The organism is Streptomyces sp. (genome assembly GCF_036524955.1).
Lineage (GTDB): Bacteria > Actinomycetota > Actinomycetes > Streptomycetales > Streptomycetaceae > Actinacidiphila.
The window spans coordinates 1-55,365 of sequence record NZ_DATDBG010000217.1 but is presented as its reverse complement, the minus strand read 5'-3'; the positions used below and the strand labels follow the sequence as shown (position 1 = coordinate 55,365).

Annotated in this window: 54 protein-coding genes, 1 tRNA gene and 1 pseudogene (1 of these 56 only partly in view); 31 read left to right on the top strand and 25 right to left on the bottom strand. The window is 71.0% G+C overall.

Annotated features, from left to right (window positions below):
* Nucleotides 1-298 carry the 5' portion of a glycoside hydrolase family 26 protein gene (locus VIW71_RS17770; RefSeq protein ID WP_331623312.1) on the bottom strand. Its footprint begins 1,055 nt before the window's first position, so the window shows 298 of its 1,353 coding nt (coding positions 1-298); it begins with the start codon at nt 296-298; its stop codon lies beyond the left edge, outside the window.
* A 270-nt stretch (nt 299-568) separates the two neighbouring features.
* Here VIW71_RS17770 and VIW71_RS17765 point away from each other — a divergent pair, with 270 nt between their 5' ends.
* The gene (locus tag VIW71_RS17765; protein ID WP_331623311.1) at nt 569-988 is read left to right on the top strand and encodes a tyrosinase family oxidase copper chaperone; all 420 of its coding nucleotides are present in this window, start codon (nt 569-571) and stop codon (nt 986-988) included.
* Nucleotides 989-1,071: 83 nt separating this feature from the next.
* Nucleotides 1,072-1,929, top strand: a complete 858-nt coding sequence (locus VIW71_RS17760) for a tyrosinase family protein (RefSeq protein ID WP_331623310.1) — start codon at nt 1,072-1,074, stop codon at nt 1,927-1,929.
* Nucleotides 1,930-1,977: 48 nt separating this feature from the next.
* On the opposite strand, the gene VIW71_RS17755 is transcribed toward VIW71_RS17760, so the two are convergent.
* Entirely contained in the window at nt 1,978-2,241 is a 264-nt protein-coding gene (locus VIW71_RS17755) for a chaplin (RefSeq protein WP_331623309.1), read from the bottom strand.
* A 345-nt stretch (nt 2,242-2,586) separates the two neighbouring features.
* Between VIW71_RS17755 and VIW71_RS26630 the strand changes: the two are divergent.
* Nucleotides 2,587-3,086 (top strand): annotated as a pseudogene (locus VIW71_RS26630) (DUF5949 family protein).
* Nucleotides 3,087-3,180: 94 nt separating this feature from the next.
* Here the strand turns inward: VIW71_RS26630 and VIW71_RS17740 are convergent.
* Nucleotides 3,181-3,441: a hypothetical protein gene (locus VIW71_RS17740; RefSeq protein ID WP_331623307.1), complete on the bottom strand. Its 261-nt coding sequence runs from the start codon at nt 3,439-3,441 to the stop codon at nt 3,181-3,183.
* 37 nt (nt 3,442-3,478) lie between these two features.
* Complete coding sequence (locus VIW71_RS17735; RefSeq protein ID WP_331623306.1) at nt 3,479-4,324, bottom strand: alpha/beta hydrolase; 846 nt, start codon at nt 4,322-4,324, stop codon at nt 3,479-3,481.
* 121 nt (nt 4,325-4,445) lie between these two features.
* Here VIW71_RS17735 and VIW71_RS17730 point away from each other — a divergent pair, with 121 nt between their 5' ends.
* Nucleotides 4,446-5,051, top strand: coding sequence for a TetR/AcrR family transcriptional regulator (locus VIW71_RS17730; RefSeq protein ID WP_331623305.1), 606 nt, complete (start codon nt 4,446-4,448; stop codon nt 5,049-5,051).
* Nucleotides 5,052-5,134: 83 nt separating this feature from the next.
* Here the strand turns inward: VIW71_RS17730 and VIW71_RS17725 are convergent, their stop codons facing one another.
* On the bottom strand, nt 5,135-5,542 hold the full coding sequence (locus tag VIW71_RS17725; protein ID WP_331623304.1) for a DUF1992 domain-containing protein: 408 nt from the start codon (nt 5,540-5,542) through the stop codon (nt 5,135-5,137).
* Between the two features lie 728 nt (nt 5,543-6,270).
* Between VIW71_RS17725 and VIW71_RS17720 the strand changes: the two genes are divergently transcribed.
* On the top strand, nt 6,271-6,567 hold the full coding sequence (locus VIW71_RS17720) for a type II toxin-antitoxin system VapB family antitoxin (RefSeq protein WP_093712089.1): 297 nt from the start codon (nt 6,271-6,273) through the stop codon (nt 6,565-6,567).
* Between the two features lie 21 nt (nt 6,568-6,588).
* A complete protein-coding gene (locus VIW71_RS17715; protein ID WP_331623303.1) occupies nt 6,589-7,266 on the top strand; it encodes a LytR C-terminal domain-containing protein in 678 nt (225 codons plus the stop codon).
* A gap of 105 nt (nt 7,267-7,371) precedes the next feature.
* On the opposite strand, the gene upp is transcribed toward VIW71_RS17715, so the two are convergent.
* Nucleotides 7,372-8,007, bottom strand: a complete 636-nt coding sequence (upp, locus tag VIW71_RS17710) for a uracil phosphoribosyltransferase (RefSeq protein WP_331623302.1) — start codon at nt 8,005-8,007, stop codon at nt 7,372-7,374.
* Between the two features lie 158 nt (nt 8,008-8,165).
* Between upp and VIW71_RS17705 the strand changes: the two genes are divergently transcribed.
* The 8 genes from VIW71_RS17705 (at nt 8,166) to VIW71_RS17670 (ending at nt 13,055) form a co-directional block, all read left to right on the top strand.
* The gene (locus tag VIW71_RS17705; RefSeq protein ID WP_331623301.1) at nt 8,166-8,372 is read left to right on the top strand and encodes a hypothetical protein; all 207 of its coding nucleotides are present in this window, start codon (nt 8,166-8,168) and stop codon (nt 8,370-8,372) included.
* 258 nt (nt 8,373-8,630) lie between these two features.
* Complete coding sequence (locus tag VIW71_RS17700) at nt 8,631-9,173, top strand: tRNA adenosine deaminase-associated protein (RefSeq protein WP_331623300.1); 543 nt, start codon at nt 8,631-8,633, stop codon at nt 9,171-9,173.
* A gap of 71 nt (nt 9,174-9,244) precedes the next feature.
* Nucleotides 9,245-9,745 carry a nucleoside deaminase gene (locus VIW71_RS17695; protein WP_331623299.1) on the top strand — a complete coding sequence of 167 codons (501 nt, stop codon included), beginning with the start codon at nt 9,245-9,247 and terminating at the stop codon, nt 9,743-9,745.
* Nucleotides 9,746-9,776: 31 nt separating this feature from the next.
* Nucleotides 9,777-9,863 (top strand) — tRNA-Ser (locus VIW71_RS17690).
* A 594-nt stretch (nt 9,864-10,457) separates the two neighbouring features.
* Nucleotides 10,458-10,622 carry a hypothetical protein gene (locus VIW71_RS17685; RefSeq protein ID WP_331623298.1) on the top strand — a complete coding sequence of 55 codons (165 nt, stop codon included), beginning with the start codon at nt 10,458-10,460 and terminating at the stop codon, nt 10,620-10,622.
* Between the two features lie 119 nt (nt 10,623-10,741).
* Nucleotides 10,742-11,035 (top strand): Dabb family protein, encoded by a 294-nt coding sequence (locus VIW71_RS17680; protein ID WP_331623297.1) that lies wholly within the window; start codon nt 10,742-10,744, stop codon nt 11,033-11,035.
* A gap of 188 nt (nt 11,036-11,223) precedes the next feature.
* Complete coding sequence (locus VIW71_RS17675; protein ID WP_331623296.1) at nt 11,224-12,048, top strand: RNA polymerase sigma factor SigF; 825 nt, start codon at nt 11,224-11,226, stop codon at nt 12,046-12,048.
* A 167-nt stretch (nt 12,049-12,215) separates the two neighbouring features.
* Nucleotides 12,216-13,055: an RNA polymerase sigma factor SigF gene (locus VIW71_RS17670; RefSeq protein WP_331623295.1), complete on the top strand. Its 840-nt coding sequence runs from the start codon at nt 12,216-12,218 to the stop codon at nt 13,053-13,055.
* A gap of 168 nt (nt 13,056-13,223) precedes the next feature.
* Here VIW71_RS17670 and VIW71_RS17665 read toward each other — a convergent pair whose 3' ends face one another.
* Nucleotides 13,224-13,424 (bottom strand): hypothetical protein, encoded by a 201-nt coding sequence (locus tag VIW71_RS17665; RefSeq protein ID WP_331623294.1) that lies wholly within the window; start codon nt 13,422-13,424, stop codon nt 13,224-13,226.
* Nucleotides 13,425-13,484: 60 nt separating this feature from the next.
* Here VIW71_RS17665 and VIW71_RS17660 point away from each other — a divergent pair, with 60 nt between their 5' ends.
* The 6 genes from VIW71_RS17660 to VIW71_RS17630 all read left to right on the top strand — a co-directional run bounded on the left by VIW71_RS17660 (nt 13,485) and on the right by VIW71_RS17630 (nt 20,087).
* A complete protein-coding gene (locus VIW71_RS17660; protein ID WP_331623293.1) occupies nt 13,485-14,423 on the top strand; it encodes an aldo/keto reductase in 939 nt (312 codons plus the stop codon).
* A gap of 692 nt (nt 14,424-15,115) precedes the next feature.
* Nucleotides 15,116-16,048, top strand: coding sequence for an MEDS domain-containing protein (locus tag VIW71_RS17650; protein ID WP_331623292.1), 933 nt, complete (start codon nt 15,116-15,118; stop codon nt 16,046-16,048).
* Between the two features lie 204 nt (nt 16,049-16,252).
* The gene (locus tag VIW71_RS17645; RefSeq protein ID WP_331623291.1) at nt 16,253-18,493 is read left to right on the top strand and encodes a roadblock/LC7 domain-containing protein; all 2,241 of its coding nucleotides are present in this window, start codon (nt 16,253-16,255) and stop codon (nt 18,491-18,493) included.
* Between the two features lie 107 nt (nt 18,494-18,600).
* The gene (locus VIW71_RS17640) at nt 18,601-18,951 is read left to right on the top strand and encodes a DUF742 domain-containing protein (protein WP_331623323.1); all 351 of its coding nucleotides are present in this window, start codon (nt 18,601-18,603) and stop codon (nt 18,949-18,951) included.
* The gene (locus VIW71_RS17635; RefSeq protein ID WP_331623290.1) at nt 18,923-19,519 is read left to right on the top strand and encodes a GTP-binding protein; all 597 of its coding nucleotides are present in this window, start codon (nt 18,923-18,925) and stop codon (nt 19,517-19,519) included. Before VIW71_RS17640 ends, VIW71_RS17635 begins: the two co-directional genes overlap by 29 nt.
* 40 nt (nt 19,520-19,559) lie before the next feature.
* Entirely contained in the window at nt 19,560-20,087 is a 528-nt protein-coding gene (locus VIW71_RS17630) for a GAF domain-containing protein (protein WP_331623289.1), read from the top strand.
* A 48-nt stretch (nt 20,088-20,135) separates the two neighbouring features.
* Here the strand turns inward: VIW71_RS17630 and VIW71_RS17625 are convergent, their stop codons facing one another.
* A complete protein-coding gene (locus tag VIW71_RS17625) occupies nt 20,136-21,335 on the bottom strand; it encodes an acyl-CoA dehydrogenase family protein (protein ID WP_331623288.1) in 1,200 nt (399 codons plus the stop codon).
* 391 nt (nt 21,336-21,726) lie between these two features.
* Here VIW71_RS17625 and VIW71_RS17620 point away from each other — a divergent pair, with 391 nt between their 5' ends.
* Entirely contained in the window at nt 21,727-21,960 is a 234-nt protein-coding gene (locus tag VIW71_RS17620) for a DUF2277 domain-containing protein (RefSeq protein ID WP_331623287.1), read from the top strand.
* A gap of 201 nt (nt 21,961-22,161) precedes the next feature.
* Here VIW71_RS17620 and VIW71_RS17615 read toward each other — a convergent pair whose 3' ends face one another.
* Nucleotides 22,162-23,616: an LCP family protein gene (locus VIW71_RS17615; protein ID WP_331623286.1), complete on the bottom strand. Its 1,455-nt coding sequence runs from the start codon at nt 23,614-23,616 to the stop codon at nt 22,162-22,164.
* 253 nt (nt 23,617-23,869) lie between these two features.
* Nucleotides 23,870-24,736, bottom strand: coding sequence for a helix-turn-helix domain-containing protein (locus tag VIW71_RS17610; protein ID WP_331623285.1), 867 nt, complete (start codon nt 24,734-24,736; stop codon nt 23,870-23,872).
* 181 nt (nt 24,737-24,917) lie between these two features.
* On the opposite strand from VIW71_RS17610, the gene VIW71_RS17605 reads away from it, so the two are divergent.
* Nucleotides 24,918-25,391, top strand: coding sequence for an ATP-binding protein (locus tag VIW71_RS17605; protein WP_414720768.1), 474 nt, complete (start codon nt 24,918-24,920; stop codon nt 25,389-25,391).
* A 63-nt stretch (nt 25,392-25,454) separates the two neighbouring features.
* Here VIW71_RS17605 and VIW71_RS17600 read toward each other — a convergent pair whose 3' ends face one another.
* Nucleotides 25,455-25,691: a DUF397 domain-containing protein gene (locus VIW71_RS17600; RefSeq protein WP_331623283.1), complete on the bottom strand. Its 237-nt coding sequence runs from the start codon at nt 25,689-25,691 to the stop codon at nt 25,455-25,457.
* Nucleotides 25,692-25,913: 222 nt separating this feature from the next.
* Here VIW71_RS17600 and metG point away from each other — a divergent pair, with 222 nt between their 5' ends.
* Nucleotides 25,914-27,638, top strand: a complete 1,725-nt coding sequence (gene metG, locus VIW71_RS17595; RefSeq protein ID WP_331623282.1) for a methionine--tRNA ligase — start codon at nt 25,914-25,916, stop codon at nt 27,636-27,638.
* Nucleotides 27,639-27,731: 93 nt separating this feature from the next.
* Here metG and aspS read toward each other — a convergent pair whose 3' ends face one another.
* A complete protein-coding gene (gene aspS / locus VIW71_RS17590) occupies nt 27,732-29,495 on the bottom strand; it encodes an aspartate--tRNA ligase (protein ID WP_331623281.1) in 1,764 nt (587 codons plus the stop codon).
* 178 nt (nt 29,496-29,673) lie between these two features.
* On the opposite strand from aspS, the gene VIW71_RS17585 reads away from it, so the two are divergent.
* Entirely contained in the window at nt 29,674-31,725 is a 2,052-nt protein-coding gene (locus VIW71_RS17585) for an ATP-binding SpoIIE family protein phosphatase (RefSeq protein WP_331623280.1), read from the top strand.
* Nucleotides 31,726-32,054: 329 nt separating this feature from the next.
* On the opposite strand, the gene VIW71_RS17575 is transcribed toward VIW71_RS17585, so the two are convergent.
* Entirely contained in the window at nt 32,055-33,038 is a 984-nt protein-coding gene (locus VIW71_RS17575; protein ID WP_331623279.1) for a peptidoglycan recognition protein family protein, read from the bottom strand.
* Between the two features lie 549 nt (nt 33,039-33,587).
* Here VIW71_RS17575 and VIW71_RS17570 point away from each other — a divergent pair.
* Nucleotides 33,588-35,183 carry a glycoside hydrolase family 68 protein gene (locus VIW71_RS17570; protein ID WP_331623278.1) on the top strand — a complete coding sequence of 532 codons (1,596 nt, stop codon included), beginning with the start codon at nt 33,588-33,590 and terminating at the stop codon, nt 35,181-35,183.
* An 87-nt stretch (nt 35,184-35,270) separates the two neighbouring features.
* Here the strand turns inward: VIW71_RS17570 and VIW71_RS17565 are convergent, their stop codons facing one another.
* The 3 genes from VIW71_RS17565 to VIW71_RS17555 form a co-directional block, all read right to left on the bottom strand.
* Nucleotides 35,271-35,453, bottom strand: a complete 183-nt coding sequence (locus VIW71_RS17565) for a hypothetical protein (protein WP_414720767.1) — start codon at nt 35,451-35,453, stop codon at nt 35,271-35,273.
* Between the two features lie 68 nt (nt 35,454-35,521).
* On the bottom strand, nt 35,522-36,484 hold the full coding sequence (locus VIW71_RS17560; protein WP_331623277.1) for a pirin family protein: 963 nt from the start codon (nt 36,482-36,484) through the stop codon (nt 35,522-35,524).
* A 130-nt stretch (nt 36,485-36,614) separates the two neighbouring features.
* Entirely contained in the window at nt 36,615-37,088 is a 474-nt protein-coding gene (locus VIW71_RS17555; RefSeq protein WP_414720771.1) for an SseB family protein, read from the bottom strand.
* A 193-nt stretch (nt 37,089-37,281) separates the two neighbouring features.
* Between VIW71_RS17555 and VIW71_RS17550 the strand changes: the two genes are divergently transcribed.
* From VIW71_RS17550 to VIW71_RS17535, 4 genes are all read left to right on the top strand, one after another.
* Nucleotides 37,282-39,108, top strand: coding sequence for an acyl-CoA dehydrogenase (locus VIW71_RS17550; RefSeq protein WP_331623275.1), 1,827 nt, complete (start codon nt 37,282-37,284; stop codon nt 39,106-39,108).
* Nucleotides 39,109-39,187: 79 nt separating this feature from the next.
* Nucleotides 39,188-40,486: a M18 family aminopeptidase gene (locus tag VIW71_RS17545; protein ID WP_331623274.1), complete on the top strand. Its 1,299-nt coding sequence runs from the start codon at nt 39,188-39,190 to the stop codon at nt 40,484-40,486.
* Nucleotides 40,487-40,714: 228 nt separating this feature from the next.
* Nucleotides 40,715-41,422, top strand: coding sequence for a DUF4232 domain-containing protein (locus VIW71_RS17540; RefSeq protein WP_331623273.1), 708 nt, complete (start codon nt 40,715-40,717; stop codon nt 41,420-41,422).
* A gap of 86 nt (nt 41,423-41,508) precedes the next feature.
* Complete coding sequence (locus VIW71_RS17535) at nt 41,509-41,757, top strand: hypothetical protein (RefSeq protein ID WP_331623272.1); 249 nt, start codon at nt 41,509-41,511, stop codon at nt 41,755-41,757.
* On the opposite strand, the gene VIW71_RS17530 is transcribed toward VIW71_RS17535, so the two are convergent.
* The gene (locus VIW71_RS17530; protein ID WP_331623271.1) at nt 41,751-43,601 is read right to left on the bottom strand and encodes an NHL domain-containing thioredoxin family protein; all 1,851 of its coding nucleotides are present in this window, start codon (nt 43,599-43,601) and stop codon (nt 41,751-41,753) included. The two genes, VIW71_RS17535 and VIW71_RS17530, sit on opposite strands and share 7 nt — an antisense overlap.
* 324 nt (nt 43,602-43,925) lie before the next feature.
* Entirely contained in the window at nt 43,926-44,717 is a 792-nt protein-coding gene (locus tag VIW71_RS17525; RefSeq protein ID WP_331623322.1) for a carbon-nitrogen family hydrolase, read from the bottom strand.
* A 133-nt stretch (nt 44,718-44,850) separates the two neighbouring features.
* Between VIW71_RS17525 and VIW71_RS17520 the strand changes: the two genes are divergently transcribed.
* Nucleotides 44,851-45,678: a maleylpyruvate isomerase family mycothiol-dependent enzyme gene (locus VIW71_RS17520; protein ID WP_331623270.1), complete on the top strand. Its 828-nt coding sequence runs from the start codon at nt 44,851-44,853 to the stop codon at nt 45,676-45,678.
* Nucleotides 45,679-45,940: 262 nt separating this feature from the next.
* Nucleotides 45,941-47,380, top strand: a complete 1,440-nt coding sequence (locus VIW71_RS17515) for an ATP-binding protein (protein ID WP_331623269.1) — start codon at nt 45,941-45,943, stop codon at nt 47,378-47,380.
* 352 nt (nt 47,381-47,732) lie between these two features.
* Here VIW71_RS17515 and VIW71_RS17510 read toward each other — a convergent pair whose 3' ends face one another.
* The 7 genes from VIW71_RS17510 to VIW71_RS17480 all read right to left on the bottom strand — a co-directional run bounded on the left by VIW71_RS17510 (nt 47,733) and on the right by VIW71_RS17480 (nt 55,361).
* The gene (locus VIW71_RS17510) at nt 47,733-49,151 is read right to left on the bottom strand and encodes an MFS transporter (protein WP_331623268.1); all 1,419 of its coding nucleotides are present in this window, start codon (nt 49,149-49,151) and stop codon (nt 47,733-47,735) included.
* Nucleotides 49,148-49,825, bottom strand: a complete 678-nt coding sequence (locus VIW71_RS17505) for a GntR family transcriptional regulator (RefSeq protein ID WP_331623267.1) — start codon at nt 49,823-49,825, stop codon at nt 49,148-49,150. Before VIW71_RS17505 ends, VIW71_RS17510 begins: the two co-directional genes overlap by 4 nt.
* Nucleotides 49,826-49,984: 159 nt before the next feature.
* Nucleotides 49,985-51,169, bottom strand: coding sequence for an extracellular solute-binding protein (locus tag VIW71_RS17500; RefSeq protein WP_331623266.1), 1,185 nt, complete (start codon nt 51,167-51,169; stop codon nt 49,985-49,987).
* A 343-nt stretch (nt 51,170-51,512) separates the two neighbouring features.
* Nucleotides 51,513-52,391: a D-alanyl-D-alanine carboxypeptidase family protein gene (locus VIW71_RS17495; protein ID WP_331623265.1), complete on the bottom strand. Its 879-nt coding sequence runs from the start codon at nt 52,389-52,391 to the stop codon at nt 51,513-51,515.
* A 146-nt stretch (nt 52,392-52,537) separates the two neighbouring features.
* A complete protein-coding gene (locus VIW71_RS17490) occupies nt 52,538-52,732 on the bottom strand; it encodes a hypothetical protein (RefSeq protein WP_331623264.1) in 195 nt (64 codons plus the stop codon).
* A gap of 104 nt (nt 52,733-52,836) precedes the next feature.
* Nucleotides 52,837-54,321, bottom strand: coding sequence for a dihydrolipoamide acetyltransferase family protein (locus VIW71_RS17485; protein WP_331623321.1), 1,485 nt, complete (start codon nt 54,319-54,321; stop codon nt 52,837-52,839).
* Between the two features lie 26 nt (nt 54,322-54,347).
* A complete protein-coding gene (locus VIW71_RS17480) occupies nt 54,348-55,361 on the bottom strand; it encodes an alpha-ketoacid dehydrogenase subunit beta (protein ID WP_331623320.1) in 1,014 nt (337 codons plus the stop codon).
* Nucleotides 55,362-55,365: the final 4 nt, after the last annotated feature.

Here is a 55,365-nt window from a genome sequence, read left to right as displayed (position 1 = left end):
CCTCGATGCCCTGCCAGTTCTCGCCGGGCAGGTAGGTGTGGCCGACCCGCAGCTCGGTACCGCCGAGCCAGCTCTCCAGGGCGGGGATGCGGTGTACGCCCTCGGCTCCGGAATCGGTGAACGCGCCCATCAGGGGGACGCCGGCGCCCGGCGGGGCGGGTGCGGGGGTCGGAGGCGTGGAGCCGGTCGGGGTCGAGGGGGGCTCGCCGAGCGCGGTGTGCGTCAGCCCGGACAGCACCAGAGCAGCCGCGACCGCTCCGAGGCTCGTACGCGTCCACCACTGGCGTCCATCGGCCATGCTCACTCCCTTGTTGACGGCCCGTCCGCACCGGCCCCGCGCTGCATGCCGGTCAGTCGCCGCACACACCGCGCCGGTTCCCGCGCCGGGGTGGGCCGTAGGGGAATCCGTACCGCGTTCGCACCGTGAAATACCGTGCGGCGACGACTTTCTGGCGGGCCGTCCGTCACGGCAGGCAGCAGATCCGGCCTCACTCGGGCGGACGAATTTCCGTTCCCGTCATACCGATAATCCGCTGTTTCGCCTGCCTGCGGCGCATGATGAGCCGCGATGACGAGCGGACGGAAGGAGTCCGGCATGGTGACGCGCAGGAGGGTGATCAGGACCGGGCTCACGGCGGTGGCCGCCGCCGGCGGTACGGCGGCGGCGCTGGGTCCGACGCCGGCCAGCCAGCAGCGGCCGGGTCCGGGCGGCGGTGCGGACGGGAACGGTTCCCGGGGCGGTCCGGCGGCGCTCTTCGACGAGGTGTACCGGGGCCGCCGCATCCAGGCGTTCGGCGCGGACGGCGACGGCGCCGTGGCGATCCTCATCGACGGGCAGCCGCTGCAGGTGATGCGGCGGGTGGACGGCAGCTGGATCAGCATGGCCAACCACTTCCAGCCGTACCTGACCCCGCTGGCCACCGCCCGCGGCGCGGTCGACGCGATCGGGCGGGCCGAACTGTCCACGAGCAGCGAGCACCAGCACTGAAACACCCTGCCGAAAGCCGGTCGAGGGGTCGCCCGACCGAGAACGCCGACGACGCCGAGGGGTCCGCACCCGTGTACACCCGTATGAACCAGAGGAACCTGACCAGCCGTCAGCGCGCCCAGTTCGTCGAGGCCGTGCTCGAACTCAAGCGCACCGGCCGCTACGAGAAGTACGTGACGCTGCACGCCGAGTATTTCGCCTCGGACGGCGAGAGCGGGTTGCGGATCGCCCACATGGCGCCGACGTTCTTTCCCTGGCACCGGCAGTTCCTGCTGGCCTTCGAGCGCGATCTGCGGAGGCTGGACCCGGACGTCACCATCCCGTACTGGGACTGGACGCGCGACCGCTCACCGAACTCGGCGCTGTGGGCGGCCGATTTCATGGGAGGCAACGGACGGGACAGCGACGGACAGGTGATGACCGGCCCGTTCGCGTACGGATACGGGAACTGGCCGGTCACCCATGGCGTCACCCGGGAGAGGTACCTCACCCGCAACCTGGGCCGCCCGTACCAGCCGGTGGCGCTGCCGACGAAGGCGGAGCTGGACGACGCGCTGGCGATTCCGGTGTACGACGCCGCGCCGTGGAACTCCGCGCCGGGGACGCGTGGGTTCCGCAACCGGATCGAGGGGTGGACGGTCAGCGAGGCCAAGGGCGGCTATCTGCACAACCGGGTGCACCAGTGGGTGGGCGGGCACATGATCGGCGGCAGCTCGCCGAACGACCCGGTGTTCTGGCTGCACCACGCGTTCATCGACCTGGTGTGGGTGCGATGGCAGCGGCTTCACCCGGCGTCGGGCTACCTGCCGGACCGGGCGCTGGGCCGCAGGGACCCGGAGCACGGGCGGGTGATCAGCGCGGACGAGCCGATGCCGCCGTGGGACACGCGGCCCTCGGAGATGTTCGACCACCGGCCGTTCTATACGTACGAGGAGAACTGAGAGTGGCCTCCCGCTCTCGGGGGGCGGGAGGCCACGTGGGCCCCGGACCTACCGGCCGCCGTCCCCCTGGGCGGAGATGATGTGGCACTGGTTGCCGAACGCCGGGTTCAGGAGGCCGATCACGCTGATCGGGTTGCCGCACACCTCGATCGGAACGTGGACCGGCGCCTGGAGCACGTTCCCGGACAGCCCGCCCGGCGAACCGACCGCGGTACCCTCGGCGCCGGCGTCGGCCGCAGCCACACCGGCACCGCCGGCCAGGACCGCTCCCGCGGCGGCGGTGACGGCCGCGGCCTTTGCGATACGCGACATCAAGAATCTCCCATGAGACGAAACCAGCCGCACACGTGCGGCTTTTGACGCTGTGCGTAACGGACGGAGATCACGCATGGTCACGCACGTTGAGCCGAACCGGTGACGGCATAGCGGTGCGCCGAACGGGTGAGGCGGCCGGGGCCGGGTCCTGCGTGGGGGCGGAATCCGTGGGGCGCCCCGGAGGGCGGGACGGGTGTCGAGGAGGTCGCCGACCACCGTGGTCGCCGAACCGGGAGACGGTCCGGCACGGAACTCCCCGAACGAGGGAATCTCCGCCCCGCGGTCCCCCGCTGAGGTGATGTCCGACCCGGCCGGACCCGGGCGGCGGTTAGGGTCCGGCCCATGAGCCAGATCCATGCCACGTCCGCAGCACTCCAGAGCCGGCTGGGCACCCTCATGGTGATCCCGTGGGCGGGTGAACACCCGGAGGACGGCGCCGGCATCCCGTTCCTGATGGCCTATTCGCTCGGCGACGGAGTGGACGGCCCGGAGGGAACGCGGGCCGCGGTACTGGCCGCCGCCGAGGAGATCGGGCTGCCGGTCGGCGGCGCGATCCTGGACATCGCCCGCGCCCCGAAGGCCGCCGTCACACTGCTGGTCGAGGGCGGCAAGGCGGTCCTCACCATGCCCTACCTCCACGTCACCTGCCCGGTCCCCGAGGAGTGGACGTCGCGGCCCGCGTACGCGACGCCGTCTACGTCATCCTCGCCAGCCGCCCCTGGCCGGAGGCGGCCCCCGGCTCCACGGTCACCGAGGAGTCCCTGCGCGCCTTCGCCGCCGATGAGGAGGTCCTCACCTCGGCCGCGCACTTCCTGGTTCCGATCGGCACGATCAGGCGGTAGCCGGTCCCGTACGGCAAAAGGGGCGCCCCCGGGTGGACACTGTTGGCATTCGCCGACAGTGTCCGAGTGGGAGCGCCCTCTTTCGCCGTGCCGATCAGCCGTTGACCAGCTCGTTCCCCGCGTTCACCGCGTCCGTGCCGGCCTGGACGGCCTTCTTCACGGCGGTGACCCTGTGACCGACCCCGGACTCGTCGAGCACTCCGGAGGTGGCCGTCCCGGCCTGCTCTCCGGCGGTGGTCGCGGTCAGTGCCGTGCTGGTCAGCGTGGACCCCAGGTCAGCGGCGTGTACGGCGGGTGCGGCGGCGGCCAGCAGAAGGGTCCCGGCCGCGGTGGTGAGGATTCGGCAGACATTCATGGTCGATACAACGCCCTGACCCCGGTCGAGGGCACGGTCAGCCGGCCGCCTTCACCCGGTGCTCCAGGGCCCACCGCAGGCTCTCGTCGGCGACCTGCTCCCAGCCCTCGTGGAAGGCGGTGCCGTGGTCGCGGCCGGGGTACTCCTTGTACTCGGTCACGGCACCGGACGCGCCGTAGCGGGTGAAGTTCTCCTTGACGACGGAGGGCGGGACGACGTGGTCGGCGCCGCCCGCGACGAGGAGCAGCGGGGCCCGGGTGGCGTTGCGGAAGTTCACCCGGGTGGCCGCCTTGCTCTTGGGGGTGACGTTGGCGAGGCCGGCCTGGAAGAGCGGGCGGCCGGGGCCGGGGATGGCGTACCGGGCGCGCTCGGCGGCGGACTGGTCGGCGGAGACCGTGTTGGCGAAGGCGTAGTGGAACTGACGCTCGTTCAGCGGGACCGTGCGGTTGAGGTTGGCCGGGTTGCCGAGGACCGGGAAGGCCGACCGCAGGGTGGACAGCGGGAGCCGCAGCACACCGCGGGGCTGGCCGGGGTGGAGCGCCACGCCCGCGCCGCCGAGCCCGCGGTCGAGCAGGATCTGGGTGACCAGGCCGCCGACGGAGTGCCCGATGACGACCGGCGGCTCGTGCAGGGTGCGGATGAAGGCCTCGTAATGGTCGGCGATCTCGGTGACGCCGAGCCGGGCCGGCGCCCGGTCGTGGTCGAGCGGCTCGTGGAGCTGGGAGACGCCGGGCCACGCGGGAGCGAACACGGTGTGGCCCTCCGCGGTGAACCGGTCGATCCACGGCTGCCAGCTGTGCGGGGTCATCCACAGGCCGTGGACGAGCACGATCGTTGCCTTCCCGGTCGACGGCTCGGGCGCGGGGACGGGCTGCTGCGACATGACGCTCTCCTCTTGGGGGTGCGGACCGCCTCCCAAAGAGACAGACCGTTCTTTCTTTATCATCCGCACATGAAGCCGAACTGTCAATCCGGCAGACAGAACGGTCTGTTATCTTGGCCTCATGAGTGCGGAGACCGCTGCGGACCGGGGACCCCAGAGCATCGAACGTCGCAGGTCACTGCCGCGCGAGCGGCTACTGCGGACGGCGGCGGAACTCTTCTACGCGGAGGGCATACGGGCCATCGGCGTCGATCGCCTGATCGCCGGGGCAGGGGTCACCAAGGCCACCTTCTACCGCCACTTCCCCACCAAGGACGACCTGGTCGTGGCGTATCTCCGCAGCCGTGACAGCGGCGTCCGCGGTCAGGTCGCCGAAGCCGCCGCCGCGGTCGCGGGCGATCCGCGACGGATTCTCGCGCTGCTCCTCGACGGCCTCGCCGACGAGATCTGCGGCCCCGGCTTCCGCGGCTGCCCGTTCATCAACGCCGCCGCGGAGTACCCCGACGCCGCCCATCCCGTACGGCTGCTGATCGACGACCACCGGGCCTGGTTCCGTACCGCACTGGCCGAACTCGCCGCCGGCTGCGGGCATCCGGAGCCGGCGAAGGCCGCCGAGGCCCTGGTGCTGCTGCGCGACGGCGCGATGGTCGGCGGCTATCTGGACGGCGACACCGCACGTCACGCCCTCGCGCACGCCGCCGCGGCCATCGTGGGCCCGGCCGCCTGACGGCCCCCGTCCCCCGTCCCCCGACCCCCGACCCCCGACCCCCGACCCCCGACCCCCGACGGGATCGTGACGGGCCGGTCCCGTCAGGCGTTACGGTCCTGCCGCTCGCGCCACTCGGCCACCACGCGTTCGACGTCGAACGGCCCGAGGTTCAGCGGCGGGCCCTCCGGCGGGCGGCGGATCGCCTCCTCGATCTTCGCGTTGATCTCCCTGATGATCCGCCGCACCTGCCGCTCCGAGCGGGCCTCCGCGACGGCCGCCACGGCCTTCTCGGCCTCCTTGCGCAGCACCAGCGTGGGCGGCAGGAAGGACAGCCCCTCACGGCGCATCTTGCCCTTGACCCACCACAGTTCGTCGTAGGGCGTGTCCAGCGACGGCAGCGGCTTGCCCACGCCCGGCAGGTCGGCGAAGTCGCCGCGCTCCTCCGCCTCGCGGATCTGCTGGTCCACCCAGGACTCGAAGGTGACGCCGGGCGGCTTGCGTTCGGTCATCTCTCACTCCTCGGGCCGGGAGGGCGGAGGGCAGCCCAGGGCTGTCCGGGACGCGCTGTGACATCGAGGCTACAAGCGCCGCGCAAAGCGAGGGAAAAGTTCTCCCCGTTCTTCTCCCCGTTCCCGGGCCCGGATCGCGCCGCCGGCACCGGGCGGCCGGGTACCGCCATGTCGTCCTCGGGCTCGCGGGGCGACCCGGTCACAAGGCGTCCAGCCGCCGCAGGGCGCGGTCCGGGGTGTCGCCCCCGCCGCCACGACCCGCAGCGTCAAGCGGTGGCGGCCCGTCTCGACGGCCGCGCCCACCCACCCGTGCCCAGTCGCATCCCGACCGCCTGCCGCAGCACGACCTCGCCGACGCCCGTGCCCTCGACCGCGGCGTGCCGCAGCCGCCGGTGCACCCCGGTGGTCTCAGCGGCCCCGGGACAGGGGGTCGGCGGGGATGCGCGTCCCTCCTCCTGCGGCCCGGCGGTCGGTGCGTTTCGTACGTTCCGCCACTGCCCGGCGTGCGGCCTGTCCGCGATCCACGGTGTGCCGGGACCGGGCGGGGGCGTATCGGGGGTGAGACACGCCCGAGCGGTCACCCGGGGGCGCGCCGTGCCGGCGTACTGCAACCCTGCGCCGCCACGCCGCCGCACGGCGACCTTTCGTTCGCGGAAACGGCTTTTGCCCACCGTGGCATCCGGGCGCCCGGGCTGCGCCCGGACAAGCCGGGCCGGTAGGCTTTCCGTGTGATCTTCAAGCGCATCGGAAACGGGCGGCCGTACCCGGACCACGGCCGGGTCAGCACGCGCGAGTGGGCGGACGTCGCGCCCCGTCCCGTGCGGCTGGACCAGTTGGTGACGACCAAGGGACAGCTCGACCTGGAGACACTTCTGGCCGAGGACTCCACCTTCTACGGAGACCTCTTCGCCCATGTCGTGAAATGGCAGGGCGACCTGTATCTGGAGGACGGTCTGCACCGGGCCGTGCGCGCGGCGCTGCAGCAGCGCCAGGTGCTGCACGCCCGGGTCCTGGAGATGGACTGACAATCCGCTTACGCTGCGCTCATGAGCATGCTGACCCCCTCCGGAATGGGCGGGAAGTACCGGGTGACTGGGAACGCGTATCCCCGGATGCGCAGGCCCCGACGGCGCGGCCGTATCTTCGCGGCACTGATCGCCTCGGTCGTCGCACTCGGCCTCTTCGGCTGGGGAGCGTTGCAGCTCTACCACGTCTTCAACGGCGACGAGGGGGACACCAAGACGAACGCGGCGGCGCCGCAGAACCGTCCCTCCTGCAAGCCCGCGCCCACCCCGACGCGCCCCGCCAGGCTGGCGCTGCCGCAGCCGTCCGAGGTGACGCTGAACGTGTTCAACGCCACGACGCGTGGGGGCCTGGCCAAGACCACCGCGGACGAGCTGGCCAGACGCGGATTCAAGGTGGCCACGTTCGGCAACGCGCCGGGCGACTACGACAAGAGGGTCAGCCAGTCGGCGCTGCTGGTCGCGGGCCCGGCGGGTGAGGCGGCCGCGCGCGAGGCCGGCACCCAGGTGGCGGGCTCCTCGGTGAGGATCGACCCGACCCGCAAGGACCGCTCGGTCGACCTGCTGATCGGCAACGGTTTCAGGGCGCTGGCCAGCCCCGCGGACGCGGCGAAGGCCCGGGTGATCGCGGCGAACCCGCCGCCGCCGAAGCCGGCCTGCGAGACCGTCGCGGCCACTGCGAGCACCAAGCCGAAGCGCTGACGGGGCCCGTACGACCTCCGGACCGGTCACCCGGCGGGCGTGGCACCGTACGCGCGCCCGCGGGCCCGTACCCGCAGGCCCCGTGCCCGCCCGGCGAGCACGGGGCTAGCTGACCGTCCCGTAGAGCCGGTCGCCCGCGTCCCCGAGGCCCGGGACGATGAAGCCGTGCTCGTTGAGGCGCTCGTCGACCGCACCGGTGACGACGGTGACCGGTTTGCCGGCCAGTTCGCGCTCCATGACCTTGACGCCCTCGGGGGCGGCGAGCAGGCAGAGCGCGGTCACGTCTTCGGCGCCGCGGTCGATCAGCAGCCGGATGGCCGAGACGAGGGTGCCGCCGGTGGCCAGCATCGGGTCGACCACGTACACCTGCCGCCCGGAGAGGTTCTCCGGCATGCGGGTGGCGTAGGTCTTCGCCTCCAGCGTGTCCTCGTCGCGGACCATGCCGAGGAAACCGACCTCGGCGGTGGGCAGCAGCCGGACCATGCCGTCGAGCATGCCGAGCCCGGCCCGCAGGATCGGCACGACCAGGGGGCGTGGGTAGGAGAGCCGGACGCCCGTGGTCGGCGCGACCGGCGTGCGTATGTCGACCTGCTCGGTCCGTACGTCCCGGGTGGCCTCGTACGCGAGCAGGGTGACCAGTTCGTCGGCGAGGCGCCGGAACGTCGGCGAGTCCGTGCGCTCGTCGCGCAGGGTGGTGAGCTTGTGCGCGACCAGCGGGTGGTCGACAACGTGGAGACGCATGGGGGTGACTGTATCCGGAGGCCACGACGACGCGCCCGGCCGCCTCCACCCGGAACCTTCTGTGCTCGCCGGGGGGGTAGACCGCTCGAACGGGGGAATCCGCATCCCTGCACCCGGTGTGCCCGCCGGGTGATCCGACCGCAGGGACGGTGGCCCTCATGCCGGACAGGACCGAAGGCAGTGGTGGTGGCGGGCGCGGCGCGCCAGCCGGCGAGGACGGGCGCGACGCGGAGCGGCGCCGCAGGCGGGACGCGTTCCTGCGCGAGCTGCACGAGGCCAGGGAGCTGCGCGAGCGCGTGCAGCCGCGGCGGGCCAGGGCGGCCCGGATGCGCCGACAGATGCGGATGCGTACGTTCCGCTGGTGAGTCCGCGGCGCCCCCGAACGTGAGCGCAGCGTGACGACGGTGTGGCGTACGGGTGACGCTCCTGGTCGGGCAACCGCCCCCGGAGAGCGGCGTGTTCCGGAAAAGTGACGAAGACCTGGCACGTCGCGGTGCGGAAGACCCTTCGCAACGCCCCGGTTTCTGCCACGATGCCGAGTGGGTGGGACCATCATGAGGCCATCATGAAAACAAGACGGCCCTACCCGGTCCGGACGGCCTGAGACCTGTGGGAGAGTCACGGTGTACTTCGCCGCACTGCTCGCGCGCACCGAGGACGGTTGGCAAGCGAGCGAACCCGATCTCGACGATGTGGAAACCCTCGCCGATCTGAGTGATCTGGCCCGCACGGCCGGCGACGAGGAGGAAACGGTTCTGGTCTTCATCGAGCAGGAGGACGCCTGGTTCGGCGTCATCCGGGTCGACGGTGAAGAGGACCCCAGGATCTACGTGTCCGACGCGGCTGCCGCCGCCCGCAGCTCGTACGGGGAGATCCTGCTCACCGACGAGGTGCTGGGCCGCGACCCGGAGGACCTCGACGAACTGGTCGACCTCGACGGCACCGAGGACGGCGAGAACGACGACGATGCCGAGGACGCCGTACCCGGCCCCTCGGAGGACCATGTGCCGACCGGTCCGCTCGGCGACACCGATCTGCTGGCGGACCTGGGGATGAGTCCCAAGGAACTCCTGGCCCTCAGCGGGGACGGCGCGCTGACCGGCGAGGCGCTCGGTGAGATCGCCGAGGCGCTGGGCTGTGCGGACGTGCTGGAGGCGGTCCGCTGACCCGACCCGAACCACCGCCTCCCAGGAAGGACCGGGTCCCCGACCCGGTCCGCGACCCCTGGGTACCGGCGATGCGGCTTGCCCTGGCCGAGGCAGAACACGCCCCGCTCACCGGTGACGTACCGGTGGGCGCGGTCGTGCTCGCCCCCGACGGCACGGTGCTGGCCCGCGCCCACAACGAACGCGAGGCGACCGGCGACCCCACCGCCCATGCCGAGATCCTCGCCATCCGCCGAGCCGCCGCGGCGCTGCGAGCCCTGCCGCGGCCCGCCTCCGAATCCCGTCCCCCGGCCCGGTCCGCCGGCGCGCCCCGCGACGGCGAGTGGCGCCTGACCGGCTGCACTCTCGCCGTCACCCTCGAACCGTGCACCATGTGCGCCGGCGCGATCGTCCTGGCCCGCCTCGACCGCGTCGTCTACGGCGCCCCCGACCCCAAGGCCGGCGCCGCCGGATCCCTGTGGGACCTGGTCCGCGACCGCCGCCTCAACCACCGCCCCGAGGTCGTCGCGGGCGTCCTCCCCACCTCCTCCGCCGCCCTCCTCACCCGCTTCTTCCGCCCGAACGATTTCTGACCACCACCCGCCGTGGGCTAGGATCTCTCTCGGTAGCGTGTCCGAGCGGCCTAAGGAGCACGCCTCGAAAGCGTGTGAGGGGGCAACTCCTCCGTGGGTTCAAATCCCACCGCTACCGCTCTGCACGGCACAAGGGTGCGGGTTCCACCGGTTGGTGGCCCGCACCCTTCGCCGGTTCAGCGGGGGTCGGACGAGGGCGGGCGGCTCCTGCGTTTCGGCGAAGCCGTCGTCGGGGGGCCGGCGCGCGGAGGCGCCGCACTGCCGACGGTGGAGACGGGTGAACTCGACGGACCCGGTGCGCTCGGCCACCCGGACCCGGGAACGGCGTGCGCGCGACAGGGAGGATCCCTGGCGTCCACCGGTCGGCCTTCCGGTGGCCGCGCGGGCCGCAGGGCGGGCGGCCGAGCGGCGCAGGGGCCCGATCCATCGCACCGCACCCACCTCACCCATCCGGGCTTCTCCGCGAACACATGTCCGGCGTACGTACCTGGGTACGCCGTCGTCCCGGCGCGGCCCCGGGGTGAATATGACGCACGCCACACCGCCAGGAACACCGCACGCGCGCGACGCCCGGCCGGTGACCGGACCTTCGTCGCGTAAGCGTATGAAAGGGAAAAGCGTCCGTCTGATGAGGCCGTCCGATGGATAGACTCCACCGATTGCACACTCGTGACCGCTGGCGCGGAGTTGCGGCTGGGGAGGGCAGGGGAGCATGGCGCAGGCAAGGAAGATCACCCTGTACGTGCTGGTGATCTTCGTGCTCTACACGATCGTCGACCAGCCGGCCCGCGCCGCGGACCTTGTGCAGGTGGGCTTCGTGGGGATATCGAACGCCGCCAAGAGCATCGGGCAGTTCATGCACGATCTGGCCAACTGAGCCGCCGGCCGCCCCCGGGCGCAGCGGCAGGCAGTACAGCAGGCGGACGGACCGGCGGCGCGGCAGCCACCGGGACCGGCAGCAGCCACCGGGACAGGCAGAGGGACGAGCGGGAGATCATGATTCGGCATCTGGTGCTGTTCAAGCTGAACGAGGGCGTCCAGCGGGACGACGCGCGGGTCGTGGCCGGGGCACGGACCTTCGCGGAACTCGGGGCACTCGTGCCGGAGGTGGAGTCGTGGGAGTGCGGGTGGAACGTGACCGACCGTCCGGTCGCGTATGACTTCGCGATCAACTCGTCGGTCGCGGACACCGACGCGCTGCGGCGGTACGGCGAACACCCCGCCCACAAGGCCGCGGTCGCGGTCTGGGCCGAATTCGCCACCTGGGTGATCGCCGACTACGAGTTCTGACAGCCGCCGATACGTACATACGTTCACCGAGAAGCCCCCTGCCCACCGTCCCACCAGCGGGGGGCTTTGTCGCGTCGTCGTACTTCCGTTCGCACAACACGGCAATATGCGGTGCTTGCACAAAGGACGCATGAATTGTGATGCTATGACCGCTTTTGCCGGATGCGTGGACCGATAAGGGGTGTGGTGTGCCGGTGTCGGCCCGTACGGCGTCTTCGACGTATGCCCGCAGGACGCGGACACCCAGCAGGAACGCGGCAGACGCACGAGCCCTCACCCAGGTCCTGTTCGAGCAGATCGGCGAGCTGGAGCCCGGCACACCCGAGCACACCCGGGTGCGGACCGCGCTGATCGAGGTGAACCTGCCGCTGGTGCGGTACGCGGCGGCACGGTTCCGCAGCCGCAACGAGCCGATGGAGGACGTGGTCCAGGTCGGCACGATCGGGCTGATCAACGCGATCGACCGGTTCGACCCGGAGCGCGGGGTGCAGTTCCCGACCTTCGCGATGCCCACCGTGGTGGGGGAGATCAAACGTTACTTCAGGGACAACGTGCGCACCGTGCACGTCCCGCGCCGACTGCACGAGCTGTGGGTGCAGGTCAGCGGCGCCATCGAGGACCTGACCGTGCTGCACGGCCGCTCCCCCACCACCGCCGAGATCGCAGATCGGCTGAAACTCGGCGAGGACGAGGTGCTGGCCTGCCTGGAGGCCGGCCGCGCGTATCACGCCACCTCGCTGGAGGCCGCCCAGGAGGGCGACGGCGCTCCCGGCCTGCTGGACCGCCTCGGCTACGAGGACCCGGCGCTGTCCGGCGTCGAACACCGCGACCTCGTACGCCACCTCCTCGTCCAACTTCCGGAACGGGAACGCCGGATCCTGCTGCTGCGCTACTTCGGCAACCTCACGCAGTCTCAGATCAGCGCTGAACTGGGCGTTTCCCAGATGCATGTATCGCGCCTGCTGTCCCGCAGCTTCGCCCGACTGCGGTCCGCAAACCAGCTCGAAGCGTAACCCAACAGGATTAAGCCACCTGCACGGATATGTCGACTTGGCGCTACAGCGTGTTGCCGACATGTGACATTCTGCGGATACCGCGTTTGTCGCGAGCGTGCCTCCGGTATTCCAGAGGTGGAACAACCGTCGCTCGCGACACCCGTCCGCGACCTCAAGGGGGTGGCATGTCCGTACAGGTGGGCAGTCCCAAGGTGCTTCGGCACGACACCGAAGCGCCGCACGATGCTCTTCACGGCGAGGCCATCGACACCCGTACGCTGTCCCGTTCGCTGTTCCTGCGCCTGGCGGAACTGCAGGTGGACAGCCCGGAACGCACCTACGTACGAGACACGCTGATCGAGCTCAACCTGCCGCTCGTGCGGTACGCCGCCGCCCGCTTCCGCAGCCGCAACGAGCCGATGGAGGACATCGTCCAGGTCGGCACCATCGGCCTGATCAAGGCGATCGACCGGTTCGACTGCGAACGCGGCGTGGAGTTCCCGACGTTCGCCATGCCGACGATCGTCGGCGAGGTGAAGCGGTTCTTCCGGGACACCTCGTGGTCGGTACGGGTTCCCCGCCGCCTCCAGGAGCTGCGGCTCGCACTCACCAAGGCGAGCGACGAACTCTCCCAGCGCCTCGACCGCTCGCCCACCGTGGCCGAACTCGCCACCTGCCTGGGTGTGTCGGAGGAGGACGTGGTCGACGGACTCGCGGTCGGCAACGCGTACACCGCGAGCTCGCTGGACTCCCCGCCGCCCGAGGACGACGGTGGCGAGGGCACGCTGGCCGACCGCCTCGGCTACGAGGACTCCGCCCTGGAGGGCGTCGAGTACCGCGAGTCGCTCAAGCCGCTGCTCGCCCAACTCCCGCAGCGTGAGCGCCAGATCATCATGCTGCGGTTCTTCGCGAACATGACGCAGTCGCAGATCGGCGAGGAGGTCGGCATCTCCCAGATGCACGTCTCCCGCCTGCTGACCCGCACGCTGGCGCAGCTGAGGGACGGCCTGACCGCGGAGGCATGAGGAGGACGGGACTGACGGGGTGGTCTCCAGGGCGTACGAGCCCACGCCCCGTCAGCGCGAGGCAGGAAGCCGGCGCTCCGACAGCGCGAGCACGCGGCCCGCGCCTCCCCACCGGATCAACGGGAACGCGGCAGCCCCCATCCCGTCGACCGAACCGCGCTCACCGCTCTACCGCATCGCCAGCGCGACGACTCCGACGACCACGACCAGCGCCACCACGACGCCGATCACCAGCCCGGCCTTGCTGCCGCGGTCCTGCGTCCGCTGTGCCTCGGCGGCCGGCCGCTGCTCGTCGACGAAGGCACGGAACATCTGGGTGCTGCCGGCCGGGTCGTAGTTGTTGTCAGGGTTCGGCGTAGGGTTCGACATGCCGCCTGACCCTAGCGTGTCGGCGGAATACCGTGCACCCCCCACCGGTTGCCACGTCACATGGCACGCATCGGCAACTCTGAACTCGACGTGTTCCCGCTGTCACTCGGTGGCAACGTCTTCGGCTGGACCGCCGACAAGGCCCGGTCCTTCGCGGTGCTGGACGCGTACGCGGCGGCCGGCGGCGACTTCATCGACACCGCGGACGTCTACTCCGCCTGGGCGCCGGGCAATTCGGGCGGCGAGTCCGAGACGATCATCGGCGCGTGGCTGGCCGAACGCGGGCGGCGGGACGACATCGTGGTGGCCACCAAGGTCGGCGCGCACGCGGACTTCAAGGGCCTGGGGGCCGAGACCGTCAAGAAGGGCGCCGAGGCATCCCTGCGCCGGCTCGGCACCGACCACATCGACCTGTACTACACGCACGTCGACGACCCCGAGACCCCGGTCGAGGAGATCGTCACCGCGCTGGACGGACTGGTGAAGGAGGGCAAGGTACGGGCGATCGGCGCGTCCAACATCTCGCCCGAGCGGCTGGCCGCCTCGCTGGACTTCTCCGAGCGTGAGGGCCTGGCGCGGTACGAGATCCTCCAGCCGCACTACAACCTGGTCGAGCGGGAGCAGTACGAGGGCCCGCTCGCCGACCTGGTGGCGGCCCGCGGCCTGTCGGCGGCGCCGTACTCCGGGCTGGCCTCCGGCTTCCTGACCGGAAAGTACCGGCGGGGCGGCGAGTCGGCGGACAGCCCCCGCGCGCAGAAGGCCACGGGGTACCTGGAGCGCGACCGCGGCCCCAAGGTGCTGGCCGCACTGGACGAGGTGGCCGCGGCGCACGGCGTCGAGGTCGCCACGGTAGCGCTGGCCTGGCTGGCCGCGCAGCCCACGATCGTCGCGCCGATCGCCAGCGCCCGCACCGTCGACCAGCTGCCCGCGCTGGTCGCGGTCGCCGAGGTGAAGCTCACCGACGAGGAGATCGCGGCGCTGACCGCCGCGTCCGCGTAAGCCCGGCGTCACCGCGCTTGGCGCGGTCCTCGGCGACCGGGTCACCCGCTTCGTCACCGACGGGCTCAGCGCCCGCCACCTCCCGGGCGGCTCCGGCGGCGGCATTCCCGACGTCGCCACGCTGCCGCCGGTGCGGGGCGTGGTCGAGAGCGCGTACGGACACGGCTTCGCGGACGTCTTCCTGTACGCCGCTCCGTTCGGCTTCCTCTCCTTTCTGCTGGTGGCGTTCGTGAAGGAGGTCGCCCTGCACAACGCGGCGGTTTGCGGCAGGCGGCGGGTACGGGCCGGTCGGCGCGGTCCGCGGCGGAGGCGGAGATCCCCGCGGGGGCGGCACACGAGGCACAGGGCTCCCGGGTCGGCGAGCGGGGGTCTCGTCGTGCACGACGAGGACGCGGGCCGGGGAGCCGTCCGGGCGGGCGGGGTTCCCGGCCGGGGCGGTACCGGGGTGCGGGGGACGCGGCGGGGCGGTGGGGAGCGGCGCGGTGGAAGGCATGGTGTCCACCCTCTGTGTCCGCGCTGAAAGGAACCTTGGCCGTTCCTCTGAACCATCTGAGAATCCGCGCGGGGGACATCGGCGCGACGGGACGGGCAGTGCGGACATTCCGCCTCATGGGTCGGCCATCTGCGGTCACGCACGACCAAGATCCGGTCACGTGGTGTCGCGGGAGCTCGTCCCGGCGTACGTTCGGGGCATGGGAGGCGGAGCGCGCGCCTGCGGCACCGAGGTGACCGGGAACGCCGGCGTGACCGGCGCGATACCGCGGACGGTCGCCGTGGAGCGGCTGGCCGTCGGCGATCACACCTGCTTCGGCTTCGAGAGCGACGAGGAACGGTGGGCGGTCCGCGCCGCGTTCGTCGCCGCCGGCCTGGCCCGCGGCGAACGGGTCGTGCTCCTCACCGAACCGGGCGTCGCCGGTGGTACGGCGCTCGGCCGGCTCGCCGCGCACGGGCTGTCCGCCGAAGCCGCCGTCCGCGAGGGCCGGCTGGCGGTCGTGACCGAACCGCCGGGCGTCGACCCGGCGCGCGGGTTCGACGCCGCCGCCCGTACCGGCTACTGGGTGGCCGTCGCCGGCGAGGCGCTGGCCCGCGGGTTCACCGGGCTGCGGGTGGCCGGCGACATGTCCTGGGCGGCCCGGCCCGGCGTGGACCGGCGGGCGCTGGCCGCGTACGAGACCGGACTCACCCCGGTCTTCCCGCGCATCGGCTGCACCGGCATGTGCGAGTACGACCGCCGGCTCTTCCCCGCCCCCCTCCTCGAACAGGTCCTCGCCGCCCACCCGTTGTCCGTCCTGCCGGCCCTCGGCGCGCTGCACGCCTCCCGGCACGGGCGCACCCTGCGGCTGGCCGGGACCGCGGATCTGGCCACCCGGGACGAGTTCGAGCGGTATCTCGGCGAATCGGCACGTGAGCCGGCACGTGAGCCGGGTGGCGGCCCGGCCCACGAGCGCGGCCTCGACGTGATCGATCTCACCGGACTCGGCTTCGTCGACGCACACTGCGCCCGTACGCTGCTGCGGCTGGCGGCCTCCGGCGATCTCACCGTGGAGTGCACCGCGGACCAGTACCGGCTGCTCAGACTGTGCGGGGCGGCGGAGACCGACGGGGTCGGGGTGCGGGTGCGGTAAGGGGCGGGTGGGGTCCGCGGGAAGCCTGTCGCACATGCACGTGGCATCGAACTTGCGATCTGTGCGAGGCTGTTGCCGCTCACGCTCGACCCCGGGCCGCTTCGGGGGGATCTTGGGAACACAAGAACCGACATCCCCGTACATGCGATAATCGGTTACCAGTGTGACGGTTGATGCCAGTAGTCGCCCCTGCTGAGGACGTTGATGACCACTCTCTCACCCAGCCGACGCGGTTCCGGGTCCGCCGTCCCCGATCTCCAGCGTGTGGTCCTGCTGCCGGGCGTCGCCCTGACCCTGCTCGGCGCGGGCGCGGTCGCCTGGCTGCTGGTCGCCGACCCGACCGGGCCGCGGCGTGACGCCGTCCTCGGCGTGGCGCTCGGCCTCGCCGTGCTGACGCTGGTCGCCGCGGCCATCTCCGCGAGATCGGCGCAGCGCGAACTCACCCGCACCGCCGCCGACCTGGACCGGGCCGCCGCCGACGTGGCGAACGCGGTGGCGTACGGGGACGAGCAGTTGCGCCGGGCGCTGGAGGACCTGAGCCAGGGCCGTACGCCGACGGCACCGGCCACGCCCGAACCCCGCGCCCACTCCGGCCGGTTCGGGCAGTTGCTGGCCCAACTCGAACACTCCCAGCTCACCGCGGTCACCGCGGTCACCGAGGCGGCGAGCCTGCCGGCCGCGGACGGCGCCGCCACCCAGCAGGTCACCGTCCTGGTCAACCTGGCCCGCCGGCTCCAGTCCCTGGTCCACCAGGGCATCAAGATCCTCGACGAGCTGGAGCAGCAGGTGGAGGACCCGGACCTGCTGCGCGGCCTGTTCGAGGTGGACCACATCGCCACCCGTATCCGCCGCTACGTGGAGAACGTGGCGGTGCTCGGCGGCGAGGTCACCCGCCGCCAGTGGCGCAAGCCGGTCCCGCTCGCCTCCGTGGTCCGCTCCGCGATCGGCGAGGTCGAGCGCTACTCGCGGGTGAAGCCGGTGCCCCCGATCGACGGCCGCCTCGACGGCGGCGCCGTCGCCGACGTGGTCCACCTGCTCGCCGAACTCATCGAGAACGCCACCGCGTTCTCCCCGCCCGGCACCCAGGTCTACGTCCGCACCCAGCGGGTCACCACCGGCTGTGTGGTGGAGATCGAGGACCGCGGACTGGGCCAGCTCCCCGAGGACGAGCGGATGCGCAACGCGCTGCTCGCCAACCCCGAGCGCGTGGAACTGGGCGCCCTGCTCAAGGACGGCCGCGTCGGTCTGTACGTGGTCGCGGTCCTCGCCCGCCAGCACCAGATCCGGGTCGAGCTGCGCCGCAACCTGTTCGGCGGCGTCACCAGCCTCGTACTGCTGCCCAATCCGCTGCTGCGCGGGGAGGACGAAAACGACGAGGAGGGCGAGGGCGGCCACGCCCGTACGGAGGAGCCCTCGGGCATGGAGACCCGGCAGCCCTCCCCCGCGCACGCCGCGCCGCGCGGCCCGCAGCCCGAGCCGCACTGGACCACCGCCCCGTACACCTCGGTGCCCGAGGGGGGACCGGTGACCGCCGGGGCGATGCCGGTGCGGCAGCCGCAGCGCAGCCGCGGCCCGCAGCACGCGCTGCCGCAGCAGGTCCAGCAGGTCCAGCAGGTCCAGCAGGTCCACGCCCAGCAGACGCACGCCCCGCAGCCCCAGGCGCAGACGCGGTTCACACAGCAGCCGGGCCCGCAGCTCCCGCACGGACAGCCGGAACTCCAGTACGGACAGCCGCAGCTCGCGTACGGACAGCCGCAGGGCCAGAACCAGCAGACCCAGGCGCTGTACGCCCAGCCCGCCCCCCACCTGGCCCCCGTACCGATCCCGTCCCCGCTCCCGCCCGCCCCCGCAGCAGGCCGGTTACGGGATCCCCGAGGAGGACGCGGACTACATGCCCGCGAACCCCGGTCTCATGGCCACCTACCGCCGCGGAGTGCGCGCCGCCGAGGAGCAGTCAGGGCAGTCCGGCGAGTGAGCCGAACTCCGCTTCACCCCCGACCTCGCGTTACGTCCCTAGGAGTTCCACAGATGGCGAGCGACATCACGTCCAACAGCGACCTCGGATGGCTGCTTGAGGATCTCGTTGGCCGGGTCCCGTACACCCGGGCCGCCGTGCTGCTGTCTTCCGACGGCATCAAGAGATCCGTACACGGTCTGGACGTCGAAGGCGCGGACCATCTGTCGGCGGTCGCCTCCGGGCTCTGGTCCATCGTGCGCAGCGCCGGCAAGCACTTCGGCGCGGGGCCGACCGCCCGGCAGGTCGTCGCCGAACTCGACGGTGCCCTGCTCTTCGTCTCCGCGGCCGGCCGGGGCAGCGTGCTGGCCGTGCTGGCCAGTCCCGAGGCCGACCCGGGCGTCCTCGGTTTCGAGATGAGCCGGCTGATCCAGCAGGTCACCAAGAGCCTCGAAACACCGGCCCGCAACGCGGCGCACGCGGCACGGTGAGGCGGGCCGAAGGGCGTACCGGCGGTCGGGCCGATGCCCGGCGCACGGAGGGACGGGAGAGCCGGGACAGCCGTGGCGAGCGGCGGGACGGCCGGGACCAGAGCTGGCTGGACGCCGACGCCGGCCGGCTGGTCCGCCCGTACACCGTCAGCGGCGGCCGTACGAGGCCAAGCGTCGCCCTCGACCTGCTGTCCATGGTGCGTGCCACCGGCCGGGCCCTGAAAGTGGACCTGACCCCCGAGCACTCCCTCGCGCTGGATCTCAGCCGGGCCCCGGTGACGGTGGCCGAGATCGGCGCCCACCTGCGACTGCCCGTCGCCGTAGCCAAGATCCTGCTGTCAGACCTGATCGACCAAGGGGCCGTGACGGCCCGCCCGCCCGACCCGGCCGCCGACCCCGCGGACCGGGACATCCTGCAGAGAGTGCTCGATGGCCTACACAAACGACTACTGCAGTGACGACATCTATCCGCAGCCGCTGAAGATCCTCGTCGCGGGCGGATTCGGTGTCGGCAAGACGACCTTCGTCGGCGCCGCCAGCGAGATCGAGCCGCTGAGCACCGAGGAGACCGTCACGGTGGCCAGCGCGGGCACCGACCATCTCGACGGGGTGCACAACAAGACGACCACCACGGTGGCGATGGACTTCGGCCGCATCACGCTGGACGACCACTACATCCTCTACCTCTTCGGCACGCCCGGGCAGGACCGTTTCTGGTTCATGTGGGACGAGCTGTCGAACGGTGCGCTGGGGGCCGTGATCCTCGCCGACACCCGCAGGCTCGTGGACTGCTTCGACGCGGTCGACTTCTTCGAGAGCCGCGGCATCCGGTTCCTGGTGGCCGTCAACGAGTTCGACGGCGCCTACTCGTACACGCCCGACGAGGTCCGCGGGGCGCTCGCGCTGGCCCCGCACGTGCCGGTCGTGCTGTGCGACGCCCGGCAGGGCAGCTCCTCCACCCGTGTGCTGATCGACCTCGTCACCCACCTCCTCCAGGCCACGGCTGTGGCCCAACCCGCCCACTGACTGGAAGTGGTACACCATGACATTCGATCCCAGTAACCGTATGGCCCTGGAAGAAGACGCCGAGCGCACCGAGCTGCGCCGCCAGCGTCTGCGCCAGATCGGCATCGGCGACCAGCCCTACCCCGAGCTGGACGCCATAGCCGAGAAGCTGCGGGAGATCACCGGCGCCTCGTACGCGATGGTCAACTTCGTGATCGACGGGCGTCAGTACTTCGCCGGCCTGTCCACGCCGAACGGGCCGCAGACCGTCGGCAACGGCACCGAACCCGGCCGGGAGATGGAGCTGGACCAGGGTTTCTGCCCGCACGTGGTCAGCCGGGGTACGGCGCTGCCGCTGGCGGACGTGTGCGCGTACCCGCGGTTCGCCGGGAACCGGGTGGTGGACGAACTCGGGATCCGCACCTACCTGGGTGCGCCGGTGAAGGACCCGGCCTCCGGGATCACCCTCGGCACGGTGTGCGTGATCGACACCGAGCCGATTCCGTGGACCAAGCAGGACGTGGAGAACGTCAAGGGCATGGCCGAACAGGTCCAGTCGGTGCTCCGGAACCGGGAGCAGATGGGCTGATGCGGCCCGTGGTGGGGGTGGTCTGACCGCGGGAGGTCAGACCACCGTTCACACCGTCAGCGGGTCCATCCGCACGACGTCCGCGAGCCGCTGCGACCACTGACCCTTGCCCATGCCGAGGGCGACCTCGCCGAGCCGCAGCAGTTGTACGTCGGAGGTGCCGGCCGGAGCGAAGATGTGGTGCGCGTCGCGCAGGTACCGCTCCACCGAACTGTCGGTGAACAGGCCGCTGGCCGCGTGCACCTCCATCGCGGTACGGGCCGAGTCCAGGGCGAGCTCGACGTTGATGAGCTTGGCGTTCATCAGCTCCGCGTCGCACGGCAGGCCCTCGTCCAGCAGGTGTGCGGCGTGGTACGCGGCCAGGCGCGCGGTCATCAGCCGGGACTGGATCTGGCCGACCTTCATCTTGACCGGCGCGACGTCGTGCAGCGGCTTGCCGTAGCGGTGCCGCCGGGTGGCGAAGGCGGAGGTCTCCTCCAGCAGCGCCTGGTGGATGCCGAGCGCGACGGCGGTGAGGTTGGGCCGCCCGTACAGGACGCTGGAGGAGTACGCGACGGACAGGCCGTCACCCTCCCTGCCCAGCAGGTTCGCCGCCGGGACCCGGCAGTTGTCGAAGATCAGCTCGCCGAAGCTGAAACCGTGCAGGCCCATCGCGGGCTGGTGCTCGCCCAGCGAGAAGCCGGGCCGGTGCGATTCCACCAGGAAGGCGGAGAGGCCCCTGGAGCCGGGCCCGGTGCGGACCACGACGCCGTGCAGGTCGCCGACGTGGCTGTTGCCGACGAAGACCTTGCTGCCGTTGAGCACGTATTCGTCGCCGTCACGGACGGCGCTGGCCGTCATGCCCAGCACGTGCCCGCCCGAGCCCGGCTCGGTGACGGCGATGGTCGGCAGGCACTCGCCGGCCGCGATCTGCGGCAGCCACTGCCATTTCTGCTGTTCGGTGCCGAAGTGGACGATTTTCGCCACTCCGAGCTGGGACGCCTGCACCATGGCGCCCATCGCGCCGCTGACCCGTGAGAGCTCCTCGATGATGATCGTCTTCGCGAGGTGCCCGAGGCCCATGCCCCCGTAGCGGCGCCCGATGGTCACACCGATCCAGCCCTGCCGCGCGATCCGCCGCGACAGCTCGTACTCCACTGTCCTGGCGGACTCCATTTTCGGAATCAGGGGCCGGACCTCGTTCTCCGCGAAGTCCCGCACCTCCTGGCGAAGACGTTCATGCCGCTTCGTCGTGAAGTAGCCGCTCAAACCGAACCCTCCATGGAAGTCTCCCTGCCCGCCTCGGGTTTTGCGGGCAGGAGTCACTGCCGCCGCTACGCCCGCCCCGGTCATGAACAGGTCGACAGGGATCATGTTCGTGACTTAAACCAGTTGATTCAAGATCGCTCATCGGATTGGCTGGATCTAGGCCAAAGGAAGCGGGATTGAACTCAACTTCCGCCCACTGAAAGCTTTTTGCGCAAAGAGTGAGCACACCTGAGACCTGTGGGGTACGGGGCGAACCCAACGCGAACACATGTACGCTACCCCCACCGGCAGCGCCCACCGCCGGTGGGGGTGGCGGGAAGAGAGTGGCTGCGGCGGGTGGCACACAACGGCGCCGGCGCCCGCTGTCACAGCCCGGTGGAACACTGGAGCCATGTGCAGAAGCATCAAGACGCTCCGTCCGCCCATGACCCCTGACGTGCACGACGACGACATCAGGGCCGCCGCCCTGCAGTACGTCCGCAAGATCTCCGGGTTCCGCGCGCCCGCCGCGCACAACCGCGAGGTCTTCGACGCGGCCGTCGACGCCGTGACCGCGGCGACCGCCGCCCTCCTCGACGGCCTGGAGATACGCGGCGCCGCCACCCCGGCCGCGACCAGCGGCTGACGCGAGCACCCCCGACCCGGCCCGGCCACGACCAGCGGCTGACGTGCCATCTCGACGGCGCCGGTCAGCACGGCCGTACGGTGCTCGCAGTCGATGGCCGCGCGGTCGACCTTCAGTCCGGTCACCCGAGGCGTGCCGCCGGCAGTCGAGTCGGGCGTGCCCCGCGGGCCATCCCACCCGCACACCGGCCGGCGGGTCACCTCATCCGTACGACAGCTTGGAACACGGATTCGCGTCCGCGCTCCGCGCCTGCTGCGTCAGCGCCTTCGGCAGCGGCTTGGGCGTCGCGCTCACGGCCTTCGCGAAGTCGGCGCCGACGACCAGGTTGATCCCGGTGATGCCGAGCGGTACGAGCTCGGCGCCCGGGAAGAGCTTGGCGAGCGTCGCGGCCTCGGTGGCGTGCTCGGGCCCGTACTCGATGCGGGAGGTCGCGTGGTCCTGGGACCGGGCCGTGGCCGTGCGGGTGACGGTGAAGTGGTCGGCCGTGAGCTTCTCGGACGCCTTCGTGGCGAGGCCGCCCGTCGTGGTGCCGTTGAAGACGCCGACGGAGATGCCCGTGCCGTCGACCGGCGGGGTCGGGGTGGGCTTCGGGGCGACCTTGCCCGAGGCGTTGACGCCTTCCAGGGTGCGGTCGGCGCGCAGTTCGGCGAAGAGGTCGTCCACGTCCGGGTGGACCAGGTCTATCCGGGAGCCCGCGTAGCGCCAGGGGGCGGTGATGAACTTGATGTTCTTCAGGTCGATGTTCTTCAGCGACATGCCGAACGACATCAGTTTGGCGGCGCTGCCCAGGCCGGGGTCGACGGTGAGGGACTTGGTGGCCGCGTTGGCCAGCGGCAGCAGCGTGGTCGGGTTCATGCCCTGGCCCTTGATCTTGCTGATCAGGGCGGAGAGGAAGGCCTGCTGCCGGAGCATCCGGCCGACGTCGGAGTTGTCGCCGATGCCGTGCCGCATACGGACGTAGTCCAGCGCCTTCTGTCCGGACAGCGTCTGCATGCCCGCCTCGAGGACGAGTTCGCCCCGGGTGGCCCGCTTGGGGTGCAGGTCGCGCTGGTAGATCCTGTTGGGCACGCAGACCTCGACGCCGTGCACGGCGGAGGTCATGGCGGCGAACCCGGCGAAGTCGACCACCATGGTGTGGTCGACGCGCAGGCCCGACAGCTTCTCGATGGTGTTCTGGGTACAGGCCGGGTTGCCCTTCTCCGTGTCGCCCATGGAGAAAGCGGAGTTGAACATCGCGCTCGGCTGGTCCGGCGACCAGGTGCCGTCCGGCAGCAGGCACGGCGGTATCTCGACCAGCGAGTCACGGGGTATGGAGACGCCGACCGCGTGTTTGTGGTCGGGGTAGATGTGCAGCAGGATCGTGGTGTCCGAGCGGCCGATCGTGCCGGAGGCCGAACCGCCGAGTTTGCCGTTCTCGCCGGACCTGGTGTCGGAACCGATCAGCAGGACATTGACCGGTTTGTTGCCGTCGGCGTCCGCCTGCACGGCTTTGGGGCGGTTCTTGCTGAGCCCGGCCGAGTCGAAGGTGGCGATATTGGCGTTCAGCTTGAGATAGACCGCTCCGGCGCCGGCCGCCACAAGCACCACGACTGACGCCGCTATCGCGATGATCCAGCGCTTGCGGCTGCGCTTGGGTCTGCGCCCACGAACGCCCATTCCCACACCCTCGGTCCGGTGGCTCCCCTGCACACCACGAAGCCCCAACGTTTACCACGAGCCCCGGGGCCTCCATATGACTGCGGTCACACTGATATCTCGGGGGGCAGGCGGTCGCCCGACCAGCAACTGTACGTGGTCGGATTGGAAGAGACCGGAAATGTGAGGTGCGTGACGGTTCAGGGCGTCAGCCAGGACTGACAATGTGCCAGTATTCGTCCATAAAGGCCCACGGCTCGGCTCGCGGCCCGGCTCACAACTCGTTCTGGAGCGCGCGCAGCCAGTCCAGGGAGTCCTTCGGCGTGAGCGCCACCGCGCCCAGCGCGTTCATCGCCTTGTCGTACTCCACGACCTCGTCGTGCTTGTCGACGTAGAGCGCGCCGGTGAGCTGCTCCAGGTAGACCAGGTCGGGCAGGTCCGACTCCGGGAAGCTCAGCAGGGTGAAGGCGCCGCCGCCCGCCGCGTGCCCGCCGGTCGCGAACGGCAGGATCCGCACATCCACGTTGGGCGCCTCGGCGGCCTCCAGGATGTGCCGGACCTGGCCGCGCATCACCTGCCGCCCGCCGAACGGACGGCGCAGCGCGCCCTCGTCCATCACGGCGACGAAGTGCGGTGCCCGCTCGGACACGAGGAGCTTCTGCCGCTCCAGGCGTAGACCGACTCGTCTCTCCACCCAGGGTTCGGCTCCCTCGGGGTGACCAAGTCGGATCACCGACCTGATGTAGTCCTCGGTCTGCAGCAAGCCGTGCACGAACTGCACCTCGAAGGTGCGGATGAGGGCCGCGGACTCCTCCAGACCCACGTACGTCTGGAACCAGGTCGGCATCACCTCTCCGTAGCCGTGCCACCAGCCGGCCGCGTTCGCCTCGCGGACCAGGCCGAGCATGGCCAGCCGCTCGGCCTCCTCGGTGACGCCGTACAGCGTCAGAAGGTCGGCTACGTCCCGCTCCTTGAAGCTGACTCTGCCCAGCTCCATGCGGCTGATCTTCGATTCGGAGGCGCGGATCGAATAGCCCGCGTCCTCCCTGCTGATGCCCCTGGACTCACGCAGCCTTCGTAGCTGCGCTCCGAGCAGCATGCGTCGCACGATGGACCCGCCTCCCGGCTGCCCTGCGCTCATAGGTCACGCTCCGCCCTTGGTTCATCCGCAGTCTGCCACTTATGCATCGCGGGCAGTACCCATTCCGTCACTCTCCATCGTCACGTGCATCAAAGGCATGCAGATGCACGTGCAGACGCTCTTGCACGACAGGGCGTTGATCCATGAGCATGGTGGTCGTGCAGATACTCCGGGGGCACGTATGAGGCAAGAGGCCGCAGCAGTGCTTGAGCCGTTATGGCAGGGCGTGCTCGCGCCCGAGCGGCTCGCCGCGGGCAGCGGGGCCACCTGCGAGCTTCCGGCCGCCCTGGAGTCGGTGCGCGAGGCACGGCGCTTCACCTGTACGACCCTCCAGCGGTGGGACCTGACGGCACTGCGCGACTCCATGGAGCTGGTCGCCTCAGAACTGGTCACGAACGCGCTGCGGTACGCCGTCCCGATCGGTACGCCCGGCACTCCGGTCCGGTTGAGCCTGGTCCGCTGGACCTCCCGCGTGGTCTGCGCGGTACGGGATCCCAGTGCCGCGGCGCCGATCGCCAAGGACCCCGACTACGTGGCCGAGACCGGCCGCGGTCTGCACCTGGTCGACTCGTTCAGTGAGAACTGGGGATGGCACCCGCTGGCCGGCGCCGGAAAGGTCGTCTGGGCGCTTTTCCTGGCGCCGGGCCCGCATTAGAGAATCGGGGCGCCGTCGAAGAGCGTGCCACGGCACAGGGCGGTACCGCGGCGCGGGACCGTACTACGGCATGAGGTGGTCGAACTCGCCCGCCTTCACGCCGATGATCATCGATTCGATCTCGGCCCGCGTATAAATCAACGCCGGACCGTCCGGAAAGCGCGAATTGCGTACGGCGACCTCACCGTCGGGCAGCGCCGCGAACTCCACGCAGGTCCCATTGGCATTGCTGTGACGGCTCTTCTGCCAGACGACACCCGTAAGGTCCTCCGCAGCCATTCCGTTGTGCGTCCGGCCCATCAACCACTCTCCATAAGTGCCCTTGTCTGTATCGCGTGTGGTACGGCAGATGATAACTCGTGCCCGAGGCACATGCATCTGCACGTGCATGTGCACGTGCAGTCACAGGCGGTGATCTTCAGAGGTGACATCAGCGCCGGTTACACCGCGGCGTCCGATACGATATTGACGGCCCGGCAGCCGAATTTCTCACTCCACGCAACGAATTGGGAGCAGCCTGCAATGGCTCGTCACCTCATCACGTCAGCCCTGCCCTATATCAACGGGATCAAGCACCTGGGCAACATGGTGGGGTCCATGCTCCCGGCGGACGTCTACGCCCGGTATCTGCGGCAGCGCGGTCACGAGGTGCTCTACATCTGCGCCACCGACGAACACGGCACCCCGGCCGAGCTGGCGGCGAAGGAGGCCGGACTGCCGGTGGACGTCTTCTGCGCCCAGGCGCACGACACCCAGAAAGCGATCTACGACGGCTTCGAACTGTCCTTCGACCACTTCGGCCGCAGCTCCTCCGCGCAGAACGTCGACATCACCCAGCGCTTCGCCCGCCGCCTGCACGCGAACGGCTTCATCGAGGAGCGCGCCATCCGGCAGGTCTACTCGCTGGACGACGAGCGCTTCCTGCCCGACCGCTACATCGTCGGCACCTGCCCGCACTGCGGATACGACAAGGCGCGCGGCGACCAGTGCGAGAACTGCACCCGGGTGCTGGACCCCACCGACCTGATCGAGCCGCGCTCCGCGATCAGCGGCAGCAGCAGGCTGGAGGTCCGCGAGACCAAGCACCTCTTCCTCCTCCAGTCCGAACTGGCCGCCGAGGTCGAGGCGTGGATCGACGCCAACAGCGCCGACTGGCCGACCCTGGCCTCCTCGATCGCCCGCAAGTGGCTCACCGAAGGACTCCAGGACCGGGCGATCACCCGCGACCTCGACTGGGGCGTCCCCGTCCCCGCCGACACCTGGCCTGAGCTGGCCGCCGAGGGCAAGGTCTTCTACGTCTGGTTCGACGCACCGATCGAGTACATCGGTTCCACCAAGGAATGGTCGGACGCCGATCCGGAGAACCGGGACTGGAAGTCGTGGTGGTACGAGGCAGACGACACCGTCCGGTACACCGAGTTCATGGCGAAGGACAATGTCCCCTTTCACACCGTGATGTTCCCGGCCACCCAGCTCGGCACCCGCGAGCCGTGGAAGAAGGTCGACTTCGTCAAGGCGTTCAACTGGCTCAACTACTACGGCGGCAAGTTCTCCACCTCCCAGCGCCGCGGCGTCTTCACCGACGCCGCGCTGGAACTCCTGCCGGCCGACTACTGGCGCTACTTCCTGATGGCCAACGCCCCCGAGTCCGACGACACGTCCTTCACCTGGGAGTTGTTCACGGCCTCCGTCAACAAGGACCTCGCCGACACCCTAGGCAATTTCGTCAACCGCGTCCTGTCCTTCTCCCGCAAGCGTTTCGGCGACCAGGTCCCGGCCGGTGCGCCGGCCGGCGACGCGGAGGCCAGACTCGGCGAGCAGATCGCCGGTCTCCTCTCCGAATACGAGATCCACCTGGAGGCCGTCCAGTTCCGCAAGGCTGCGCAATCCCTGCGCGCCCTGTGGAGCGCGGGCAACTCCTACCTGGAGGAGAAGGCCCCCTGGCTGGAGATCAAGACCGACCCGGACGGCGCCGCCCTCACACTGCGCACCGCGATGAACCTGATCCACCTCTACGCGGTGCTCTCCGAGCCCTTCATCCCGTCGTCCGCGAAGACCATGCGCACCGCTTTCACCCTCCCGTCGGACGACGCCCGCTGGGTCACCCCGGACGAGGCCCGCGCCCTGGCCGCGGTGCCGGCGGGCACCGCGTTCACGGTGCCCCCGGTGCTCTTCGCGAAGATCACCGACGAGGACCTGGAGTCGTACGTGGAGCGCTTCGGCGGGGACCCGGACGCGGACCTGTAAGGCACTCGGACCAGGCAGCGCAGTACGCCGGCGGGCTCGACCGAGCCCGCCGGCGTTTTCGGCTCGACCGACGAGCCGCGCGGGACGCGGCTACTACTTCCCGCTCGGCTTGCGCAGCGCGATGTGCAGCTCGCGCAGCCTCGTCTCGCCGACCTCCGACGGCGCCCCCATCAGGAGGTCCTGCGCGTGCTGGTTCAGCGGGAAGGCGATCGTCTCCCGGATGTTCGGCTCGTCCGCGAGCAGCATGACCATGCGGTCGACGCCGGGTGCGATCCCGCCGTGGGGCGGCGCCCCGTAGTGGAAGGCGCGGAGCATGCCGCCGAACTCCGCCTCGACCGTCTCGCGGGAGTAGCCCGCGATCTCGAACGCCTTGTACATGACGGCCGGCTCGTGGTTCCGGATCGCGCCGGAGGACAGTTCGACGCCGTTGCAGACGATGTCGTACTGCCAGGCGAGGATGTCCAGCGGGTCCTTGGTCTCCAGCGCCTCAAGGCCGCCCTGCGGCATGGAGAACGGGTTGTGGGAGAACTCGATCGCCCCGGTGTCCTCGTTGCGCTCGAACATCGGGAAGTCCACGATCCAGCAGAACCGGAAGACGCCCTCCTCGAAGTGCCCGGCGCGCCGTCCCGCCTCCACCCGCACCGGTCCCATGATCCTGGAGACCTCGTCGAACTCGCCGGCGCCGAAGAAGATCGCCGTGCCCGGCTTGGCACCGACGGCGGCGACCAGGGCGCTGACGTCCTCCTCGCCGAGGAACTTCGCGATGGGCCCGGTGAGCGCGTTGTCGTCGCCGACCCGCACCCAGGCCAGGCCCTTGGCGCCGAGCGAGACCGCGTACTCGCCGAGGGAGTCGAAGAACTTGCGCGGCTGGTCGGCGGTGTCGGGGACGGCGAGGGCGCGTACGTGCTTGCCGGCGAAGGCCTTGAAGCCCGAGCCCGCGAAGACCGACGAGACGTCGACCAGTTCCAGGGAGGTACGCAGGTCCGGCTTGTCGTTCCCGTACTTCACCATCGCCTCGCGGAACGGGATGCGCGGGAACGGCGAGGTCACGGTCCGGCCGCCGCCGAGCTCCGTGAAGAGGTCGGTCATCACCTTCTCGATGACGCCGAAGACGTCCTCCTGCTCGACGAAGCTCATCTCGACGTCGAGCTGGTAGAACTCACCGGGGGAGCGGTCGGCGCGGGAGTCCTCGTCGCGGAAGCAGGGGGCGATCTGGAAGTACCGGTCGAACCCGGAGATCATCAGGAGCTGCTTGAACTGCTGCGGCGCCTGCGGAAGCGCGTAGAAGGTGCCTGGGTGGACGCGCGAGGGCACCAGGAAGTCGCGGGCGCCCTCCGGGGAGGTGGCCGACAGGATCGGGGTCGCCATCTCGTTGAAGCCGAGCGCGGTCATCTCGCGCCGCAGGAAGGAGATGACCTGGGTGCGCAGCATGATGTTGCGGTGCATGCGCTGGCGGCGCAGGTCGAGGAAGCGGTTGGTGAGCCGCATCTCCTCGTTGGCGTTGTCCTCCGGGAAGACCGGGAACGGCAGCGGGTCGGCGGCGCCCAGCACCTCCAGGGAGGACACCTCGACCTCGACCTCGCCGGTCGGCAGCTCGGGGTTGACGTTCTCCGGCGCGCGGGCGACGACGCGGCCGTCCACCCGTACCACCGACTCCTTGGACTGGCTGCTGAGCTGCTCGTACGCCGGTGATCCGGGACGGGCGACGAGCTGCGTGAAACCGTAGTGGTCGCGCAGGTCGACGAAGAGGATGCCGCCCAGATCGCGGCGATTGTGCAGCCAGCCGGACAGGCGGACGTCGGTGCCGACGTCGGTGGCGCGCAGCTCGCCGCAGGTGTGGGACCGGTACCGGTGCATCGTTCGTCCAAGTCGTCAGGTCGCAGGGAAGGCCGGGCCCGGGCACCGGTACCAGGGAGCGAAACCGGGGAACCGATACCGGGGACCCGCCCAGCCTACCGGCGCCGCCGCCTCCTCCCCCATTCGGTTACCGTCCTCACGTTGGCCCATACCAGCCCGATCCACCTAAAATGAGCGAATGCGCACCGAGGACGTCCTGGCGGCGGTGGGGTACGGCCTGTGGCAGTGGGACGAGTCCGCCGGCACCGTGACGGTCGACAGCCGGGCGGCCCGGCTGCTGGGACTGTCCGGCGGGGCCGCCACCCACCGCTCCTCCGTCGTACGGGCCTGCCTGCATGCCGCGGACTACGTGACCCTGGCGGGCGCGGTGTCGCTGGCCACCGCGGAGAACACGGTGGCCGAGTCGCTGCTGCGGGTGGTGGGCGACGGCGGCCTGATCCAGCGGACGGTACAGGTCCGGCTGCGCCCGCGGGGACCGCTGCTCAGCGGCACACTGCACGAGGTACGCGCCGGCCGGCAGCCCGACACGCCGCCGCCCGGCGACTGGCGGCGGGCCCGCGAGGCGTTCCTGCTGGACGCGGGCCGCGCGCTCGCCGAGGCCGACTCGACCGCCGAGGTGCTGCGGGTGGCGGCCACCCTCTCGATGCCCGGGTTCTCCCCCGACGGGCTGGCCGTCTTCGGCGTGGACGGCGACAGCCTGTCGGTCATCGGCCACCACGGCCACGAGATCGGCGCCGACGCCCCCTTTCTGAACATGCCGCTGAGCACCGACTACCCCGCCTCCCTGGTGGTCCGCACCGGCCAGGCCGTCTACCTGCCGAGCCCGAAGGCGTACGCGGAGCGCTTCCCGGGCACCTGGCCGCTGGCGCAGCCGTTCGGCCGCTCCTCGTGGGCCTTCCTGCCGCTGATCGCCGCCGGGACCACGATCGGCGCGTGGATGGCGGCCTTCCGCGAGCCGGTGGCGTTCACCGCCGACGAGCGGTCCGTACTGACCACCGTCGCCCGCATGCTCGCCCAGGCCCTCTCCCGCGCCCACCTGCACGAATCCGAGCGGGCCCTGTCCGACGGCCTGCAACGCACGATGCTGCCGGTGCGCGAGCCCGGCATCGACGGCATGGCGGTCGCCGCGCGCTACGTGCCGACCGGCGGCGGGCTCCAGGTCGGCGGCGACTGGTACGACGTGATCGACCTGCCCTCGGGCAGCACCGCGCTCGTCATCGGCGACGTCCAGGGCCACGACGTACGGGCCGCCGGCATCATGGGCCAGCTCCGGATCGCGCTGCGCGCCTACGCCGCCGAAGGGCACAGCCCGGACGCCGTACTGTCCAGGACCTCCCGGTTCCTGGCCGGCCTGGCCGACCAGGCGCACTCGGACGAGGTACGGTTCGCGACCTGTCTGTACCTGGAGGTCGACCCGGCCACCGGCACCCTGGACGTGGTGCGGGCCGGGCACCCGGAACCCGCGATCCGGCTGAGCGACGGCACGACGATCCTCCGCCGCACGGCCGGCGGCCTGCCGCTGGGCGTCGAACCCGACACCGACTACCCCACCACGCGGCTGGTCCTCGAACCGGGTGAGGTGCTGCTGCTGTGCACCGACGGCCTGATCGAGACCGGTGGCCACGACCTGGAGACCGGCTGGCGCCGCCTGTGCGACGTCTTCGGGACCGGCCCCGCCGACGATCTCGAGTCGCTCGCCGACGCGATGGTCCGCGCCGTGCACGGACCGGCCTCCCACCACACCACCGGCCCGCTCGCCGACCGCCGCGAGGACGACATCGCCCTCGTGCTGCTCCGCCGCGACCCCGACGGCCCCGCCCGCGCGCTCCCCACCCGCCGTACCGTCCTCACCGTCGCCCAGGCCGACCCCGCCCGCATCCGCGCGGCCCGCGACGACATCCGCGCCCTCCTCCACGACTGGAACTGCGCCGACCAGCTCGAATCCGCCGTTCTCCTGGTCTCCGAACTCGTCGCCAACGTCCTCGTCCACACCGACGACGACGCTTTTCTCACCGCTCACCTCACCGGCGTGCCCGGCTCCCGCCGCCTCCGCATCGAGGTCGCCGACCGCTCCGACGACATGCCCCACCGCCGCACCCCCGGCGAAATGGCCTCCTCCGGCCGCGGCCTCCTCCTCATGGAGGAGCTCGCCGACGCGTGGGGCGTCGACCCGCGGGGGGACGGCAAGTCCATCTGGTTCGAGCTCCACGAATCCACAACCCCGTCATAGGGGCACGGGGGGCATGGGAGGGACCGCCCCGACGAGGTGACGTCCCGGCTGCCGCGGCTGCCACGCCCGTACCAGGTCCTCAGGCCCCCAGTGCGCGGCGAGCGGCAGACCGCCGGCCACCCCGTCGCGGGAGACCGCGACCAGCGGGGTGCGGGGCGCGGCGCCGGGGACGGCGAGCGTCGTATGTGATCCGGTGCCGGCCGCGCGGAAGGCCGTGGCAGGCGGCGACGGCCGCCTCGTCCGCCTCCGGCTCGGCAGCGGGTCGGGGCGACGGACCAACGCCGTCAGCCCCGCCCACGTCTGCCGGCCCGTCTCCGCGCCGGCCCCGGTCAGCCGAGCAACGCGTCCCAGGTGCGGGCGTCGACCAGACCGTCCACGGGCAGCGAGCGCGAGGACTGGAAGGTCTTGACGCCGGACTGCGTGCCCGATCCGAAGACGCCGTCGACGGTGGTGGGGATGCCGTGCGCGGACAACTGGCTCTGGACCGCCTTCACGGCTTCACCGGTCTGGCCGAGGGAGACGTTCAGGACGGCCTGGTTCCAGGTCTGGTTGCCGGCGATGCCGTCCGCGACCGCTTTCCGCGCGGACTGGAAGGAGGTGACGGCGCTCTGCGTGGCCGGTCCGTAGGACCCGTCGGCGGTGATCGAGGACCCCCAGTACCGCAGCAGGTACTGCAAGGTCCGTACGGACTCGCCGGTGTTTCCGCTCTGGAGCACCGGCCAGACCGGCGCTGCCGGGTCGCCCCCGATCTGGGCCGCCACGTCGCGGCGCAGTTGCGGCAGCATCGAGTAGAGGACGTCACCACAGCACTGGGTGTTGTTGAAGTCCCGGTGGGCCCAGATCTGATACGCGCGTAGACCGTACTGACGGGCTATGTACGCACACAGATCGACCAGCTTCGCGTACTGCTGGGCGGTCGGTGCCACCGTGGTGTACGTGCCCTCGTTCTCGATGCCGACGGCCACGTTGTTCTGGCCGGTGCAGTGCGCGGAGACGACGTGCTTGCCACCGTTCACCAGCGAGTTCAGGCTCTCGTGGCGGCCCTCCAGCACGTAACCGCCGCGGCTGTTCGTGAAGTGCTGCCCGCTGTCGATCCAGCCGTTGCCGGTCATGTGGAAGTCCTGGATCTGGCGGGCCACCGTGAAGGCGTGCGCCAGGGAGTAGTCCGTGCTGTTCGCCCCGGCGGTGTGGTGAACGATGATCTTGTCGGGACGCGAGGCCAGCACGCTCACCGGTGCGCTGGGCGGCTTGGCGCCCCAGGCGGCGCAGTCGTAAATCGTCGGTGTGGCGGCGAACGCGGGTTGCGCCGACATCGTGAACAGCCCTGCTGTTCCGACAACGGCCGCACCGCCCAGCACTAACGTTCGGCGGGACAGTTCGGTGACTCGCTGCGAGCCATCGTCCGGGAGATCCGGCGTTCGGCGGCTGTCAGCCGTCATGAGCCCTTCTTTCCATAGCCAAAAGGGGTGAAAAGGAAGGAAGTTCCGCCGTCACTGACGGCATAGCTGTTACCATCTCGCGCTCGGCAGTCACAAGCAATACTCCCCCCACTGCCCCTCGTTCCCCTACCTGTCGTCAGTTCCGCACGCACCGGGGGACGTTGCCGCCACAGGGGTCCTGACGGGGCCGCGGCCCACCGCACCGGCGCCGCGACGGTGGACCGGATCGCGCACCCGGCCGCCCCCGGCGACTCCGGCATGAATCACCTTTTCGCCGGGACACGGCCATTCGGGCTTTATTGGGTCGGACATTCCCGCAAGTCGTGTGTCGGACCAAGAACCGGCAAATCGCCGATGTTAGCCAGGGCACGTCGCACTGTTCCGACTGCCGGATAATCCCGGTTCTCAGAGTGGGAGATCCCCATGCCTGGCCGCACCATCCTGCGCCGACCACCCACCGTCAGGTTCATGACGGCGTGCCTGGTCGTCTCCGCCGCCCTGTTGTCCACCGCGACCGTTTCCGCGGCCGACGCCGCCGGCAGCGGTCCCGGCCGTGCCGGCTCCGCCGCCGCGGCCGTGCCGCCGCCCGGCGCCGCCAGCGAGGACCAGGCGGACGACAGCGAGCGGAACCTGCCGACCAACCCCGGCACTCCGACGCCGATCCGGCGGACCCAGCGCTCGTTCGACCCGGAGGCGTCCTTCACCGCGAAGTGGACGCGGAACGACGCCCGGCAGATCCTCGGGCAGTCCGACCTCACCGCGACCGGCCCGGCCAACTCGCTGCCGTTGTCGCAGACCATGCCGGAGATCCCGGAGGACTTCCCGGACACCAACGAGGACGTGTGGGTCTGGGACACCTGGCCGCTGACCGACGGTCAGGGCAACCAGGTGACGTACCGCGGCTGGGACGTGGTCCTCTCGCTGACCGCCGAGCGGAACGCCGGCTACACCTTCGACGAGCGGCACACGCACGCCCGGATCGGCTACTTCTACCGGCGCGCCGACATCCCGGCCGACCTGCGTCCGCGCAACGGCGGCTGGATCTACGGCGGCGACCTGTTCCCCGACGGCGCGTCGCTGGGCACCGCCGAGTGGTCCGGGTCCACCCGTATCTTCCCCGACGGCCGGATCAAGACCTTCTACACGGCCGTGGACTTCACCCCGCCGAGGGCGGTCATCACCCTCGCCGACGGCGCGATCCAGGCCGACTCCGCCGGAGTGCGCTTCACCGGCTTCACCCGCGCGCAGCACACCCCGCTGCTGGAGCCGGACGGGACGTTCTACCAGACCCCCGAGCAGAACCCGTTCTTCAACTTCCGTGACCCGTACACCTTCAGCGACCCGCAGCACCCCGGCCGCACGTACATGGTCTTCGAGGGCAACACCGGGGGTCAGACGGGCTCCTACGAGTGCCAGGAATCCGACCTCGGCTACCTGCCCGGCGACCCGAACGCGGAGACGCTGGAAGCGGTACGGGCCACCGGCTCCAACTTCCAGGTCGGCAACATCGGCCTCGCGGTGGCGGACAACGCGGACCTGTCGCAGTGGCACTTCCTGCCGCCGCTGCTGTCGGCGAACTGCGTCAACGCGCAGACCGAGCGACCCGAGGTGTACATCAAGGACGGGAAGTACTACCTGTTCACCATCTCGCACCGCTACACCTTCGCCGAGTCGCTCCAGGGCCCGGACGGCCTCTACGGCTTCGTCGGCAACAGCATCCGCAGCGACTACCAGCCGCTCAACCAGTCGGCGCTGTCGATGGGCAACCCCACCAACCTCAACCTCCCGCCCACCGACCCCGACCAGAACCCGCGGCAGTTCCAGGCGTACTCGCACTACGTCATGCCCGGCGGTGAGGTGACCTCGTTCATCGACAACGTCAACGGCCGGCGCGGTGGCAGCTACGCCCCGACCGTCCGGATCAACATCGCCGGGTCACGCACCTTTGTCGACCAGAACTACGGCCGCAACGGACTCGGCGCGTACGGCGACATCCGCGGCAACGTCCGGTGGTTCTGACCCCGCAGGACCAGTGGTGATCCGGCCGGTCGGCCCGGCCGGATCACCGACGGCGGTCACCGACCGCCCCGGGGGGCCCGGACGCGGTCACCGCCCGAGGTCGGTGTCCGCCGGAATCGGCCCGAGCCGGCCCGCCTTGCAGTCGTCGAACGCCCGGGCCGGCTCGGCGTAGGTGTTCACGGTCAACGGGCCGTACCGCATCATCGGCCCGCGGACGGGGAGTCCGCCGAGCAGGACGGCCTCGAAGCTGGGGGACCGTCCACGCGTCATCGCGTACGCGGGGGACGAGGCGGTCGGGCCGGCCCCCGCGCCGGAAGCTCACACGCCGTAAGGCAGGCTCAACGGCCGTACGGCGAGTCCGCCGGGATGGTGCCGAGGCGGCCGGCCTGGAAGTCGTCAAAAGCCTGCGCCAGTTCGGCGTGGGTGTTCATCACGAACGGACCGTACTGCATCATCGGCTCGCGGATCGGCAGCCCACCGAGCAGTACCACCTCGAAGTTCGCGCTGCGGGAGTCCTGCGTTCCGTCCGCCCGCACCGTGAGCGAGTCACCGTGACCGAAGACGACCGCCTGGCCCAGCTGGAAGGGTCGCCCCTCGGTGCCCGCTGAACCGCGCCCGGCGAGCCCGTAGGCGAGGGCGTTGAAGTCCGCCCGCCAGGGCAGGGTGACCGAGGCGCCCGCGGTCACCGACACATGGGCCATCGTGATCGGCGTGTGCGTGGCGCCCGGCCCCTGGTGGCCTCCCAGGTCGCCTGCGATGAGGCGCACCAGCGCGCCGCCGTCCTCCGACGAGAGCAGTTTCACGCTCCCGCCACGGATGTCCTGGTATTTCGGCGCGATCATCTTGTCCTTGCGCGGCAGATTCACCCACAGTTGCAAGCCGTGGAAGAGGCCCCCGCTCATCACCAGTTCCTCGGGTGGCGTTTCGATGTGCAGCAGGCCGGAGCCGGCTGTCATCCACTGCGTGTCGCCGTTGGTGATGGTGCCGCCGCCACCGTGTGAATCCTGGTGGATGAAGGTCCCGTCCATGATGTACGTGACGGTCTCGAAGCCGCGGTGCGGGTGCCAGGGCGTCCCTTTCGGCTCCCCGGCTTGATAGTCCACCTCGCCCATCTGGTCCATCATGATGAACGGGTCCAGGCGCCGGTAGTCGATGCCGGCGAAGGCGCGGCGGACCGGGAAGCCCTCACCCTCGTAGCCGCTCGGCGCCGTGGAGACGGCGAGGGCCGGGCGCGGCTGGGCGTCGGCGGGTGTGGTCACACGCGGCAGGGTCAGCGGGTTCTCTACGGTCACGGCGGGCATGACGGCCTCCTTGGTGATGCTCCGGTTCCAATTTAGTTGAACTCTGAACATCTCGCAAGGCGTGACTATTCCATCACGGGGTTCGCCCCGGGAACCGCTGCGCGCACCGCCGTCCCGCCGGCCGTACCGGCTACCCGTACATCCGGCGCATCGTGAAGTCGACCATCTGCTCGACCGCCTTGGCGTCGAACACCATCCGGTGCTGCCCGTCGATGTCGAGCACGAAGCCGTACCCCGTCGGGAGCAGGTCCAGCACCTCGGCGCCGGTGATCACGAAGTACTTGGACTCCTTGCCCGCGTACCGGCGCAGCTCCTTGAGGGTGCTGAACATCGGGATCACCGGCTGCTGGGTGTCGTGCAGGGCGAGGAATCCGGGCGTGTCACCGCGCGGGCAGTAGACCTTGGACGTGGCGAAGATCGCCTGGAAGTCCTCGGCGGACATCGATCCGGTGGTGAAGGCGCGCACCGCGTCCGCCAGCGAGGGCGGGGACGGCTCGGGATAACCGGGCGACGGCTCGGGATAACCGCCGGGCATGGGGGCGGGACCCGGGCCCGGTCCACCGGGGCCGGGCCCTGAGTTCACGCTCTGCTCGAAGCCGTACACCCGCCCAAGAGTAACCAAGCCGGAGGCGAGGATACGGTCACATCGGCCGGTACGGGGTTGCTTCTTATTACCGACGGGTAGCATCATTTCCTACGACCGACCTCATTGACGTCCGAGCACCGCCCCACCCTCGTTCGAGCACCACCGACCCGTCTTGACAGCAGCAGGAACACGGAGCCAGGAGCCAGTCCTCATGGGCCACTACAAGTCGAACCTCCGCGACATCGAGTTCAACCTCTTCGAGGTGCTCGGCCGCGACCAGCTCTACGGCACGGGTCCCTTCGCGGAGATGGACGTGGAGACCGCGAAGGACATCCTCGGGGAGCTGGCACGGCTGGCCGAGAACGAGTTGGCCGAGTCGTTCGCCGACGCCGACCGCAATCCGCCGGTCTTCGACCCGGAGACCGGCACCGCGCCGGTCCCCGACACCTTCAAGAAGAGCTACGCCGCCTTCATGGAGTCCGAGTACTGGCGGCTCGGCCTGCCCGAGGAGATCGGCGGCACCACCGCGCCGCGCTCCCTGATCTGGTCGTACGCGGAGCTGCTGCTCGGCTCCAACCCGGCGATCTGGATGTACTCCTCCGGCCCGGCCTTCGCCGGCATCCTCTACGACGAGGGCACCGAGGAGCAGAAGAAGATCGCCGCCATCGCGGTGGACAAGCAGTGGGGCTCCACCATGGTGCTCACCGAGCCGGACGCCGGCTCCGACGTCGGCGCGGGCCGCACCCGGGCCGTCAGGCAGGACGACGGCACCTGGCACATCGAGGGCGTCAAGCGCTTCATCACCTCGGGCGAGCACGACATGTCCGAGAACATCATCCACTACGTGCTCGCCCGCCCCGAGGGAGCGGGCCCCGGCACCAAGGGCCTGTCCCTGTTCATGGTGCCGAAGTACGAGTTCGACTTCACCACCGGCCAACTGGGCGCGCGCAACGGCGTGTACGCGACCAACGTCGAGCACAAGATGGGCCTCAAGGCGTCCAACACCTGCGAGATGACCTTCGGCGACCGGCACCCCGCCAAGGGCTGGCTGATCGGCGACAAGCACGACGGCATCCGGCAGATGTTCCGGATCATCGAGTTCGCCCGGATGATGGTCGGCACGAAGGCCATCGCCACCCTGTCCACCGGCTACCTCAACGCGCTGGAGTACGCCAAGGAGCGCGTGCAGGGCGCGGACCTCGCGCAGTTCATGGACAAGACCGCCCCCAAGGTCACCATCACCCACCACCCCGACGTGCGCCGCTCGCTGATGACGCAGAAGGCGTACGCGGAGGGCATGCGCGCGCTGGTCCTCTACACCGCCTCCGTCCAGGACGCGATCCAGGTCGCCGAGACGGCGGGCGAGGACACCACCCGGCTGCACGGCCTCAACGACCTGCTGCTGCCCATCGTCAAGGGTTACGGCTCGGAGAAGTCGTACGAGCAGCTCGCCCAGTCGCTGCAGACCTTCGGCGGCTCGGGTTACCTGCAGGAGTACCCGATCGAGCAGTACATCCGGGACGCCAAGATCGACACGCTGTACGAGGGCACCACCGCGATCCAGGGCCAGGACTACTTCTTCCGGAAGATCGTCCGCGACCAGGGCCAGGCGATGACCGCCCTGTCGGAGGAGATCAAGAAGTTCCTCGCCGAGGCCGGCGGCGGCGAGGAACTGGCCACCGCCCGCGACCAGCTCGCCAAGGCCGCGGTGGACCTGGAGGCGATCGTCGGCACGATGCTCACCGACCTCGCCGCCACCGAGCAGGACGTCCGCTCCATCTACAAGGTGGGCCTGAACACCACCCGGCTGCTGCTCGCCTCCGGCGACGTGGTCGTCGCCTACCTGCTGCTCAAGGGCGCCGCGGTCGCCGCCGAGAAGCTGCCGGCGGCCACCGCGAAGGACACCGCCTTCTACACCGGCAAGATCGCCGCGGCGAAGTTCTTCGCGACGAACATCCTGCCGGGCGTGGGCGTGCAGCGCGCGGTCGCCGAGTCGGTCGGGCTGGACGTGATGGACCTGCCCGAAGCGGCGTTCTGACCTCACCGGCGGGCGGTGTGCCGTCGCGCGAAAGGGCGACGGCACCCGGCTGTCCCTGGCCGAATCTATGCTGGCGGACATGAGCTCTCAGCCGCGCGCCTTCGACCGCGCGCACACCGATGACCTGGCCGGCTTCGTCACCGCGTGCCCGTCGCCGTACCACACGGTCGCCACGGTCGGCGCGCGGCTGGAGAAGGCCGGGTTCCGGCAGGTGAGCGAGACCGACGCCTGGCCCGCGGAGGCGGGCGGGAAGTACGTGGTGCGCGGCGGGGCGATCGTCGCGTGGTACGTACCGGCCGGGGCGCCGCCCGAGACACCGTTCCGGGTGGTGGGCGCGCACACCGACTCGCCGAACCTGCGGGTGAAGCCGCGGCCGGACATGGGCGCGGCCGGGTGGCGGCAGGTCGCCGTGGAGGTCTACGGGGGGCCGCTGCTCAACAGCTGGCTCGACCGGGACCTGGGGCTGGCCGGCCGGCTGTCGCTGCGGAACGGCACCACCCGGCTGGTCGGCGTGGACCGGCCGCTGCTGCGGGTCGCCCAGCTGGCCATCCACCTCGACCGCGGGGTCAACGACGGGCTGAGCCTGGACCGGCAGCGTCACCTCCAGCCGCTGTGGGGCCTCGGCGAGGCGGAGGACGGCGACCTGATCGGCTTCCTCGCCGCGGAGGCCGGGGTCGACGCGCACGACGTCATCGGCTGGGACCTGATGACGCACGACGTGCAGCCGCCCGCCTACCTCGGCCGCGACCGCGAACTGCTCGCCTCGCCCCGGCTGGACAACCTGCTCTCCGTGCACGCCTGTACGGCCGCGCTGGCCGCCGCCGTCAGCCAGGGCGGCGACGACCTCCCGTACATCCCGGTGCTCGCCGCCTTCGACCACGAGGAGAACGGCAGCGAGTCCGACACCGGCGCCCACGGCCCCCTCCTCGGCAACGTCCTGGAGCGCTCGGTGCGCGCCCGCGGCGGCTCCTCCGAGGACCGGTTGCGGGCCCTGGCCGGCACGGTCTGCGTCTCCTCCGACGTCGGCCACGCCGTCCACCCCAACTACGCGGAACGGCACGACCCCACCCACCACCCCCGCGCCAACGGCGGCCCCATCCTCAAGACCAACGTCAACCAGCGGTACGCCACGGACGGCACCGGCCGCGCCCTGTTCAGCGCCGCCTGCGAGCGCGCCGGAGTCCCCCTCCAGCACTTCGTCTCCAGCAACGCGGTGCCCTGCGGTACGACGATCGGTCCGATCACCGCCGCCCGGCACGGCATCACCACGGTCGACATCGGCGTGCCCATCCTGTCCATGCACTCCGTGCGCGAACTGTGCGGCGCGGACGACCCGCACCTGCTCGCGAGCGCGCTCAAGGCGTTCCTGGAGGGCTGACGCACGAGTTCGTGAAGTGGGCGGCCGACCGGAACCCTCCTGCCCGACGGCGCGGACGCGGGGAAGGCCACCCGTGACAGGAGCGAGCAGGAAGACCGACCAGAACAAGGCCAGGGCTGAGGGCCGCGGTTGTCGAAGGGCCGCGATCTTTCCGTCACCCAACGGTGACGCGGTGCCGGGAGCATGGGCGCGGACCACTCAACCGAACCAGCCGGGGGGAATTCCGCCATGCCCAGCAGCGCCGCCAGCAGCCGCGCCCGTATCCGCGCCCGTATCCGGGTCCGCACCCGCGTCCGTGACGGCGTCCGTGACCGGGGCGTCGTGACCGGGGCCGCCCTCGTCGTCGTGTCGGCGCTCGTACTGAGCGCCTGCGGGACGTCGTCCTCGTCGTCCTCCTCGTCCTCGCACGGCGGGAGCGGGAGCCGCAAGTCCAAGAGCTCGCACTCGGGGTCGGTGGGGAAGAGCAAGGGGACCGCGGAGAAGGGCGCGAAGCCGTACGTGGTGACCTCGCGCACCCCGCCGCACGTTCCGCGCTGTCACACCAGGGACCTGGCCGTGTCGTTCGAGACCGGCGGGGCCGCGGCCCCCGATGTGACGTCCGATCAGCAGCAGACCGCCGGGGTCGCGGTACGCAACAGCAGCGGGCACGCATGTGTCGTCGGGGGCTTCCCGGGCGTGGACCTCAGGAGCGGGACGACGCGGTGGTCACTGTCGCGCGCGTCGCAGGAGTACGACCGCATCACCCTCCGCCCGGGGGGCACGACCGACTTCCCGATCACGTTCCTGCCGGAGCCGAAGGGGAGCTGGACCCCGAGCACGGTGACCGTCACCCCGCCGGACGAGACCACCTCGAAGACGCTCCGGTGGCCGTGGGGACCGGTACTGCTCCAGGACGGCGCCACCCACCCGGGTACGTACGTAGGACCCATCGGCTGAAGAACACGCTGATTGGACGTCATGTCTCCGGGTAGGCGGCGGTGGAGACCACACAGCCGTCAACTCGACGCAGGGAGGCGTGCACTGTGGGCATCGGAGGCTGCATCATCCTGATCGCGATCGGCGCGATCATCACCTTCGCCACCGACTGGCATGCGAAGGGCATCAATGTGGATCTGCTCGGCCTGATCATGATGGGCGTGGGCATGATCGGAATTGCCACCTATGTGAGCATTTTCAAGCGCCGCCGGATTCCTCCGACGGCGGACGGCGACCTGCCGCCCGTCGTGGAGGAGCGCTACTACTCCGACCGCCGCCCGGGTGGCCGTTACTGAGACCGGGGCTCCGGCGAGCCCCCCGCGTCCAGGCCCGCCAGGACCAGCGCCAGCCGGGAGTCCCCGTCCGCTGCGAGGCGGACAGGGACTCCCCAGTCCTGCTGGTGGACATGGCAGGCCGGATACTCGGTGTCCGGACCGTCGTCGCAGGACGCGGCCATCGCCGAGACGTGCAGCACCCCTGCGGGTACCGCGGGGTCGAGTACCAGGTCCCGGAAGAGGTCGGTGCCCTTGCCCGCGCCTTCCGTGAGCAGTTCCGGCGGGGTCGCGCCGACCAGCAGCCGGGTGGCCGGGCCGTAGCGCTCGTCCAGCTTCTGGCCGTCCGGCGCGGAGAAGACCACCTCGAGCCGGAACGGCCCGGGCGTGACGTCGGTGGCCGCCCGCTGCGTACGGTGGGCGACACCCGCCACCCGTACCGCCGACTCCGGCAGCCGCAACCGGGTCAGCCGGTGCCGGGCCGACTCCACGACCACGATGTCGCCGTCCACCACGACCGCGTCGGACGGTTCGCGCAGATCCGTGGCGAGCGTGGACACCTCACCGGTCGCGGGGTCGTACCGCCGCAGCGCGTTGTTGTACGTGTCGCTCACCGCGACCGACCGGTCCGGCAGCACGGTGACACCCAGCGGGTGCTGGAGCAGCGCCTGCCCGGCCGGGCCGTCGCGGTGGCCGAAGTCGAACAGACCGGTGCCGACGGCCGTACGGATCACGTATCCGTTCCCGTCCGCCCCCCGCTCGGCCCAGCGCAGCGCCGACGTCTCGGAGTCGGCGATCCACAGCCGGTCGCCGGCGGCGGCGAGGCCGGACGGCTGGGCGAACCAGGCGTCGCCCGCGTGCCCGTCCACCAGGCCCTCGTTGGTCGTGCCGGCCGCGACCTCCACCCGGTCGGTCGCCGGGTCGTACGTCCAGAGCTGGTGGACACCGGCCATCGCGATCCACACCCGGTCCTCGAACCAGGCCACGTCCCACGGTGAGGAGAGCGCGACCTCGCGGGCCGGCCCGGAGGTCGGCGAGCCCTGCCACCACTGCCTGCCGGTGCCGGCCACCGTGGTGACCCGCCCGGTCGCCAGGTCCAGCCGGCGCAGTGCGTGGTTCACCGTGTCGGCGACGACGACGCCTCCGTCCGGCAGCAGCGCCAGGCCCTGCGGCTCGCTGAACCGCGCGGTCGCCGCGTCCCCGTCCACCAGTCCGCGCTCGCCGGTGCCGATCCGCCGCAGGACGCTCTCGCCGTCCGCCGCCAGTTCCACCAGCGCGTGCCGGGTCGAGTCGGAGACCAGGTAGTGGCCGGAGCCGGGCAGCGCGAGTGCCTTGCCGGGGAAGCGGAGAGCGGTGGGGACGGGCTCCGGCGGCACGTACGGGCCGTCGCCGCGCCGCAGCGTCCCCTTCAGCGTGTGCTCCTGCTCCAACCGGGTGACCAGCTTCTCCAGCGCGTGCGCGTGCCCCTCGCCCGCGTGCTGCGCGACCACGTACCCCTCGGGGTCGATCACCACCAGCGTCGGCCACGCCCGCACCGCGTACTGCTTCCAGGTGGTCAGCTCCGGGTCGTCCAGCACCGGGTGACGCACCTCGTAGCGCTCCACCGCGTCCGCCACGGCCTGGTGCTCCGCCTCGTGCACGAACTTCGGGGAGTGCACCCCGACGATCACCACCGTGTCGCGGTGCCGCTCCTCCAGCTCCCGCAGCTCATCGAGGACGTGCAGGCAGTTCACACAGCAGAACGTCCAGAAGTCCAGGATCGCAATGGATCCGCGCAGGTCAGCAAGAGTGAGTTGCTTGTCACCGGTATTGAGCCAGCCGCCCTTGCCGATGAGTTCGGGCGCCCGGACGCGTGCTGTTGCGGTCATGTCCCCATCCAACCGCATCACCGGGGACACCCATTCCCCCGTGAAACGCCTGGTGCGGGAGAAGAGGTCCGCGGTCGGCGACGACTGCTGCCCCGCGGCGGGCGCGGCCAGCGCGGCGGGCGCGCGTTCTTGCGTGGACGGCAGGGTCCTGCGGGTGCGGGACGCCCTGGAGCTCCAGGACCCGTCCGGGACCGTGGTCGCCGTCCTCCACAAGAAGCCGCTCAGCCTCCGGGACGCGATGACCGTGGAGCGGGACGGCCAGCTGCCGGTGACGAAAACGCCCCGGAGGTGCGCGCACGGGGCGCGCCCCCGGTACCCGTCCCCCTACGGTGTCGGCACCCCCAGCACCCGGTCGCGCAGCACCGGGAAATCGGCTCGGACGGCCGTCACCCGGGCCGGGTCCAGCTCCACGGTGAGGATCTGCTCGTCCGGGCCCGCCTCGGCCAGCACCTCGCCCCACGGGTCGACCACCATGCTGTGGCCGGCCTGCGCCACGCCGACGTGCGTGCCGGCGGTCCCGCACGCGAGGACGTACGCCTGCGACTCCACCGCCCGCGCCTGGACCAGCAGCCGCCAGTGGGCGAGCCGGCGGGTGGGCCAGCCGGCCGGGATCACCAGGACGTGTGCGCCCGCGTCGATCAGCAGCCGGAACTGTTCGGGGAAGCGGAGGTCGTAACAGGTGGCGAGGCCCAGCACGGTGTGCGGCAGCCGCGCGGTGACGATCTCGCGTCCCGCGGCCATCAGCGCCGCCTCGCCCTGGTCGAAGCCGAAGCGGTGGATCTTGCGGTAGACGGCGTGCAGGCGGCCGTCGGGCGAGAAGAGCAGCGAGGTGTTGAACAGGAGCCCGTCCGGGTCGCGTTCGACGACGGACCCCGCGTGCAGCCACACCCCGGCGTCCCTCGCGGCGGCGGCCATCGCCTCGGCCGTCGGTCCGCCGTCCACCGGTTCCGCCTCCGCCGCGAAGTCGTCGGCGGCGAAGGCCCCCACCGGCCACAGCTCGGGCAGCACGACCAGATCCGCTCCGGCCTGCCCGCGTACCAGCGTCGCCACCCGCTCGCGGCGGTCGGCGACCGTTTCCTTCGGGTCTACGTCGATCTGCAACAGCGTTGCGCGCACCTGGACACCGCCCATACGTGGGTTCGTCGTCTCGGGCCTACCATCGTCACTCGAAAGCACTGCGTGGGCGCCCGCGCGCAGCGTAGCTTAGGCGCCAACCACCACGACCGCGCACCGACCGTCGAGGGGTCCCGTGACCGTCCACAGCAAGCTCCAGCCGTACATCGACGCCTGGACCCACTCCATAGAGTCCATCAACGACCTGGTGTCGCCACTGGCCGAAGGGGAGTGGAACCGTCCCACCGAGTGCCCCTACTGGTCCGTCCGCGACGTCGTCTCCCACGTCATCGGCTTCGAGTGCGAACTGCTCGGCGACCCGCGGCCGATCCACAGCCTGCCCAGCGACCTGCGGCACATCACCAGCGAGGCCGCCCGCTACACCGAGGTCCCGGTCGACATCCGCCGCCACCACACCGCGCCCGAGATGACCTCGGAGCTGGAGTACACCATCATCCGCCGCTCCCGGCAGCTGCGGAACGAGTCGCGGGAGCCCGACGCGATCGTGCGGGCCATCGGCGGCGGCGAGATCAGCCTCGAAGAGCAGTTGTGGGCGCGGGTGTTCGACGTATGGGTGCACGAGCAGGACCTGCGCCGCGCCCTGGACAGGCCGGGAAACCTCACCTCCCCCGGCGCCGTGCTCGCCCGTGACTACGTGCTGCGCGCGCTGCCCAAGCTGGTCGCGCACGACGCCGCCGCCAAGCCCGGCTCCGCGGTCGTCTTCGACGTCCACGGCCCGCTGGAGTTCATGCGGACGGTACGGGTCAGCGCGGAGGGGCGCGGCACCATCGACTCCGCGGTGTCGCTCGGGCCCGCGGTCACCTTCATCCTGGACTGGGAGACGTTCCTGCGGCTGATCACCGGCCGGGTGAAGCCTGCCGCGGTGGCCGGCGACCGGTTGAAGACGGAGGGCGACGCGGCCCTCGCGGACACGATCCTGGCGCACATCGCGGTGACGAAGTAGGGGCCGAGCCGGGACCGGGTGGCGGCGGCCAGGGCGTCGCAGGGCATTCTACGTGCTGTGACGGCGCGGTGACGTTCCGATGATGAAAGTACCGGAATCCTGTCGGAAGGGGCGCGTCGGGCGAGTAGGGTGAGGCGCACTCCGCACGCCCGCACGACAGCTCGCGCGTCGACTCCGCACGTCGGCTCCGCGCGCGGCTCCGCACGTCAACGTCTCCGGCACGGCGGTCGGCTGTGGGCCTCCCGCTACGAGGTACCGATTGATGCCAGCTCAGGACTCCTCCGCGTTACCCGGCTCGCCCCTCGATGCGCCCCATCCGCCCGGCACCGGTCCCGCCCTCACCGGTCCCGCCGCCGGCCGGCGGAAGGGGAAGGCCTCCCGCGCCTGCGCCGCCGCGCTCCCGTTGACCGTCGTGGCGGCGGCGGGCGCGGCCTGCGGGTGGGCGGCGGACCGTACGGCCGCCGAGGACCGTACCGTCGTCACCGCGACCGGCGCGCTCGCCGCGGCACTGCTCGGCGTCGCGGTCGCCCTCGCCCTGTCCCGGCGCCGGCTGGCCCGCGAGTGGCGCGACCGCCACGAAACCCTCCGCGCGGAGGCCGCCCGTACGGTCGCGGCGCACGCCGACGCGATCCGGCTCGCCGCCGCCGAGGTGGCCGCGGCGCACCGCGCCCTGCACGCGGCGGAGCTACGCCGGCGTACGGCCGCCGAGGCCCAACGCTCCCTGCGCGCCCTGCTGCGGGCGGAGAGCGCCCGCGCGGGGGCCCTGGAGGCCGAGGCCGCGCGCCTGGCCGAGGTCACCGTCCCGAGGGCCGCGGACCGGCTGCGGGCCGGCGACCCGGCCGGCACCCTGCTGACCGGCCTCCCGCACCCCGCCGCCCCCGCCCACCAGCGCCTCCTGAGCACCGTCCTCCGCGAACTCGCCACCAGCGAACGCCTGCGCGCCGCCTTCCCCGGCACCTCGCACCGGACCGAGCCGGTCCGCGTGGTGGACGTCCTGCGCGACGCGGCGAGCCGCGCCGACGCGTGCGGGCGGGTCCGGCTGCACACGCACTCGGCGCGCCCCGCGTACCCGGTGATGACGGCCGTGGTGGCCGGTCACGCGGCCGAGGGCGTCACGCACGCGCTGGCCGAGCTGCTGGACCGCGCCTGCACGTTCTCGCCGCCGACCGAGGACGTGCACGTGTACGTACGGGAGACGCTCTCCGGCGTGGTCGTCACCATCGAGGGCATCGGCGTGGAGTCGCCGGAGGAGACGCGGGCCGGCGCGGAGCGGCTGGTCTCCGGCGATCCGCCGGAGGTGGACCCGCGGACGCTGACCGGGACGCGGCTGAGCCTGGCCGTGGTGGGCAGCCTGGCGCGGGCGCACGGGCTGCTGGTGTCGTTCCGGCCGTCCGCGCGGGGCGGGGCGGGCGTGGTGGTGCTGCTCCCGCCGGAGATCGTCACGCCGGCGTCCGAGGGGGAGCCGGTGGCACCCCACCACCCGGTGGACCCCTCGGGCGACCACCGCGCTCCCGAGGGGTACGACGCTCTCCCGCCGGTGCCGCCGGACGAACCCGCCCCGGAGCGCGCCCGGCCCGCCACACCGCTGCCCAAGCGCCCCCGCGGCCAGGCCCTCGCCGCCGCCCAGCACTGGGACCTGACCGCCGACCCCACCGCGGCCTGGCTCACCCCCGCCCCGAAGGGCACGCCGGACGGGTCCTAACCCGGTACTTCGCAGGTCGCCGAAAAGGTTCGCCGCGGCAGCCTCCCGGCGTCCGATCTCGACCAGGCCGGACCGGGACGGTAATCACCGTTACGGTTCCGATCGGCGAGCGATCAGCAACGACCACCTGATCTTCGCGATCGGGTGACCTGCGAAGTACGGGCCTGGCCGGGTGCCGCGTGGTCGCGTCGCCGGAGTGTGCCGCGTCGCGACGCCCGGCACGGTGCCTCGCGGTGTTGCCGCACCGACCGGGCAGGCCCATGACGAGACCGGTCCGGCGCCCTGCGGCGCACCGCACCGCACCGGACGCCGCCCCGTGACGGGCACACCCTGACCGACGCGGCACCGGGCGTCACTCCCCGACCACCGCCGCCGTGCGGTGCACGCTCTCGACGCGGCTGACCGCGATCCGTTCCCGTTCCAGGCGGTCGGCGCGCCGCCACAGGCGGAGGACCTGGGCCGTGCCGACGGCCTGCACGACGAAGACGCTGCTCCACGCGACGCGGTAGTTGTCACCGGTCGCGTCGAGGAGGACGCCCACCGAGAACAGCGTGATCATGGAGGCGGTGAAGCCGCCGACGTTGACGATGCCGGAGGCGGTGCCGAACCGTTCCGGCGGGTTGGCCGGCCGGGCGAAGTCGAAGCCGATCATCGAGCCAGGCCCGCAGGCGCCGAGCACCACGCAGAGCAGGACCAGCAGCCACCTCGGGTCCTGGCCGCCGGGCCAGGACAGGGCGGCGGCCCAGGCGGCGGCGGTGGTGGCGATCACGCCGAGGGTCAGCGGCAGCCGGGCGCCGTGATGGCGGGAGATGATCTGTCCGAAGACCATGCCGAAGACCATGTTGGCGACGACGACCAGGGTGAGCAGGCCGCCCGCCGCGTCCCGCGAGAGGCCCTGGTCCTCGACCAGGTAGGGCAGACCCCACAGCAGCAGGAAGACCATCCCGGAGAACTGGCAGGTGAAGTGCGTCCACATACCGAGGCGGGTACCGGGTTCGCGCCACGCGTCGGTGATCTGGCGGCGTACGAAGGCCAGGCCCACGTGTCTCGCGGGCGGCGGAACGTACCCCTCCGGGTGGTCCTTGAGGAAGAGGGCGACCAGGACCATGACGAGGGCGCCGGCCAGTGCCGTGCCGAGGAAGGTCGGGGTCCAGCCCGCGGAGTGCAGCAACCGGGAGAGGGCGACGGTGGACACGAGGTTGCCCGCGACGCCGAAGAGGGCGGCGCCCTGGGCGATCAGCGGCCCGCGCCGGGCCGGGAACCACCGGAAACCGAGCCGTAGCACGCTCACGAACGTCATCGCGTCGCCGCAGCCCAGCACCGCGCGGGCGGCGAGCGCCGTCCCGTACGAGTGCGACAGCGCGAACGCCGCCTGCCCGAGGGTGAACAGCAGCGCGCCGAGCAGCAGCACCTTCTTCGTGCCGAGCCGGTCCACCATCAGGCCCACGGGTATCTGCATGCCCGCGTAGACCAGCACCTGGAGGATGGAGAAGGAGGAGAGCGCGGAGGCTCCGACATGGAAGCGGTCGGCAGCGTCGATGCCGGCCACACCGAGGCTGGTGCGGTGGACGACGGCGACGAGGTAGACGCAGGTGCCGACCGCCCAGACGAAGGCCGCGCGCCTGCCGCCGGGCGGGTCGCCCGGGAGGACGTCCGCGGGAGCGGAGCCGACGGTCGGTCCGTGCCCGGTGGGGTCGGCGGGGCAGGGGAAGCCGTTCGCGGACCCGTCCGCCGGGGTCCCGCCGTCCGGGGACCCGCCCTCCCGCGTCACGACTCGCCCCGGGCGAGGACCTTCACCCACGACACGTGCCGGTCGACGACCTCCGCCGCGTCGTGCGCGGCGCCGTCCCGGAGCGCTTCGAGGATCCGCGTGTGCTCGGTCAGGTTCTTGGCCACCCGGCTGGGTTCGGCGTGCATCACGGCCACGCCCATCCGCAACTGCCGGTCGCGCAGCTGGTCGTAGAGGTGCGCGAGGATGCGGTTCCCCGCCGCCCGCACGATCTCCGCGTGGAAGGACCGGTCGGCGACGGCGAACGCGGCGAGGTCGCCGTGCTCCGCGTGCCCGCGCTGCTCGGCCAGCGACTCCTCGAGCCGCGCGATGAGGCCCGGGGGCGCGGCCCCGACCACCTTCGCCACGGCGTGCTGCTCCACCAGCAGCCGGGTCTCCACCACGTCGGCGATCTCCTGCGCCGAGACGGGCAGCACGAGGGCGCCCTTCTTCGGGTACAGCTTGAGCAGCCCCTCCGCCTCCAGGCGGAGCAGCGCCTCCCGCACCGGCGTCCGCGACACCCCGACCGCGCCGGCCAGATCCCCTTCCGTGAGCAGCGTCCCTCCCTCGTAACTGCGGTCCAGCACACCGCGCTTGACGTGCGAATAGACCCGCTCGGCGGCAGGCGGGGACTTCGGCGTGTTCGTGACCTGGCGGGTGGCAGCAGTGGAGTCCATGATGCGCACATCATAGATGCAACACGTATGCACGAACAGGTCCGGGTCCGTGGCAGGACGTCGGCCCGCGAGGAAGACATGCCCGGGTACGGCGGCCCGCCTCGCGCACCCCGCCCGGGGTGCGCGAGGCGCATCAGTCCCGCCCGCGCGCCCCTCGGCTCACGGCATCGTGTTCTCGACGGACTCCGCGTAGCTCTGCAGATTCGTGAGTACGGATTTCGGGTCGCCGTGGACGGCGCGGCCGATGTTCTTGCGGAGTTCCGCGCTGACCGGCACCCAGGAGGGCTTGTTGACCGGGAAGAACGCCGCGTCGGGCAGCCGCTGCAGGAACGGGAGCAGCACCTTTTCGTCGGGCAGACTCCGTACGGCCTGCGAGGTGTCCGCCGTCACGGGCAACAGCTTGTTCCCCTGGTGGAACTTGAGCATGTTCTCCGGGCTGTAGACGTACCGCATGAACGCGGCGTCCGCTTCCAGGTGCCCCGGCTCCTTGAACGCCATGATCCAGTCGGCGTTGCCGAGGGTTCGCGCGCTGAGTCCGGCCAGGCCCGGCAGCGGTGCCACGCCGATGTCGATGCCCGCGCCCTTGGCCCGGCGGAGCACCGTCATGTGGCCGTTGAGCATGCCGGTCCGGCCGGCCAGGAACTGCCCGAAGGCGTCCGCGACGTTGGTCCTGGCCGGGTCGTTCGGACCCACCAGGCCCGGCTCCACCAGATTGTTCTTCAGCCAGGTGAACGTCTTCACGTTCGAGGCCGAGTCGAAGGTGTACGCACCGCTGGCGTCGGTGTAGCCGCCGTCGTTCCCGAGCATCCACAGCATCGTCTCGGCTTCCGACTCCTGCGGCCCGAGCGGCAGCCCGAACGGCACCGGAACACCGTTCTCCTTCAGCTTGACCGCGGCACGCTTGATCTCGGCCCAGGTCCGCGGCGCCTTCTTGATGCCCGCCTCGGCGAAGAGCTTCTTGTTGTAGAAGAGCATGCGGGTGGAGGCGACCCACGGAATCCCGTACTGCGTGCGCTTCACCGAGCCCGCCTTGGCCAGTGACGGGATGAAGTCGGACTGCATGCTGATCGGGAAGAGGGCGTCGGCGCTGTAGAGGCGGTCCTCGGCGGCGAACCCGCTGTACGAGTCGAGCTGCGCCATGTCGGGAATGTTCCCCGCCTTGACCATCGCGGCGACTTCCTCGTTCGCGCGCTCCACCGGTACGAACTGGACCTCGATCTTGATGTGCGGGTAGCGCTGCTCGAAGCCGCTCGCCAGCTGGCCCCAGTACGCGGCGACCGGGCTGCCCACCTTCAGGCCGCTGTAGTCCGTCGCGACGATGCGCAGCGTGGTGTCCTTGCTCAACGGCGACGTGCTCCCGCACCCGCTGAGCACGGCTAGCGCCGGCATGACCGCTAAACCGACCACCGCCATGCCGTACGTACGATTCCGCCGCACTGTTGCTACCGCCCTCATGGATAGTTCGCACCCTCTGGCAGCAACGAGTTTTGCCCTCAGCCTAACTCAGGGTCAACACCGAGCCCGTATCAGATGTGTGACGGACCGTCAGTTACGACGAGGCGCGCCGAAGAAAAAACCGCGACTCCTGGGCGACTACCCTCCTGCGTCAGGCCGTTGATCGTACCGGCAACCGGACTGCGCCCGTCCGGGGGGGGCGGGCGCAGTCCCCCCGGACGGGCGCGCGGCGCTACTTCGCGAAGGCGTAGTCCATCAGCTTCTTCGCGTCCGCGAGTCGGTTGGCCTCGGAAGACGACGACAGCACCGTGCCGATGACCGTTTTGGTACCGCGGGTGGCGGCGAAGACCAGGCAGTAGCCGGCCGCCGGGCCGGAACCGGTCTTGACGCCGATCGCGCCGGAGTAGGTGCCGAGCAGCTTGTTGGTGTTGGTCCACGACATGTAGCGGTAGCCGCCGCTCTTGGTCGTCACCTTGGTGCTGATCGACCTGGTCTTCACCACGGAGCGGAACGTGGAGAACTGCATCGCACTGGTCGCGATCTTCGTCAGGTCGCGCGGGGTCGAGTAGTTCGCACCGTTGCCGATGCCGTCGAACGAGTCGAAGTGCGTGTTCTTCAGACCCAGTTGCCAGGCGGCGGTGTTCATCTTGCCGATGAACGACGCCACCCGCGCGGACCGCGTGGTCCCGGTGCCGAACTTGTCGGCCAGGGCGTACGCCGCGTCACAGCCGGACGGGAGCATCAGCCCGTACAGGAGCTGGCGGACGGTCAGGCGGTCGCCGACGATCAGGCGGGCCGACGAGGCGTTCTTCGCGACGATGTAGTCGCTGTACGCCTTCTGGACGACGACCGTGGCGTCCAGGTTGAGGTTCTTCTGCCCGAGCACCACCCGGGCGGTCATGATCTTGGTGGTCGAACCGGTGGATCGGCGGGTGTCCGCGGCCTTGCCGAAGAGCGTCGTCTTCGTGGCGTTGTTCATCACGTAGCCGCCCTTGGCGGTGATCGCGGGCGGCGTGAGCGTGGCGGCCTGCGCCGGGACGGCGAACGCCCCCGCCGCCAGAACGGCGCCCGTGGTGAGCGCGACCGCGGACCCGCGACGTACGGCTTTCATGCCGGTTATCACTATGAATACCCCAATGTCCCCTGCGGCACGGCCTTCTGTGAATGCCGCTCGATGAGGAGACGCCGGAGCGGGGCCAATGGATGCGCGCCACCCGCAGACTTCTTCGGACGGGGGGACGGCGGGGGACGGCCGCACTACGGGCGCAGCGTCGAGACGAGGCTCGCCGTCGAGGTCAGCGTGGACTGGATCGTGGGGGCGAAGCTGGTGGAGGCGAGACTGAAGCCGAGGAAGACGCACAGGAGCGCGTGGCTCGGCTTCAGCGCGCGGTTGCGCATGAGGACGGCGGCCATCGCGAGCAGGAGCAGGACAATGGAGACAGAGACGACCATACGGCCGATGGCAGCACAATTCGCTCACGGGTGCCGGTGGACACGCAGAACGGAGGGTCAGGACGTTTGTACGTCCGGACCCTCCGCCGCTCTCCGCCGCCCTGCTACGCCCAGGTGAGCAGCCGCTTCGGCTGCTCCAGGATCGCCGCGACGTCCGCCAGCACCCTGGAGCCCAGTTCGCCGTCCACCACCCGGTGGTCGAAGGAAAGGGCGAGCGTGGTGACGTGACGGGGCCTCACCTTGCCCTTGTGCACCCACGGCTGGAGCTTGATCGCGCCGAAGGCGAGAATCGCGGACTCGCCCGGGTTGAGGATGGGCGTGCCGGTGTCGACGCCGAAGACGCCGACGTTGGTGATGGTGACCGTGCCGCCCTGCATCGCCACCGGGGGGGTCTTGCCCTCCCGGGCCGTGGTGACCAGTTCGCCGAGGGCGGCCGCCAGTTCGGGGAGCGTCCTGTCCTGCGCGTCCTTGATGTTGGGGACGATCAGGCCGCGCGGAGTGGCCGCGGCGATCCCCAGGTTCACGTACGACTTCTGGACGATCTCCTGGCTCGCCTCGTCCCAGGCCGCGTTGACCGCGGGGTTGCGCCTGACGGCGACCAGCAGCGCCTTCGCGACGAACAGCAGTGGGCTGACCCGCAGACCGGCGAACTCCGGGTCCGCCTTGAGCTCCTGGACCAGCTTCATCGTCCGCGTGATGTCGAAGGTCACGAACTCCGTGACGTGCGGCGCGGTGAAGGCGCTGGCCACCATCGCCGCCGCGGTCGCCTTGCGGACGCCCTTGACCGGGGTGCGCACCTCCCGCCGGTCGGCCGTGCCGGTACCGATTCCGGTCCCGTTTCCTGCTCCGGCTCCTGCTTCGCCTCCGAGCGGTACGGAGACGGTGCCGGGTTCGGTGGCCGGCGGGAGGGGGGCCGGCGGGGCCGCCGCCGCCCGGATGTCCTCCCGGGTCACCACACCGCCGGGTCCGGTCGGTGCCACCGTCGCCAGGTCGATGCCCAGCTCCTTGGCCAGCTTGCGTACGGGCGGCTTGGCCAGCGGCCGTTCCACCGCAGGGGCGGGAGGAGCCGGAGCCTGAGCCGCGTGACCGTTCAGCTCCGTACGGGCCGGAGCCGGTCCGTACGGAGCTGAACCCTTGCGCGGACGCCGCGTCGTGGCGGACGGTGCGACCCCGTACCCCACCAGCACCGCCTGCCGCTCGGTCTCCGGCTGGGGCTCGACGGTCGAGGGCTCCGGGGACGGGGGCTGCGGGGACGGGGGCTGCGGGGACCGCGTGGATTCCGGGGTGGAGGACTCCGGGACCGGCGGCGCCGCGTCCCCCGCCCGCGAACCCTCCCCCGCGTCCACCACGATGATCGGCGTCCCGACGTCCACCGTCGCGCCCTCGCCGAAGCGGATCTCGCTGACCACCCCGTCGTAGGGAATCGGCAGCTCCACGGCCGCCTTCGCCGTCTCCACCTCGCAGACGACCTGCCCGTCGGTGACGGAATCACCGACGCCGACGTACCACTTGAGGATCTCCGCCTCGGTCAGGCCCTCCCCGATGTCCGGCATCCGGAATTCGCGGAGGTGCCGTGCCTGTGCGGTCATGATCGTCACAACCCTCTCCTCGGAACTCAGAACGCCAGCGCGCGGTCGACTGCGTCGAGTACGCGGTCCAGGCCCGGCAGATACTCCTCCTCCAGGCGGGCCGGCGGGTAAGGCGAGTGGAAGCCGCCCACCCGCAGCACCGGCGCCTCAAGGTGGTAGAAGCTGCGCTCGGTGATCCGCGCGGCGATCTCCGCACCGGCACCGTAGAAGACCGGGGCCTCGTGCACCACGACCAGGCGGCCGGTCTTCTCCACGGACGCCTGAACGGTGTCGAAGTCGATCGGCGAGAGCGACCGCAGATCCACGACCTCCAGGCTATGGCCCTCGTTCGCGGCAGCGGCGGCTGCCTCCAGGCACACCTTCACCATCGGCCCGTACGCCGCCAGGGTGAGGTCGGTGCCTCGCCGCGCGACGACCGCCTTGTGCAGGTCGCCCGGGACGGCCGAGACGTCGAGGTCGCCCTTGTCCCAGTACCGCCGCTTCGGCTCGAAGAAGATCACCGGATCATCGGAGGCGACCGCCTGCTGGATCATCCAGTAGGCGTCGACCGGGTTGGAGCAGGTGACCACCTTGAGGCCCGGGGTGTGCGCGAAGTACGTCTCCGGAGACTCGCTGTGGTGCTCGACCGCACCGATCCCGCCGCCCGAGGGGATCCTGATCACGATCGGCATCTTCTGTCGACCGGCGGACCGGTTGTGGAACTTCGCGACCTGGCTGACGATCTGGTCGAAGGCCGGGTAGACGAAACCGTCGAACTGGATCTCGCACACGGGTCGATAGCCACGCAGGGCGAGTCCCACGGCTGTCCCCACGATGCCGGACTCGGCCAAAGGCGAGTCGATCACCCGATGCTCGCCGAAGTCCTTCTGCAGTCCCTCGGTGACCCGGAAGACGCCGCCCAGCTTCCCGATGTCCTCACCGGCCAGCAGCACCTTGGGATCGGCCTCCAGGGCTCGCCGCAATCCGGCGTTGAGCCCTTTGGCCAAGGTGATCTTGCTGGTCTTGCTGGGGTCACCCGGCTTGCTCGAATCGACGGTCATCACT

Excerpts from the sequence above, each read along its gene's own strand:
- VIW71_RS17515 (WP_331623269.1), top strand. The coding sequence starts at position 45,941 with ATGCCAGCTCAGGACTCCTCCGCGTTACCCGGCTCGCCCCTCGATGCG.
- VIW71_RS17585 (WP_331623280.1), top strand. The coding sequence starts at position 29,674 with ATGCGCACCGAGGACGTCCTGGCGGCGGTGGGGTACGGCCTGTGGCAG.
- VIW71_RS17685 (WP_331623298.1), top strand. The coding sequence starts at position 10,458 with ATGGCGCAGGCAAGGAAGATCACCCTGTACGTGCTGGTGATCTTCGTG.
- VIW71_RS17560 (WP_331623277.1), bottom strand. The coding sequence starts at position 36,484 with ATGCCCGCCGTGACCGTAGAGAACCCGCTGACCCTGCCGCGTGTGACC.
- VIW71_RS17695 (WP_331623299.1), top strand. The coding sequence starts at position 9,245 with ATGCGGCTTGCCCTGGCCGAGGCAGAACACGCCCCGCTCACCGGTGAC.
- VIW71_RS17620 (WP_331623287.1), top strand. The coding sequence starts at position 21,727 with ATGTGCAGAAGCATCAAGACGCTCCGTCCGCCCATGACCCCTGACGTG.
- VIW71_RS17570 (WP_331623278.1), top strand. The coding sequence starts at position 33,588 with ATGCCTGGCCGCACCATCCTGCGCCGACCACCCACCGTCAGGTTCATG.
- VIW71_RS17735 (WP_331623306.1), bottom strand. The coding sequence starts at position 4,324 with ATGTCGCAGCAGCCCGTCCCCGCGCCCGAGCCGTCGACCGGGAAGGCA.
- VIW71_RS17670 (WP_331623295.1), top strand. The coding sequence starts at position 12,216 with ATGTCCGTACAGGTGGGCAGTCCCAAGGTGCTTCGGCACGACACCGAA.
- VIW71_RS17765 (WP_331623311.1), top strand. The coding sequence starts at position 569 with ATGACGAGCGGACGGAAGGAGTCCGGCATGGTGACGCGCAGGAGGGTG.
- VIW71_RS17505 (WP_331623267.1), bottom strand. The coding sequence starts at position 49,825 with ATGGACTCCACTGCTGCCACCCGCCAGGTCACGAACACGCCGAAGTCC.
- VIW71_RS17600 (WP_331623283.1), bottom strand. The coding sequence starts at position 25,691 with ATGGGCCGGACGCACAACGGAATGGCTGCGGAGGACCTTACGGGTGTC.
- aspS (WP_331623281.1), bottom strand. The coding sequence starts at position 29,495 with ATGCACCGGTACCGGTCCCACACCTGCGGCGAGCTGCGCGCCACCGAC.
- VIW71_RS17665 (WP_331623294.1), bottom strand. The coding sequence starts at position 13,424 with ATGTCGAACCCTACGCCGAACCCTGACAACAACTACGACCCGGCCGGC.
- VIW71_RS17485 (WP_331623321.1), bottom strand. The coding sequence starts at position 54,321 with ATGACCGCACAGGCACGGCACCTCCGCGAATTCCGGATGCCGGACATC.
- VIW71_RS17575 (WP_331623279.1), bottom strand. The coding sequence starts at position 33,038 with ATGTCGGCGCAACCCGCGTTCGCCGCCACACCGACGATTTACGACTGC.
- VIW71_RS17480 (WP_331623320.1), bottom strand. The coding sequence starts at position 55,361 with ATGACCGTCGATTCGAGCAAGCCGGGTGACCCCAGCAAGACCAGCAAG.
- VIW71_RS17495 (WP_331623265.1), bottom strand. The coding sequence starts at position 52,391 with ATGAAAGCCGTACGTCGCGGGTCCGCGGTCGCGCTCACCACGGGCGCC.
- VIW71_RS17680 (WP_331623297.1), top strand. The coding sequence starts at position 10,742 with ATGATTCGGCATCTGGTGCTGTTCAAGCTGAACGAGGGCGTCCAGCGG.
- VIW71_RS17545 (WP_331623274.1), top strand. The coding sequence starts at position 39,188 with ATGAGCTCTCAGCCGCGCGCCTTCGACCGCGCGCACACCGATGACCTG.
- VIW71_RS17540 (WP_331623273.1), top strand. The coding sequence starts at position 40,715 with ATGCCCAGCAGCGCCGCCAGCAGCCGCGCCCGTATCCGCGCCCGTATC.
- metG (WP_331623282.1), top strand. The coding sequence starts at position 25,914 with ATGGCTCGTCACCTCATCACGTCAGCCCTGCCCTATATCAACGGGATC.
- VIW71_RS17550 (WP_331623275.1), top strand. The coding sequence starts at position 37,282 with ATGGGCCACTACAAGTCGAACCTCCGCGACATCGAGTTCAACCTCTTC.
- VIW71_RS17530 (WP_331623271.1), bottom strand. The coding sequence starts at position 43,601 with ATGACCGCAACAGCACGCGTCCGGGCGCCCGAACTCATCGGCAAGGGC.
- VIW71_RS17755 (WP_331623309.1), bottom strand. The coding sequence starts at position 2,241 with ATGTCGCGTATCGCAAAGGCCGCGGCCGTCACCGCCGCCGCGGGAGCG.
- VIW71_RS17645 (WP_331623291.1), top strand. The coding sequence starts at position 16,253 with ATGACCACTCTCTCACCCAGCCGACGCGGTTCCGGGTCCGCCGTCCCC.
- VIW71_RS17760 (WP_331623310.1), top strand. The coding sequence starts at position 1,072 with ATGAACCAGAGGAACCTGACCAGCCGTCAGCGCGCCCAGTTCGTCGAG.
- VIW71_RS17725 (WP_331623304.1), bottom strand. The coding sequence starts at position 5,542 with ATGACCGAACGCAAGCCGCCCGGCGTCACCTTCGAGTCCTGGGTGGAC.
- VIW71_RS17660 (WP_331623293.1), top strand. The coding sequence starts at position 13,485 with ATGGCACGCATCGGCAACTCTGAACTCGACGTGTTCCCGCTGTCACTC.
- VIW71_RS17730 (WP_331623305.1), top strand. The coding sequence starts at position 4,446 with ATGAGTGCGGAGACCGCTGCGGACCGGGGACCCCAGAGCATCGAACGT.
- VIW71_RS17615 (WP_331623286.1), bottom strand. The coding sequence starts at position 23,616 with ATGGGCGTTCGTGGGCGCAGACCCAAGCGCAGCCGCAAGCGCTGGATC.
- VIW71_RS17630 (WP_331623289.1), top strand. The coding sequence starts at position 19,560 with ATGGCCCTGGAAGAAGACGCCGAGCGCACCGAGCTGCGCCGCCAGCGT.
- VIW71_RS17565 (WP_414720767.1), bottom strand. The coding sequence starts at position 35,453 with ATGACGCGTGGACGGTCCCCCAGCTTCGAGGCCGTCCTGCTCGGCGGA.
- VIW71_RS17705 (WP_331623301.1), top strand. The coding sequence starts at position 8,166 with ATGCCGGACAGGACCGAAGGCAGTGGTGGTGGCGGGCGCGGCGCGCCA.
- VIW71_RS17635 (WP_331623290.1), top strand. The coding sequence starts at position 18,923 with ATGGCCTACACAAACGACTACTGCAGTGACGACATCTATCCGCAGCCG.
- upp (WP_331623302.1), bottom strand. The coding sequence starts at position 8,007 with ATGCGTCTCCACGTTGTCGACCACCCGCTGGTCGCGCACAAGCTCACC.
- VIW71_RS17740 (WP_331623307.1), bottom strand. The coding sequence starts at position 3,441 with ATGAATGTCTGCCGAATCCTCACCACCGCGGCCGGGACCCTTCTGCTG.
- VIW71_RS17715 (WP_331623303.1), top strand. The coding sequence starts at position 6,589 with ATGAGCATGCTGACCCCCTCCGGAATGGGCGGGAAGTACCGGGTGACT.
- VIW71_RS17650 (WP_331623292.1), top strand. The coding sequence starts at position 15,116 with ATGGGAGGCGGAGCGCGCGCCTGCGGCACCGAGGTGACCGGGAACGCC.
- VIW71_RS17490 (WP_331623264.1), bottom strand. The coding sequence starts at position 52,732 with ATGGTCGTCTCTGTCTCCATTGTCCTGCTCCTGCTCGCGATGGCCGCC.
- VIW71_RS17605 (WP_414720768.1), top strand. The coding sequence starts at position 24,918 with ATGAGGCAAGAGGCCGCAGCAGTGCTTGAGCCGTTATGGCAGGGCGTG.
- VIW71_RS17610 (WP_331623285.1), bottom strand. The coding sequence starts at position 24,736 with ATGAGCGCAGGGCAGCCGGGAGGCGGGTCCATCGTGCGACGCATGCTG.